General features: G+C 39.0%; 63 protein-coding genes and 1 tRNA gene (2 of these 64 cut by a window edge). 37 read left to right on the plus strand and 27 right to left on the minus strand.

Going from position 1 to position 57671, the window contains the following annotated elements; genetic code table 11:
* The 6 genes from metE to CCY97_RS01030 form a co-directional block, all read left to right on the plus strand.
* Window positions 1–338 carry the end of a 5-methyltetrahydropteroyltriglutamate--homocysteine S-methyltransferase gene (metE, locus tag CCY97_RS01005; RefSeq protein WP_112063632.1) on the plus strand. It extends 1939 nt beyond the left edge of the window, so the window shows 338 of its 2277 coding nt (coding positions 1940–2277); its start codon lies beyond the left edge, outside the window; it ends in the stop codon at window positions 336–338.
* A gap of 142 nt (window positions 339–480) precedes the next feature.
* On the plus strand, window positions 481–1380 hold the full coding sequence (locus CCY97_RS01010; protein WP_112063633.1) for a methylenetetrahydrofolate reductase: 900 nt from the start codon (window positions 481–483) through the stop codon (window positions 1378–1380).
* 7 nt (window positions 1381–1387) lie between these two features.
* On the plus strand, window positions 1388–3286 hold the full coding sequence (gene pabB, locus CCY97_RS01015) for an aminodeoxychorismate synthase component I (protein WP_112063634.1): 1899 nt from the start codon (window positions 1388–1390) through the stop codon (window positions 3284–3286).
* Entirely contained in the window at window positions 3283–3864 is a 582-nt protein-coding gene (locus tag CCY97_RS01020) for an aminodeoxychorismate/anthranilate synthase component II (RefSeq protein ID WP_112063635.1), read from the plus strand. The genes pabB and CCY97_RS01020 overlap by 4 nt, the downstream gene beginning before the upstream one ends.
* Window positions 3865–3939: 75 nt before the next feature.
* On the plus strand, window positions 3940–4158 hold the full coding sequence (locus CCY97_RS01025; protein WP_112063636.1) for a hypothetical protein: 219 nt from the start codon (window positions 3940–3942) through the stop codon (window positions 4156–4158).
* Between the two features lie 89 nt (window positions 4159–4247).
* Complete coding sequence (locus tag CCY97_RS01030) at window positions 4248–5234, plus strand: glycosyltransferase family 61 protein (RefSeq protein ID WP_112063637.1); 987 nt, start codon at window positions 4248–4250, stop codon at window positions 5232–5234.
* A gap of 345 nt (window positions 5235–5579) precedes the next feature.
* Here CCY97_RS01030 and actP read toward each other — a convergent pair whose 3' ends face one another.
* The 18 genes from actP to dnaE all read right to left on the minus strand — a co-directional run bounded on the left by actP (window position 5580) and on the right by dnaE (window position 20544).
* On the minus strand, window positions 5580–7241 hold the full coding sequence (gene actP, locus CCY97_RS01035; protein WP_112063638.1) for a cation/acetate symporter ActP: 1662 nt from the start codon (window positions 7239–7241) through the stop codon (window positions 5580–5582).
* The gene (locus tag CCY97_RS01040) at window positions 7238–7591 is read right to left on the minus strand and encodes a DUF485 domain-containing protein (RefSeq protein ID WP_112063639.1); all 354 of its coding nucleotides are present in this window, start codon (window positions 7589–7591) and stop codon (window positions 7238–7240) included. Before CCY97_RS01040 ends, actP begins: the two co-directional genes overlap by 4 nt.
* A gap of 219 nt (window positions 7592–7810) precedes the next feature.
* Entirely contained in the window at window positions 7811–8530 is a 720-nt protein-coding gene (locus CCY97_RS01045; RefSeq protein ID WP_112063640.1) for a triose-phosphate isomerase, read from the minus strand.
* Between the two features lie 22 nt (window positions 8531–8552).
* Complete coding sequence (locus tag CCY97_RS01050; RefSeq protein ID WP_181562776.1) at window positions 8553–9146, minus strand: tetratricopeptide repeat protein; 594 nt, start codon at window positions 9144–9146, stop codon at window positions 8553–8555.
* Window positions 9143–9859, minus strand: a complete 717-nt coding sequence (gene ung, locus CCY97_RS01055) for a uracil-DNA glycosylase (protein WP_112063642.1) — start codon at window positions 9857–9859, stop codon at window positions 9143–9145. Before ung ends, CCY97_RS01050 begins: the two co-directional genes overlap by 4 nt.
* A 21-nt stretch (window positions 9860–9880) precedes the next feature.
* Entirely contained in the window at window positions 9881–10162 is a 282-nt protein-coding gene (gene gatC, locus CCY97_RS01060) for an Asp-tRNA(Asn)/Glu-tRNA(Gln) amidotransferase subunit GatC (RefSeq protein WP_112063643.1), read from the minus strand.
* 9 nt (window positions 10163–10171) lie between these two features.
* A complete protein-coding gene (locus CCY97_RS01065) occupies window positions 10172–10396 on the minus strand; it encodes a YdcH family protein (protein WP_112063644.1) in 225 nt (74 codons plus the stop codon).
* Window positions 10397–10456: 60 nt separating this feature from the next.
* A complete protein-coding gene (locus CCY97_RS01070) occupies window positions 10457–10831 on the minus strand; it encodes a hypothetical protein (RefSeq protein WP_112063645.1) in 375 nt (124 codons plus the stop codon).
* Window positions 10832–10839: 8 nt separating this feature from the next.
* Window positions 10840–11598, minus strand: a complete 759-nt coding sequence (locus CCY97_RS01075) for a hypothetical protein (protein ID WP_112063646.1) — start codon at window positions 11596–11598, stop codon at window positions 10840–10842.
* A complete protein-coding gene (locus CCY97_RS01080; protein ID WP_112063647.1) occupies window positions 11599–11898 on the minus strand; it encodes a hypothetical protein in 300 nt (99 codons plus the stop codon).
* The gene (locus CCY97_RS01085; protein WP_112063648.1) at window positions 11861–12463 is read right to left on the minus strand and encodes a hypothetical protein; all 603 of its coding nucleotides are present in this window, start codon (window positions 12461–12463) and stop codon (window positions 11861–11863) included. Before CCY97_RS01085 ends, CCY97_RS01080 begins: the two co-directional genes overlap by 38 nt.
* The gene (locus CCY97_RS01090; RefSeq protein WP_112063649.1) at window positions 12439–13125 is read right to left on the minus strand and encodes a hypothetical protein; all 687 of its coding nucleotides are present in this window, start codon (window positions 13123–13125) and stop codon (window positions 12439–12441) included. Before CCY97_RS01090 ends, CCY97_RS01085 begins: the two co-directional genes overlap by 25 nt.
* Window positions 13126–13242: 117 nt before the next feature.
* Entirely contained in the window at window positions 13243–13446 is a 204-nt protein-coding gene (locus tag CCY97_RS01095; protein WP_112063650.1) for a DUF4006 family protein, read from the minus strand.
* A gap of 8 nt (window positions 13447–13454) precedes the next feature.
* Window positions 13455–14324: a cytochrome-c oxidase, cbb3-type subunit III gene (gene ccoP / locus CCY97_RS01100; protein ID WP_112063651.1), complete on the minus strand. Its 870-nt coding sequence runs from the start codon at window positions 14322–14324 to the stop codon at window positions 13455–13457.
* A 12-nt stretch (window positions 14325–14336) separates the two neighbouring features.
* A complete protein-coding gene (locus CCY97_RS01105) occupies window positions 14337–14543 on the minus strand; it encodes a cytochrome c oxidase, cbb3-type, CcoQ subunit (protein WP_112063652.1) in 207 nt (68 codons plus the stop codon).
* A 13-nt stretch (window positions 14544–14556) separates the two neighbouring features.
* Window positions 14557–15279 (minus strand): cytochrome-c oxidase, cbb3-type subunit II, encoded by a 723-nt coding sequence (ccoO, locus tag CCY97_RS01110; RefSeq protein WP_112063653.1) that lies wholly within the window; start codon window positions 15277–15279, stop codon window positions 14557–14559.
* Window positions 15280–15296: 17 nt separating this feature from the next.
* Window positions 15297–16760 carry a cytochrome-c oxidase, cbb3-type subunit I gene (gene ccoN / locus CCY97_RS01115; RefSeq protein WP_112063654.1) on the minus strand — a complete coding sequence of 488 codons (1464 nt, stop codon included), beginning with the start codon at window positions 16758–16760 and terminating at the stop codon, window positions 15297–15299.
* An 88-nt stretch (window positions 16761–16848) separates the two neighbouring features.
* Entirely contained in the window at window positions 16849–20544 is a 3696-nt protein-coding gene (gene dnaE / locus CCY97_RS01120) for a DNA polymerase III subunit alpha (protein ID WP_112063655.1), read from the minus strand.
* A gap of 119 nt (window positions 20545–20663) precedes the next feature.
* On the opposite strand from dnaE, the gene CCY97_RS01125 reads away from it, so the two are divergent.
* A complete protein-coding gene (locus tag CCY97_RS01125; RefSeq protein ID WP_112063656.1) occupies window positions 20664–21278 on the plus strand; it encodes a toxin-antitoxin system YwqK family antitoxin in 615 nt (204 codons plus the stop codon).
* A 63-nt stretch (window positions 21279–21341) separates the two neighbouring features.
* Here CCY97_RS01125 and mnmA read toward each other — a convergent pair whose 3' ends face one another.
* Entirely contained in the window at window positions 21342–22373 is a 1032-nt protein-coding gene (mnmA, locus tag CCY97_RS01130) for a tRNA 2-thiouridine(34) synthase MnmA (RefSeq protein WP_112063657.1), read from the minus strand.
* A 195-nt stretch (window positions 22374–22568) separates the two neighbouring features.
* On the opposite strand from mnmA, the gene CCY97_RS01135 reads away from it, so the two are divergent.
* The 9 genes from CCY97_RS01135 (at window position 22569) to CCY97_RS01180 (ending at window position 32034) form a co-directional block, all read left to right on the plus strand.
* Window positions 22569–23426, plus strand: coding sequence for an ATP phosphoribosyltransferase regulatory subunit (locus tag CCY97_RS01135; RefSeq protein ID WP_112063658.1), 858 nt, complete (start codon window positions 22569–22571; stop codon window positions 23424–23426).
* 2 nt (window positions 23427–23428) lie between these two features.
* Entirely contained in the window at window positions 23429–24673 is a 1245-nt protein-coding gene (locus tag CCY97_RS01140; protein ID WP_112063659.1) for an adenylosuccinate synthase, read from the plus strand.
* Between the two features lie 16 nt (window positions 24674–24689).
* Window positions 24690–25115, plus strand: a complete 426-nt coding sequence (locus CCY97_RS01145) for a flagellar export protein FliJ (protein ID WP_112063660.1) — start codon at window positions 24690–24692, stop codon at window positions 25113–25115.
* Window positions 25112–25855: a pdp protein gene (locus tag CCY97_RS01150; protein WP_112063661.1), complete on the plus strand. Its 744-nt coding sequence runs from the start codon at window positions 25112–25114 to the stop codon at window positions 25853–25855. Before CCY97_RS01145 ends, CCY97_RS01150 begins: the two co-directional genes overlap by 4 nt.
* A gap of 96 nt (window positions 25856–25951) precedes the next feature.
* Window positions 25952–26353 carry a tRNA threonylcarbamoyladenosine biosynthesis protein TsaB gene (locus tag CCY97_RS01155; protein ID WP_112063662.1) on the plus strand — a complete coding sequence of 134 codons (402 nt, stop codon included), beginning with the start codon at window positions 25952–25954 and terminating at the stop codon, window positions 26351–26353.
* Window positions 26354–26376: 23 nt separating this feature from the next.
* Window positions 26377–27270, plus strand: a complete 894-nt coding sequence (gene thrB, locus CCY97_RS01160; RefSeq protein ID WP_112063663.1) for a homoserine kinase — start codon at window positions 26377–26379, stop codon at window positions 27268–27270.
* 244 nt (window positions 27271–27514) lie between these two features.
* Window positions 27515–30079, plus strand: a complete 2565-nt coding sequence (gene infB, locus CCY97_RS01170) for a translation initiation factor IF-2 (RefSeq protein ID WP_112063665.1) — start codon at window positions 27515–27517, stop codon at window positions 30077–30079.
* Between the two features lie 232 nt (window positions 30080–30311).
* Window positions 30312–30935, plus strand: a complete 624-nt coding sequence (thyX, locus tag CCY97_RS01175; RefSeq protein ID WP_112063666.1) for an FAD-dependent thymidylate synthase — start codon at window positions 30312–30314, stop codon at window positions 30933–30935.
* 4 nt (window positions 30936–30939) lie between these two features.
* The gene (locus CCY97_RS01180; protein WP_112063667.1) at window positions 30940–32034 is read left to right on the plus strand and encodes a DUF354 domain-containing protein; all 1095 of its coding nucleotides are present in this window, start codon (window positions 30940–30942) and stop codon (window positions 32032–32034) included.
* On the opposite strand, the gene CCY97_RS01185 is transcribed toward CCY97_RS01180, so the two are convergent.
* The 4 genes from CCY97_RS01185 to CCY97_RS01200 form a co-directional block, all read right to left on the minus strand.
* Window positions 32031–33401, minus strand: a complete 1371-nt coding sequence (locus CCY97_RS01185) for a pitrilysin family protein (protein ID WP_258456792.1) — start codon at window positions 33399–33401, stop codon at window positions 32031–32033. The genes CCY97_RS01180 and CCY97_RS01185 overlap by 4 nt on opposite strands.
* Before the next feature lie 9 nt (window positions 33402–33410).
* Window positions 33411–34475, minus strand: a complete 1065-nt coding sequence (locus CCY97_RS01190) for a dehypoxanthine futalosine cyclase (RefSeq protein ID WP_112063668.1) — start codon at window positions 34473–34475, stop codon at window positions 33411–33413.
* 10 nt (window positions 34476–34485) lie between these two features.
* The gene (bamA, locus tag CCY97_RS01195; RefSeq protein ID WP_258456793.1) at window positions 34486–36774 is read right to left on the minus strand and encodes an outer membrane protein assembly factor BamA; all 2289 of its coding nucleotides are present in this window, start codon (window positions 36772–36774) and stop codon (window positions 34486–34488) included.
* 287 nt (window positions 36775–37061) lie between these two features.
* Window positions 37062–37454 (minus strand): LysR family transcriptional regulator, encoded by a 393-nt coding sequence (locus CCY97_RS01200; protein ID WP_112063669.1) that lies wholly within the window; start codon window positions 37452–37454, stop codon window positions 37062–37064.
* Between the two features lie 255 nt (window positions 37455–37709).
* Between CCY97_RS01200 and CCY97_RS01205 the strand changes: the two genes are divergently transcribed.
* On the plus strand, window positions 37710–39353 hold the full coding sequence (locus CCY97_RS01205) for a lactate permease LctP family transporter (RefSeq protein ID WP_112063700.1): 1644 nt from the start codon (window positions 37710–37712) through the stop codon (window positions 39351–39353).
* Between the two features lie 74 nt (window positions 39354–39427).
* Here the strand turns inward: CCY97_RS01205 and CCY97_RS01210 are convergent, their stop codons facing one another.
* From CCY97_RS01210 to CCY97_RS01220, 3 genes are all read right to left on the minus strand, one after another.
* A complete protein-coding gene (locus tag CCY97_RS01210; RefSeq protein ID WP_112063670.1) occupies window positions 39428–40018 on the minus strand; it encodes a hypothetical protein in 591 nt (196 codons plus the stop codon).
* An 11-nt stretch (window positions 40019–40029) separates the two neighbouring features.
* The gene (locus CCY97_RS01215; protein WP_112063671.1) at window positions 40030–40788 is read right to left on the minus strand and encodes an MlaD family protein; all 759 of its coding nucleotides are present in this window, start codon (window positions 40786–40788) and stop codon (window positions 40030–40032) included.
* A 93-nt stretch (window positions 40789–40881) separates the two neighbouring features.
* Window positions 40882–40958: transfer RNA gene (locus tag CCY97_RS01220), tRNA-Arg, on the minus strand.
* 139 nt (window positions 40959–41097) lie between these two features.
* Between CCY97_RS01220 and rpsU the strand changes: the two genes are divergently transcribed.
* Complete coding sequence (gene rpsU, locus CCY97_RS01225; RefSeq protein WP_112063672.1) at window positions 41098–41310, plus strand: 30S ribosomal protein S21; 213 nt, start codon at window positions 41098–41100, stop codon at window positions 41308–41310.
* 32 nt (window positions 41311–41342) lie between these two features.
* Here the strand turns inward: rpsU and uvrB are convergent, their stop codons facing one another.
* Window positions 41343–43313 carry an excinuclease ABC subunit UvrB gene (gene uvrB / locus CCY97_RS01230; protein WP_112063673.1) on the minus strand — a complete coding sequence of 657 codons (1971 nt, stop codon included), beginning with the start codon at window positions 43311–43313 and terminating at the stop codon, window positions 41343–41345.
* A gap of 75 nt (window positions 43314–43388) precedes the next feature.
* Here uvrB and CCY97_RS01235 point away from each other — a divergent pair, with 75 nt between their 5' ends.
* The 19 genes from CCY97_RS01235 to hisIE form a co-directional block, all read left to right on the plus strand.
* On the plus strand, window positions 43389–43616 hold the full coding sequence (locus tag CCY97_RS01235; protein ID WP_112063674.1) for a hypothetical protein: 228 nt from the start codon (window positions 43389–43391) through the stop codon (window positions 43614–43616).
* Window positions 43613–43873 (plus strand): hypothetical protein, encoded by a 261-nt coding sequence (locus CCY97_RS01240; RefSeq protein ID WP_112063675.1) that lies wholly within the window; start codon window positions 43613–43615, stop codon window positions 43871–43873. Before CCY97_RS01235 ends, CCY97_RS01240 begins: the two co-directional genes overlap by 4 nt.
* 13 nt (window positions 43874–43886) lie before the next feature.
* Entirely contained in the window at window positions 43887–45794 is a 1908-nt protein-coding gene (locus CCY97_RS01245; protein ID WP_112063676.1) for a primosomal protein N', read from the plus strand.
* A 33-nt stretch (window positions 45795–45827) separates the two neighbouring features.
* Window positions 45828–46163: a hypothetical protein gene (locus CCY97_RS08170; RefSeq protein WP_181562777.1), complete on the plus strand. Its 336-nt coding sequence runs from the start codon at window positions 45828–45830 to the stop codon at window positions 46161–46163.
* Window positions 46164–46200: 37 nt separating this feature from the next.
* The gene (rsmD, locus tag CCY97_RS01250) at window positions 46201–46857 is read left to right on the plus strand and encodes a 16S rRNA (guanine(966)-N(2))-methyltransferase RsmD (RefSeq protein WP_181562778.1); all 657 of its coding nucleotides are present in this window, start codon (window positions 46201–46203) and stop codon (window positions 46855–46857) included.
* Entirely contained in the window at window positions 46850–47407 is a 558-nt protein-coding gene (fliL, locus tag CCY97_RS01255; RefSeq protein ID WP_112063678.1) for a flagellar basal body-associated protein FliL, read from the plus strand. The genes rsmD and fliL overlap by 8 nt, the downstream gene beginning before the upstream one ends.
* 5 nt (window positions 47408–47412) lie before the next feature.
* Window positions 47413–47784, plus strand: a complete 372-nt coding sequence (gene acpS / locus CCY97_RS01260) for a holo-ACP synthase (protein WP_112063679.1) — start codon at window positions 47413–47415, stop codon at window positions 47782–47784.
* An 18-nt stretch (window positions 47785–47802) separates the two neighbouring features.
* Window positions 47803–48792, plus strand: a complete 990-nt coding sequence (gene trpS, locus CCY97_RS01265; RefSeq protein WP_112063680.1) for a tryptophan--tRNA ligase — start codon at window positions 47803–47805, stop codon at window positions 48790–48792.
* A gap of 26 nt (window positions 48793–48818) precedes the next feature.
* Window positions 48819–49358, plus strand: a complete 540-nt coding sequence (locus tag CCY97_RS01270) for a hypothetical protein (protein ID WP_112063681.1) — start codon at window positions 48819–48821, stop codon at window positions 49356–49358.
* 56 nt (window positions 49359–49414) lie between these two features.
* Window positions 49415–50107, plus strand: coding sequence for a Bax inhibitor-1/YccA family protein (locus CCY97_RS01275; protein WP_112063682.1), 693 nt, complete (start codon window positions 49415–49417; stop codon window positions 50105–50107).
* A 158-nt stretch (window positions 50108–50265) separates the two neighbouring features.
* Window positions 50266–51924 carry an N-6 DNA methylase gene (locus CCY97_RS01280; RefSeq protein WP_258456798.1) on the plus strand — a complete coding sequence of 553 codons (1659 nt, stop codon included), beginning with the start codon at window positions 50266–50268 and terminating at the stop codon, window positions 51922–51924.
* Window positions 51925–52003: 79 nt separating this feature from the next.
* Window positions 52004–52426, plus strand: a complete 423-nt coding sequence (locus CCY97_RS01285; protein WP_112063702.1) for an acyltransferase — start codon at window positions 52004–52006, stop codon at window positions 52424–52426.
* Window positions 52426–53142, plus strand: a complete 717-nt coding sequence (locus tag CCY97_RS01290; RefSeq protein ID WP_112063683.1) for a di-trans,poly-cis-decaprenylcistransferase — start codon at window positions 52426–52428, stop codon at window positions 53140–53142. The genes CCY97_RS01285 and CCY97_RS01290 overlap by 1 nt, the downstream gene beginning before the upstream one ends.
* A gap of 17 nt (window positions 53143–53159) precedes the next feature.
* Entirely contained in the window at window positions 53160–54257 is a 1098-nt protein-coding gene (prfB, locus tag CCY97_RS01295) for a peptide chain release factor 2 (RefSeq protein WP_112063684.1), read from the plus strand.
* A 95-nt stretch (window positions 54258–54352) separates the two neighbouring features.
* Entirely contained in the window at window positions 54353–54799 is a 447-nt protein-coding gene (rplM, locus tag CCY97_RS01300) for a 50S ribosomal protein L13 (RefSeq protein ID WP_112063685.1), read from the plus strand.
* A gap of 15 nt (window positions 54800–54814) precedes the next feature.
* On the plus strand, window positions 54815–55204 hold the full coding sequence (rpsI, locus tag CCY97_RS01305) for a 30S ribosomal protein S9 (RefSeq protein WP_112063686.1): 390 nt from the start codon (window positions 54815–54817) through the stop codon (window positions 55202–55204).
* Window positions 55205–55270: 66 nt separating this feature from the next.
* The gene (locus CCY97_RS01310) at window positions 55271–56191 is read left to right on the plus strand and encodes a branched-chain amino acid transaminase (protein ID WP_112063703.1); all 921 of its coding nucleotides are present in this window, start codon (window positions 55271–55273) and stop codon (window positions 56189–56191) included.
* 9 nt (window positions 56192–56200) lie between these two features.
* On the plus strand, window positions 56201–57325 hold the full coding sequence (locus CCY97_RS01315) for an SPFH domain-containing protein (RefSeq protein WP_112063687.1): 1125 nt from the start codon (window positions 56201–56203) through the stop codon (window positions 57323–57325).
* Between the two features lie 57 nt (window positions 57326–57382).
* Window positions 57383–57671: the 5' end (the start) of a bifunctional phosphoribosyl-AMP cyclohydrolase/phosphoribosyl-ATP diphosphatase HisIE gene (gene hisIE / locus CCY97_RS01320; protein ID WP_112063704.1), read on the plus strand. The gene runs 410 nt beyond the window's last position; the window shows 289 of its 699 coding nt (coding positions 1–289); its start codon is at window positions 57383–57385; its stop codon lies off the right edge, out of view.

Genomic DNA, 57671 nt, shown 5'->3' on the forward strand with positions numbered 1-57671 from the left:
ATAGCGAGTTTAATGACATCATCAAAACCATTGAAGCACTTGATGCTGATGTGATAAGTATAGAAACCGCTCGAAGTGGCAATGAACTACTCAAAGTCTTTAGAGATGTGGGTTATACAAACGAAGTAGGTCCGGGTGTGTATGATATTCATAGCCCTAGAATCCCAAGTGTGCAAGAGCTAGAAACTCAGATTAGAGCTCTTTTAGAGGTATTACCAAAAGGGCAGTTATGGATAAATCCAGATTGTGGTTTAAAAACTCGCAAATGGGAAGAAGTAAAGCCAAGCCTTAAAAATATGGTGCAAGCTGTAGAAAATGTGCGCAAGAGTTTGGCGTAAGCGCATTATCAGAGTACTATTGTAAGGGTTTTGCATTGCAAAAGCATTCCAGCGCAGCTACAGATTTATCCCAAGATCCACTCCCAAGCCGCTTATTTGCAAAACTGGTTTGATTGCAATGCGGCTTTAATGGGTTGTAACAATGCTAGATTCTCTTATCACTCATATACACTCAAGCGCTAATTTTTTGAGCCTTGAAATCACGCCAAGTCTTTCTGCTAGCTTAGATTCTAAACTGCTGTATAGCCTCAAGTCTTTCCAGAAAGTAACCTGCTTTGTCTGCACAGATTCTCCACTGGCAAGATTGAAGCCCTCATCAATCTTAAGCTCCTTCAAACTCCAAAATGCACTGCAAAAACCTGTAATCTGTACCTTATCTATGCGCGATAGAAATTCCATAGCACTTTGTGGCGACATTTTGGCTGCGAATGAATTGGGAGTGCGAGCGTTTTTGAGCCTTACAGGTGATCCCATAAATCTGGGGGATTGTAAAGAATCTAAGGGTGTGTTTGAGGATAATTCGCTCAAACTCGCACAAATTATCACAAGTCTCAACGAAGGCTATGCGTTTAATGGAAAAGAGCTAGCAAGCAAAGTGCAGAAAATCTATAACTTCCATACGCTCAACTCTTATGCTAATAATATGGATACTCTTGTTAATAAAATGTCCAAAAAACTGGCTTCAAGTGAATGTGAGGGATTTTTCACACAGCCAGTGTATGAGAGAAAAAGTGCAGAATTCCTACTACATAATCTTCAAAAACTCAACGCAAAATACAATCGCAATGTAGAGCTTATACTGGGGTATTATCCGATTTTAAGTTTCAAGGCAGCCTTGTTCTTACGAGACAAGCTTCCTGGGGTCTTTGTGCCAGAGGATTTTATAACACGCCTAGAATCTGCTGCAGAGATAGGCAAAGAAGAGGAGGAGAAAGTAGGTTTTGAGCTAAGCTCTAAGCTACTTTTGGAATTACAAACTCTTAGCAATAAATTCCACTTTATGAATCCAGACAAATTCAAGCTTTTTGAACATTTCTTTTAGGTCCTGTATGTGGATTTTTGGCAAATATGCCTACTACAAGCCAACTTCACGCATAGTGGCATACCAAAAAAATGGATTACAAGAAGCATTTAGCAAAATACAATCTAGTGCGAAAAACTCTTATGTGCTTGGATTTGTGAGCTATGAAGCAGGGATTTTCTCTCAAGATTTTTTGCAACTTCAAGTTTCTTCAAAACTCTACGACACAACCACACAGCCATTGCTTGAATTTTGGTGCTTCAAAAAACGAAAAAAACTCCAGAAGATCCTGCACAAAAACACAAACCCAACTCTTGCTTTTAGTATCCATAAAAACCTAGACCAAGCCCGTTATAAGAAATATTTCAGACGTATCAAAAAAGAATTGGCCTGTGGCAACACTTACCAAGTAAATTACACACAAGAACTAAAGCTTTCTAGCCACAATAGTGCTTTTGGTATTTTCACTTCCTTGCTACCAAAGCAAGATACTAGCTACAAGGCCTTTATTAGTACAGATTCCCAAGAGATTATCTGCTTTTCTCCTGAGCTATTTTTCAAACTCAAAAATGACAAAATCACACTCCAGCCAATGAAAGGTACAATCGCTCGTGGTAAAACTAAAAAAGAGGATGAACACAGAAAAAAACTCCTCCGCACAGATTCTAAAAACAAGGCAGAAAATATCATGATAGTGGATTTATTGCGCAATGATATAAGCCAAATTGCTCGTAGTGGAACACTCAAAATAAAAAACTTGTTCAAAATCAAAACCCTGCCAAGCTTACATCAGATGGTCTCGACATTGCAGGCACGTCTTAAGAAAGACTCCCCAGGAAAAACTTGCAATCTTTTTGCAATATTTGATGCTCTTTTTCCTTGTGGCTCGATAACTGGCGCTCCGAAAAAATCAACCATGCACATCATTAAGGCACTAGAAAATCAAACTCGTGATGTCTATTGTGGAAGCATAGGACTTGTGTATAAGAAAAAAGCGATTTTCAATGTCGCTATCAGAACATTACAACGACGCAAAGGTGAGCCTTGGCGGTATGGCGTAGGAGGTGCTATAGTGTGGGATTCTAAATGCAGTGAGGAATTTGCGGAGTTGCAGCTCAAATCGCAATTTCTTTTTAGCCAAGATTTTAAGCTCTTTGAGACTATGCTACTACGACGCACTGCTAAAGGGTTAGAAGCATTTTTGGGAGAGTATCACTTTTATCGAATTCTAAGAAGCGCATGTGAGCTCTATGGACTTGATGCAAATAGCAGACAGAATCCCGTGCTTTATGAACTGCTTAATTCCCAAAAACCCGCTCCTTCAGACAAACTCATTGTCCAAACACAAAACCTCGTGCAAGCCTTACTAAGAGATTCCATACCACTGCATCCTCTTGCTCTTACAGAGGCTTGGATGCCTTTGCCTATAAATTTTACAAACGCTGTAGAATCTGCCCTTAAAGATTTAGATTTTACTAAGACACATAAGCCTTTTATTCTAAAGTTTTTGCTTGATAAAAATGGCACACTAGAGTTTGAAGCGCGTGAGAAAAAAGATTTTCCACACAATTCACTCCCTGTTCAAGTGAGCTTGAGTAAGCACACACAAGATTGGCACAATGATTTCCTTTATCACAAAACCACGAATCGAGCACATTTTGTGGTACCTGATTCTTGCGAGTTTGATGTGATTTACCAAAACCAAAGAGGTGAGTTTACTGAAGGAACGCGTTGTAATATCGCGATCTTGCAGGATTCCCAGCTACTCACGCCCGCTTTAAGTAGTGGGCTTTTGTGTGGATGCATGCGCGAACTTCTGCTTTCTTGCGGCTGTATGACAGAAAAGATTCTTAAAACAACAGATTCTCAAAACGCAAGGATTTTTGCGCTCAATTCTGTATATGGGGTATTTGAAGTAAGGCTATGAGTAGGCTGCTTATTATTGACAACTATGATTCTTTTACCTTCAATCTGGTCTATTATTTTTGTGAGCTTGGAATCCAGCCTATGGTGGTGAAAAACGACTTTGCGCCTACACTTACAAAAAAGACAAGAGAGTTTATTGATAGCTTTGAGTATCTTGTTATCTCGCCTGGCTTTGGCTCGCCAAAAGATTCTGGAATTTGCATGGAAATCCTACGTGTCTTTGGTAGATACAAAAAGATACTTGGCGTGTGTCTAGGCATGCAATGCATTGCTCAAGCTTTTGGTGGAGAAATAGCACAGCTCCCCTCTCCTTTACATGCACAAACTGCACTTTGTAATTTTCTGCCAAATCCCCTGTGTAAAGGAATCTCTAGTCCCCTAAAAGTCGGGCTTTATCACTCGCTTTTTGTAAAATCACTTGGAGAATGCCAGCTACTAGGCTACATACAATTCCAAAACCTCCAAATCCCAATGATTCTCAAACACAAAGCACTTGCAATCTATGGCATACAATTCCACCCAGAATCATTACTCTCAAAGAAAGGCAAAAAACTCTTACAGAATTTTTTGCATATCTAAAAGTTTGCTATAGGAAAGCCGCTAGAAACATTTATATAATACGCGTTTTAGATACCTTGTACCCAAAGGGGAGTAATGATCTTAAATTTTTTTGCTAAGAAAACTACGACTTTTACCCAAGCAACAATTGATGGCGAAATAAGAGAGGAGATTCTTATCCATCCAGAAGAAAATATGTTAGTTTGCGGAAATGGGGTTTTTACCTACAAAGATGCAAATACTCTCAAGCAACTGATAAAAAAACAATTAGGGGGGGGGGTAATACAGAGGCTAGTAAGCATACAAAGATCCTAAAACCCTACTCTAACTTCCATCTGCAAGATATTTTTGGCAACTACCATCGATTCTTTCGTCCTTACACCTACAAAGCCAAAGAACTTGTCGTGCGCCTTTTGCCAAATGCATATGCGAGCATGGAGCATGAGCTTGTTTTCACGCAAAGCAAGAAAGCTCTTCTTTCTTATACAAGCAACCGCACACATATACTTACTGTGTCTAAGAATCCTAGTTTTAGGCAAAAACTCAAATTGATCGCCTCTCTTTGTAAAAATTGGCTTACGCTTTTTTATTGCAAAAAGATTGTATACGTCAGCGGTAATGTGGCCCTTCTTACTAGAGATGTGGGGGATTGCTATGGGCATTTTATCAGAGAGGTTATGGTAGGAGTAGAGCAAGTGCGTCGTAGCAATAAAAAGATTGATTTCTACATTCTGCCTCACAAAATGGAGTTCCAAAAACAAATGTTAGAACTTCTAAGAATCCAAAAATCCCAACTCATTATCGCCAACCCAAAGACACTTATCAAAGCACAAAATCTCATTATTCCAACACTTTTATGCGAATATGAACTTATAGAATATAGAGCCAATCTACACTACCGTACTCTTATACAAAGCGCAATCACACCCTATATTTACAGAAACTTACTCAATCTTCAGCCTTATAAGAATCCTACACGCAAGATTTTTCTTACGCGCCCAAAAGATTCCAATCGCAATATAGAAAATCTCGGTGAAGTAGAAGAAGTGTTTAGCGAGTTTGGCTTTGAGATTATCTTGCCAGATTCTCATAGCATCCAAGAGCAGATAAATATCTTAAGAGAATCTAAGATTGTCGCTAGTATGCATGGATCTGGGCTTGATAATGTGATTTTTGCAAATGATAAGATTGCTGTTTTAGAACTTTTTAGTGAGTTTTACCATGACAATAATCCCCAGCTAACAGCACTTTTAAAGCATTGTAAATATTTTTATCTCATAGGCAAGACAAGTAATACTTTAATGCACCCACAAAAAGAGAGTGCCTATTTTGCGCCAAATGAATTAAGAAAGGCTTTGTGTATCATGAAAGAATATGTAGATTTTAGCTAGGTCTTAAGAGCAAGAATCTGCCAAATCTAACATAAGTGCTACAAAGCTTTGTAGCGCTTATGTTGGGTAAAGAGATCTTGGCATCAGTATCTAGCACTCCGCTTCCATCTTGCCTTTGTAAGATTCTAGGAAATACAGATTTATTGCAGATAAAACCATAACTCTGTGGCTTTCACTCCATGAAATGCAATAAAAGCAAGATGAGGCATTTGCTTAGTCAAGGCTATGCATACCATTTACCACTATGCCTCATATCGCTGCTGCCATTGATACTGCAAGATTGCACAATTTCCAAAACACAATCTTATATAGCTCTAAAAGTACTTTTGCGCTTTCTTGCAACAATCAATGCTCTAGCGCAGATGAAGCGCCAATGCCTGTTTTGGCTCGAAAATCAAAAGCCTCAAAGCCATCTCTATCAATCTCACCTCTTGCACTTTTATCCGTTACAGAGAAAAACCACAGTAAGAAAAATGTAAGCGGTATAGAAAATATCGCAGGATGATCATAAGGGAATATCGCGCTTTCAAACCCAAAGGTCTTCACCCACATACTAGGACTAAGCATCACAAACCCAACCACAGCAATAAGCCCTAACATCCCACCTACAAATACGCCTCTAGTAGTAAGCCCTTTCCAATAAATGCAAAGCAGAATAATTGGGAAATTTACACTTCCAGCGATACCAAAGATTAGTCCAACCATGAAAGCGACATTTTGATTCTCAAACACAAAGCCTAGTGCAATAGAAAGCACGCCTAACACAACAGTAGCAATTTTGCTAGCTCTCATTTGGGATTTAGAATCTGCCTGTCCGTTTTTAAAAGTATGCGTATAGAGGTCATGCGCTATGGCTCCAGCCCCACTAATACATAGCCCAGAAACTACAGCAAGGATGGTCGCAAACGCCACAGCAGAGATAAAGCCTAAGAGGATATTCCCGCCTAATATCTCTGAAAGCACGATAACAACCATATTGCTAGCACCCGTGAATGCACCATTTTCATCTACATAACGTGCATCGCCTAGCACAAAGGCAATGGCACCAAAGCCTAGCACAAACATCAATATAAAAAAGTAAGCAATAAAAGTCGTAGCATAGAAGGCAGACTTTCTAGCTTCTTTGCCATCTTTGACCGTGAAAAACCTCATCAAAATATGCGGTAATCCAGCGGTACCAAAGGTAACTGCAAGCCCCAAAGAGATAGTTGCTACAGGGTCTTTAAAGAATACCCCAGCCTTCATGATTGCATCGCCTTTGGGGTGGTTTTTAATCGCTTCGCCAAAGTAGTAACTAAGATCAAACTTCGAAAGATAAATAATCATTAGCGCCATCAAAGTCGTGCCACTTAAAAGCAAAGATGCCTTAATAATCTGTACCCAAGTTGTAGCGTGCATTCCTCCAAAAATCACATAACACATCATCAAAAGTCCAACAAGAACTACCGCCACTGCATAAGGCAAGCCAAAGAGTGTTTGGACAAGTTGCCCTGCGCCTACCATTTGTGCGATGAGGTATAAAATCACAATTACCAGTGAGCTAATAGCTGCAATGACACGCACAGGCTTTTCTTCTAAACGTAATGCGACCACATCAGTAAAAGTGAATTTCCCAAGATTTCTGAATCTCTCTGCAATGAGAAACAAAATAACAGGCCAGGCAATAGTCCATCCAACAGGGTAAATAAGTGCATCAAATCCGTAAGAAAAAATCAGTGCGCTAAGCCCTAAGAAGGCTGCAGCGCTCATATAATCCCCAGATATTGCCAGTCCATTTTGGAAGCCAGAGATTCCTCCTCCAGCGGTGAAAAACGCCGAAGCGGATTGGGTTTTTTTATTACAAAAATAAGTAATGACAAGTGTGCTAACAACAAAAGCAATAAACATAACCACAGCAGTGAGATTAAAAGAAGATTTTTCTACTTCGCCGCCACTATCAAATGCTGCGCCAAATACATAGCTACCACAGATTCCAAAAATGCTCAAACATAAAAGAAGATTTTTCATACATCCTCCTTGATAAGACCAATTTTTTTCATTCTCTCCACAATCTCAGCTTCTTTAGAATCTAAAAATATATTGGCTATAAAGCTATAAATTCCCGTGCCTAATACCCCTAACAAAATTGAGCAAAGACCAAAGACAATCCCAAGTGTTACGGGAGAATCTCCCACACTCAAAGCCAAAAACTCTGGAAAAAATGCCACTAATGTGAGAAAGCCAAAATAGCAACCCAGAACAACGATAGTCAGAAAAATAGTAAAACGCATTTTAAATTGCATAAATGCTTCAAACTCCATATATAAAGCTCTTTGTTCATCATTACCTGGCTCACAATAATTATTTTTGCAAATCATTTTCACTCTCCTTATTTGTAAAACTATTGAAGCTTCAACGCTTCACTAAAATAGTAAATATTAAAAAGATAAATGCCAGGATGAGAATTTTTATAGAAAAATTGGCATAGCTACTTTTTGTATCAAATTAAATATAGTAGTGTCTTTAACGACCTGCATTAGATTGATATAAGGATTAAAAAAAAAAAAAAATTGAGTTTGGAATCTGGGTTGTAAAAATTATTTACTTTGAATATTTTTTGCGCTCGTATTTCTACCTGCAGAGATAATGTCTAAAAACTGCTCTTTTTGTAAGCTTGCACTTCCTATTAGTACGCCAGAGACATTTTCTAAAGCAAGAATTTCGCTAGCATTCTTTGCATTCACACTCCCACCATAAAGTAGAGGAGAATTAGTCACAGTTTTAAGATAGGCATGTGTCTTATCTATATCCTGTATGCTAGCGCTAACCCCTGTGCCAATAGCCCATATAGGCTCATAAGCTACTACAAGATTTTCATACCCACTATCAATCCCTACAAACTGATTATGCAAAAACTCCTCTACTCTTCCACTCTCTCGCACCTCCAAACTCTCACCGACACAATAAAATATCTTAAAACCTTCTTTTGCAAAATAGTCAAATTTTTGCGCTAGCATTTTTTGATCTTCATAAAAAAGAGTACGCCTTTCACTGTGTCCAATCAGAATACTCTCTATCCCAAATTCTTTGAGTTGCTCTAGTCCTATCTCTCCTGTAAATGCCCCATTGAGGGCTGGAGTAGCATTTTGCGCACCGATACTAAGATGTTTGAAGTTATTATCAAGTAGTGCAGAGGTGTTTGGAAAAATTTGTAGAGGGGATTGTATGTCTTGGAGTAGAGAATCTAAGTCTGCAAGATACTTATGAGTAGCTTGACGCGTAAGATTGCATTTGAAATTAGCCGCTATGAGTTTCATACAATATCCTTAAAGAGTGAAATTACCAATGTTGTAAATTCTTATATTCAAGATTCTTATCATTGGGTTTGAGGTCTTTGTGTAAATCCTCCAAATTTGGCATAAAAAGCTCTACAGAATTTTTACTAGGCCTAGAGAGAGCTTGTATTTTTTGTTTTTTGATAATCTTTGCAAAGCTTCCTTTGTTTGCAGCCATGTCTTGGATGTATGCAAGATTATTCTTGCTTTGGCTAGTAGGATGGAGTTTTAATGCATATTTATAAGCCTGAATACTCTGTGGCAAATCACTGAGCATAAAAAAGCTATTACCCAGATTGTGGTAAATCTTGGCATAAAATGCTTGTGTCTTAAACTCTTGCTTGCAGGGCAAATCCAATGCTTGTTTGTAAAACTTGAGCGCACTTGCAAAAATACCCAGTTTGTAGTATGTATTAGCAAGATTATAAGCACTCTTACAAGTCTGAGATTCTCTAAAAAGCTCTGTGTAAATCTCTAAGGCTCTTTCATAATTGTTGGACTGATACAAAATATATGCTCGAAATTCACTCAAGCTTCTCTCTACAGATATGGCTTGCGCAACCCCAGCAAGAAAGCAAAACACCAACAAAACTCTCACTCTAGATTCCAATCAAGGGGTTCTTTTTGGCAGGAAAGCCAATACTGCTTAGCTTTTAAAAATACATCACTTCCCACAAAACCTCGTGCCAGAGGGCTTGGATGTGGTGCTGTAAGTATGCAATGTTTTGATTGATTGATAAGCGAGGCTTTTTTCTTGGCGTAATTTCCCCATAGCATGAAAACAATCCCTTCAAAATTCTCTGATAGTACCTTAATGACTTCATCGCTGAAAGATTCCCATCCAAAGCCTTTATGCGAAGCTGGTTTGTTTGCTTCTACGCTTAGAATCGCATTCAATAAAAGCACGCCACGCTCTCCCCAGACACTCAAATCGCCATGATCTGGAGGGATAAATCCACAAGTACGCGCAAGTTCTGTGTAAATATTTTTCAACGAAGGAGGTGGAGGCAAGGGCTTAGGGACAGAAAAACTCAAACCCATAGCTTGAGGTACAAGTTTTAAGCCATCTTTGCATGTCACATTGATAGCGCCATGATAAGGATCTTGGCCTAAGATCACGACCTTCACATCTTTAGGTAAAGTAAGAAAAAACGTTTTAAAAAGCATACTTGGGGGTGGGTAGAGAGTTTTACCTGTCTTTAATTCTGTAAGATAGGCTGTTCTTATATTTTCAAAAGTCTGGCTTTCTAAAAAACCACGAAGCAAGACTTTCCATTGATTTGGTAGCTTGATAGAATCTAGATTTGCCACTCTGCTTGCTACCAAAGATATTTATTCAATAATTTTTGGGACGATGAAAAATCCATCTTCTTTGAGAGGTGCATTTTCTAAAATATCTCTACCAATACCATTGTAAATAACTTCATCCTCACGAAGCGGTGTCTTAAGAGTTGTGGTAGGACTTGGGAGAGATGTAGTGCTGAGACTCTCTAGATTCTGTACAAATTCTAAAATCTCGCTCAATTGTGCCTTTATCTGCTCTTTCTTTTCGCTAGGAATTTCTATCATGCCAAGCTTTTGGAGTCTTGCTAAAAGGGTATCATCAATGAGCATTTTGAGGTCTTATTTGTGTGTCTTGCGGTACTGCAAAATCATCGCATAGGCTTCATCTTTCAAAAGCAGCTTTTGCTTTTTGAGGACTTCAAGTTCTATATCTGAAAGTAATTCTTCGCCACTTTCTATTTTCTTAATCCTATCATCTAGTTCATTGTGCTCATCAAAAATCTTTGCAAAATGTGCGTTTTCAGTTTTTAGCTTGCTTACTTCATCTCTGTATTCGTGAAACATACTATCTCCTTTGAAATATGCGAGAGATTATAAAGGAATTTGCCTTTAAGAGAAAATAAATCATTGCAATCTACTTAAAACATGTCTTCTAACAACCCGCTGTGTATTAGAGGTGACAGGATTCTTGACAGATGAGGTAATGTCGAGTAAATATAACGAATCTTCGATTGCGTGCAGTCTTGCACTTACTTTGTAACCTTTCTCAAACTCCATTTCTAACAACCCGCATTCACCCACTCCCAAATCTCGCAAACATACCAACCCAAAATCATAAGCATTCTTTGCGTAAACCTCTAGCTGCGTCTTAGCATGGATATGACTGAGTGGAGCTATCGGAGAGAGGATAAAAATATATTCCAAAAACATCGCTACAAAAATCAACATAAACACAGCATAAAAACCAACAAATCCATTTTCTACCTTACTTTTACCCATCTTGCTTCCTAACGCATCGGCACAAAATCCCCATGTTTTGCTACAAAACTCGCACCCTTAAAGCACCTGTGATTCTGACAAAACAAGAATTCCACCATTTCGCCCAATGTTGATGAATGAGACATTTTGAATGCAAATTTTGTAACAGAATCTAGTAAAGCTTCGCCATTAAAGAAAATTTTATCTTGAGCAAGATGCACTCTCACTTTTTGTTGCTCTAAAGGCAAAATTATCTTGCAAGTATTCAAAGGGGCAGAATCTAACTCTATAGTTTTATTATTTGCGGCTTTAATCTCTGCAATTTGCTCGATTACTTGAGAATTAGGATCGCGGCAAATGAGTGCTATTTTTTCATTAGCTTTGTATCCCGTGTTTGGGAGATGCGATGCAAGAAAGAGTGTCTTGTCCTGAATCTGCAAAATCTCTAGCGGAACTTGTGGCAGCAAAAGACCAGAATCCTTAGCAGCAAAACGTGCAAACTGAAAATCTTTAGTGCCATACCCAAAAAGCCTCTGTCTATCAATCAAATAAAACTCAGCACTTGTGCTAGAGAGCTCTAAAGCAACAGATGATGAGAGAAGATTCTGGATTTTTAAGAGTGCAATTTGTGAATCCAATCGCTTATGTATAGAAGTGGTATAAAAATATTTTGTAAGACTAAGAGTGCTATTTGCACAAGCAATACCAATCACACCAAAGATTACTATGCTATAAAGCAGCTCTATGCTAGCAAAGCCATATTTGAGTTTGCGTTGAGAAGTCTGCATTTATTTACGAGCTTGTTGGACTTTAAGAAAATGCAACGAATAAGGCAAAGAGGAATCTTTGTATACGACACAAGATTGGATTGCAAAAGTCTTATGAGAAATTTTCATATCCACAGAATTACAAGGGATCAAATCTGCAGACAAAATGTCATGTAAACTACTAATTTCAGCCTTTTGCATACCCAGACGATGAGAAGAAAAACGCACAACACTGAAAAGAAGCAAAAGTGCAAAAGCACACATCACTAAGGCATTCAAACATTCAATAAGAATAAATGCTTTTGTTTTGTTGGTATCCATCTGGCAAGTCTCCAATAAAGACATTTTCCTCAAAATACACTTTTTGTAAAACATCTCCATCCAAATATTTGATATTAAAACGCATTTTATAGCGTCCAATTTTGACTACACCAAAATTTATACAAGGACGAAAAACAATCACTTCAGAATCTGGAGGGTTTTGGCAAAGCTGTATATGTATAGGGACAATATCGCTACTAAAACCTTCAATATCTGCATCTGCACTCAGTATAGTGTATGATGATTGTATGATAAGAGAAAAACTCGGGTTGGTAATATCAACAAAATCACTTTGTGTAACTAAACGATTTTTGCTCTTCTCATACGCAGACTTTAAGGGCAGCTTTGCAAAATCTGTTTGCAAAAATACTTTTGAATCCGCCTCAAATGCCCTCTGTGTAAGCAAAATATCATTGATTTTCTCATCAATCACTCGCTTTTTGTCACCATAGCTTAGCTCATCACTCACAGGATTTTTCACGGCAATGACCACACCTACACAAATAATCACAATGCCAAAGGCAATGATTCCAATGATTGTTAATGGCCAATAGTTTTTCTGCACTTCTTTCCTTTCAATTTCGAACTCACAAACACAAAACCCAACAAGCCAAAAATACTGAGCAGCATGAAATACATGCTAAATTTCACAAAACCTCTAGAACCACTTTCATCACGAGGAATATTGCTCACCAAACTCACTTTATAATAGCTAGCTACTAAATCTGCTGCTTCGCTGTAGCCATTAAATACAATAGCTGAGATCCGCGCAGAATCTAAAATCTCTCTTGGTTTTGGCAAAAGTGGCGCCATATATTCAAAAAACACACGCTCATCATCAAATACATCTTTTGGCTTTAGTAGAATATCGATTTTGCGCTCTTTGGTATAAAAGAAAAACACACCATAAGGCTCATTGCTATAAGACTTCAAAAAAGCATCTTCAAAAGCACGCAAGGAAGTGAAGTTATATACAAACCCCGAAGTGCAAAGCAGTGGTGATTGCACACCCAATAAAACTTTTGTATTCTCACACACACGCCCGCTATCATCTATTATGACAACCTGTAAGCGAAATCCTGTTTTTTTATACAATTCATTGCCAAGCGTATTGATAAATTCTCTTGTGTTTGGTTTGAGTGAAAGTTTTTCATCAAGCAAAATGGGATGGATTCCACCTTGAGCGTAGAACCCAAGACAGAGAAGAAAAATGAGTTTTTTAAACATCAAGTCTTAGGTCATATGCAAGAACAAATCAGGCATAAATGGCATAGCAATAGTCGTAAGAATAGTCAAAATAATGAGGACAAAAAGAATCTTTTCTATAAATGTAAAATTCATCGCCTACTCCTTGACATTTTTATAATACATAGAAGCGTCTTTGACTTCTTGAGGGATATTGCTTGGATTCTCTATTTTGTAGTAGTTTGTGGCTTGAACTTGCTGGATAGATAAAGCACGAGTAGCCAGACATGCTGCAATTCCTAGCAGCACAACCACAACCAATAAAAGCCCTGCAAGTCCATTGATTCCAAATAATTTATCCATAAATCCTCCTACTCTTCAGCATTAAGTGATTGTATATAGGCATTTAACGCTTCTTCTTGTATGGATGCAAAATTGGCATATCCGAACGAAGGCATAATTCCTATTTTGCCTCTTTTGCCATTTTCTAAAACATGTTTTAGAAATGCTGGTGTGCCATAAGTGCTCAAATCTGCAGCCATACCTTCCATTCCCTTACCATCATCACCATGGCAAGCCACACAGCCCATATCTACAAACAATTCTCTGCCTTTATCTACTTCATTCTCGAATTTTGTATTCTTGAGTGCAGAAATCTCTTTCATCACAAAAGCAGCGATTGCCCTAGCATCATCATCACTCATCTCAATTGGTTCCATAGCACCCATTGCATAACCCAATCCATCGCTACCATTTTTGATGGTCTCAATAATTCCTTCTTCTTTACCCCACACAAGGAGATTTTGTGCTTTACCTTCCATGCCATCAGCATTTGGACCATGACAATGGGCACATTGTACTTGGAATATGCTTGAACCCATCATTTCAAGCTTTTCTTGCGAGAGGCTAGCCCAAGTCTTTTCGTATGAGGCGTTATAATGGGCAACTTCTTGATTGTATTGGCCAATCTGTGAAAAAGATCTGAGTGGATATCCTGCAAAAAAATACCAAAAACCCCAAATAATTACACCGATAAAACATGCTACCCAACCTACTGGAATATTATTTGCAAGCTCACCAATACCATCCCAAGTATGATCTAATTGTTCCTCACTTTCACTTCTTGAATCTTTGATCTTCTTGAGGTACAACCCCGTAATAAAAATTGTCAAAATAAGGATAACCGCTGCCCCTAGCAACGCTAGAGCATTTACACTATCTGATAAATTAAACCATTGCATTCTGACTCCTTCTTATTTCTTCTCTTGCGACTCGATAAGAGCATCATCTAAAGCATCTTTGAGTGCTAAATCTGCGTATTTTTCATAATCTCTCTTGCCTGTTCTCTGCGCAGAATACAAATGGTAGATATAACCATACAAGAACACAACACACACAAAAGTAGAGAGCGTATAAAGCACGCTAGCATGCTGGCTTATAAATCCTATGAATGTATCCATTTTCACACCTCTATTATTTGGCTGGTGCTCTACGCGCTTGACTTAGACTTTTCATATAAGCAATCAATGCAACAATTTCTTTTACTTCACCTCTAGCATATGCATCTTTGACACCTTTGTTTGTCATTTCATCGACTATGACCTTTGCCTCAGCCATAAAAATCTCTCTTGCCTTAGCAAGCGATTGTTTGTCGCCTTTTTTGTATTCCTCAGCACCAATCTGCACACCGTTTGGTACATCATAAGGCACATTGAATACAACTTTTTGCGTATAGGCTTCTGCAAAAGCTGTTTCAAAATCCACATTTTTGTGATAGAGATGTTTGTAGGCAGGCATAATAGATCCTGCCACACGAGAAGTAGGCTCCCACATATGTCCATCATGCCAATCTGTAGCAGAGTTTCTGTCACCGATTCTATGTAGATCTGGCCCTGTCCGCTTTGATCCCCACAAAAATGGTCTATCGTATGCATACTCACCACTCAGACTGTATGCACCATATCTATCTGTCTCAGCTTTAAAAGGACGTACGAGTTGCGAATGGCAGTTATAGCAACCCTCAGCAATATAGACTTGCCTACCTGCAGTTTCTAGCAAGCTATAAGGTTTGAGTCCTTCTATTGGACGTGCAGTCTTTGCAAATCCGGGTAAAATCTCCACAAGTCCTGCTATAGAAAATACACACACAAAAGCAAGCGTAAAAAAGAACGGATTTCTCTCTAAAAAACTAAACATAACTCACCTCCCTTTATTTAAGCTGCCATTGGTGTAGCATTCACAGGTTCCTTCTCTAAGATTCTCCCTGAAGAGATAGTCATAAATATGTTGTAGATAAACAAGACAAATCCCACCAAATAGAGCAATCCACCAATAGCACGGATGTAATAAAAAGAGATGATGTTATTGACTGTATCAATAAAGCTATAAATCAAGCTTCCAAATTCATCCACACTTCTCCACATCATCCCTTGAGTGATTCCTGCAATCCACATACTTGAGAAATAAAGGATTATGCCTATAGTCATCACCCAAAATTGTGCTTCTATTATCTTTTTGGAATAAATCTCACGCTTAAAGATTCTAGGCACCATATGATAGACAGCTACAATAATCATAAAGCCTACCCAGCCAAGTGCCGCATCATGGACGTGTCCGATAATCCAATCTGTAAAATGCGCTAAGGCATTGACTGAACGTATTGATTGGATTGGACCTTCCAGAGTAGTGAGCATATAGAATGTAGATGCAAGAATAAGGAATTTGATTATTGGAGATTCTTTTATTTGATTCCATTCACCGCGCATGGTAAGAAGCATATTAATAGCTGTTCCCCAAGAAGGCAAAATCAAAATCACAGAAAACACTGAGCCTAATGTCTGAATCCAATCTGGAGTGGTTGAGTAAATAAGATGGTGTCCGCCTGCCCAAATATATACAAACACCAATGCCCAAAACGAAAAAAGCGTGAGTTTGTAAGAGAAGATTCTCTGCCCTGATTCTTTTGGTAGAAAATAGTAGATAAGCCCGATTATACCCGTTGTGAATACAAATGCCACAGCATTATGCCCCCACCACCATTGCACCATTGCATCATTTGTCCCGCCATACAAAGAAATCGAGTGGAATATACTTCCTACGCCCGCGATGATTCCAGTGGGTATCGCAAGATTATTGAAAATATACAATGTTGCAATTCCTGTAAACGTGGCAATAAAATACCAAAGCGAGATATAAATAACTTTCTCTCTCCTCACACCCATACTGCCAAATAAACTTATACCCCAAAGCACCCAAACAAGCACAACTATAATATCAAGGGGCCAGATAAGTTCTGAATATTCCTTAGATTGTGTCATTCCACCAAAGAGCGTTACAACAGCCAATACCATAAGTACCATATACAGCCAAAAATGCACCAACCCAACAGCTTTCAAAAATGGGTGTTGGTGGTAAGTGATTTTTAGCACTCTCTGTCCCAAGTAATACCAAGAAGCCCAAATACCACTTAATGTGAAACCATAAATAATGCCATTTGTATGTAGTGGTCGTATTCGTCCAAAAGTCCCATATTCTGCAGCTAAATAATTGAGGTCTGGGATTGCTAGCTGAAATGCAGCCACGACACCCAAAAGCAACCCAACAAAACCAAACAGCAAAGTCGAAAACACAAACAACTTTGCTATCGAATAATCATACTCTAATGCACTGCTTTGCATCTCTTAAACCCCCATTCATAGAATAATCTTGAATGCTATCAGTTTCTAAATTAAAGCTGTATTAATTTTTATTCAAGGACAGCGAAGATTAGCCTACCCAATGGAGGTGCTGGAATCTCTCTTTGATTCTTGAACCAACCTTAAGATTGCTTACAAAGGTATAGTTGGTTCCACTATCTTGGACAAGGATTCTAAGCTCTCTCTCTCCAGCATATTCGGTCGCCATGTCTTTGATCTCTTTAAAAAGCAAAGGATTTGTGTCCTTATCATCAATAACAAGTACCAGAGGCGTGCAAACATCTATTACGCTTGGCATAAGATCAATATCTGTACTTTGGGATTGCTCTGTAGATTCTTGGGATTCTTTTTGCTGTTTTGGATTCTCTTTTTTAAGAGAGACACTTTGCGTACTTGCGTCTTGGAGAGAGAATACACCAAAGATTCGTACATTTTTTTTCTCTTCTCGTTCTTCAATTTTGCATTTAAATGCAATCGGTACGCCTTTTTGGATATCTTCTTGCATGGATTCTAAAGTATTCAAATGTCCTTCAAAAACCATAAAACTGAGTTTTCCTCCATAATCTAAAAATTCTACACCCCCATAAGCAGAGCCTTTTCTGCTTATTTTTCGCTTAACTTCTAGCACTTTGCCTACAAGCATACATTGGCTACCTATTGCTAATTGGCTAATATCGCTGGATTTCACAACGCCTTTTATAGCCTTTAATTCATTTTTAAATTGGTCAAGTGGATGACCATTGACATAGATTCCCATACATTCAAATTCATAATCCAATTTTGTATTTATGTCGTATTCCGGACAATCCATGAATTTAAAAAGCACGGTATTGGTATCAATCGCATCTTCCAGTGTTCCAAATAGAGAATCTGAGAGTAATTCTTTGGCCTTGTCTTTATTACGTCCAGCCTCACAAATATCCTCGATATAATGAAGCATGCTTTTACGCGAGTATCCTAATCCATCCAAACTCCCGGTTTTAATAAGTGGCTCAAGACTTCTTTTTGTGAATTTAGAAAAATCCATACATCCCACAAAATCTTGCAAATCTTTATATTTCCCTTTCTTCTCTCTATACTTGATAATGTCCTCGATAGGCCCTTCACCAAGCCCCTTGATAGCACTAAGCCCAAACACAATCTTTTTGACCCCATCAAACTCACTCACACTAAAATCGTTATCAGAATGATTGATATGTGGCGGGACGACCTCTAACCCCATATTTTTCACTTCCTCTATGTACTTTGCTACAGATTCTACGCGTGCCGTCTCGCTTGTAAGCATTGCTGCCATAAATTCGTGTTGGTAATAAGTTTTAAGATAAGCAGTCTGATAAGTAAGCATTGCGTAGGCTGCAGAATGGGACTTATTAAACCCATAGCCTGCAAATTTCACAATCAACTCCCACAAATCCTCCGCTTTCGCTCTATCATAACCCTGCTTTTGTGCTCCATCGGCAAATTCTTTTTTTAATCGCAGCATTTCATCAATTTTCTTTTTCCCCATAGCTCTACGAACCAAATCCGCTCCACCAAGCGAAAATCCTCCGATTTTTTGCACAATCTGCATAACCTGCTCTTGATAGACAATCACCCCATAAGTAGATTTCAAAATAGGCTCTAAAGAAGGGAAAGGGTAAACGATTTTTTGTTCTCCGTGCTTGCGTTTAATAAAATCATCGAGCATGCCAGATTCCATAGGTCCTGGGCGATAAAGCGCTAGCATCGCTACAATATCCTCAAATGTACTAGGCTTTAGCCTCCGACTTAGGCCTTGCATACCGCTAGATTCTATTTGGAACAAGCCTAAAGTATTCCCTGTTTGTATAGTCTCAAATACCGCTGGATCTTCCATTTTCATCGTCGCAAAATCGATCTCTTTACCATAGAGCTTCTTGATAAGCTTTAATGTATCATCAATCACAGTTAAAGTTTTGAGTCCTAAGAAATCGAATTTGATCAAATCGACAGCTTCAAGCCAATCCATATGGTACTGCGTTACCACGCCTTTGACTTTGTCATTTGTAAAAAGTGGCACCTTATTCCATAGCTCTTCTTGGGAATCTATAACAATTGCAGCAGCATGAATTCCAGCATTTCTATTAAGACCCTCAAGCTGCATTGCTGCTTCCCATACTTTTTGCGCCATTTGATTGCTATTTACAAGTTCGCGTATTTTTGGCTCTTTTTCCCAAGCACCATCCTTTTCTGTACCATCTTTGTCTGTGTATTTTGTAAGTGTGATTTTTAATTCATTTGGCACAAGCTTTGCAAAAGAATCTGCCTCTACAATAGGCATGCCCAATACCCTTGCAGCATCTCTTATAGCACCCTTAGCAAGCATTTTATTAAAAGTAATCACTTGTGCGACATTATGTCTGCCATACACTCCAATTACATAATCAATCATCTCTCCTCGTCTGCGTTGGCAAAAATCCATATCAATATCAGGCATACTCACACGTTCAGGATTCAAAAACCGCTCAAAAAGCAAATCATATTTGAGTGGATCAATATCTGTGATTCTTAAACTATAAGCCACAAGACTTCCTGCTGCTGAACCTCTTCCAGGACCAACAGGTATGCCATTTTGCTTAGCAAAATTCACAAAATCCCACACAATCAGCATATAACCCGGAAATTTCATATCAGTAATGACCTTGATCTCATGCTCTAATCTTGCATGATATGTTTCATGTAGCTCAGGAGCAATATTTTGTAATCTCTCTTTGAGGCCTTCTCTACATCTATGCGCAAAATACACAGAATCATCGATAGATTCTAAATCTACCCCCAAAACAGAATCTAAGCCTTCATTTTGTGCATAAAGTCGAGTGTTTTTAAACTTTGGTGGTGTGGCTGGCGAATTTTTAAGCAAGATTTCGCCTGTGTGTTTATTTTTGATCTCCTTGTTTTTAAGACTAAGCTCTAAATTGCATTTGTCTGCGATTTCTTGGGAATTTGCAATAGCTTCAGGAATATCCAAAAAAAGCATTTGCATCTGCTCTGCTGATTTGACATAAAATTCTTTCACAGAGTGCTTTAGCCTATCTTTTTGTTCTAGGGTTCTTCCCATCGCTACACACATCGCTACTTCTTGCGCACTAGCATCTTTTTGTAATGTGTAGTGCGTATCATTAGTGGCTACAACCTTAATACCAAGCTCCTTGCCTAAACGTAAGATTTGCCCATCGATGAAATGTTGATTATCAATCCCATGGCGCATAATCTCAAGATAAAAATCTTCGCCAAAGATATCTTTATACTCAAGCGCAATTTCTTTAGCGACCTCATAACCTCTAGCCCCGTGCATCACATTGCGCTCATTTTGTGTATTCAGATGCCAATTCACCTCACCTTGTAGGCAAGCAGAGGAGCATACAAGTCCTTGGCTATATTCGCGTAAAAGTTTTTTGTTAATACGTGGATAGTAATAAAATCCATTGATATAAGCTTGAGAGCTTAAATACATAAGATTTTTGTAGCCTTGATAATTCTTTGCATAAAGACATAAATGGAACCTGCGCAGATTTTTATCACCCAGAGAATCTGCATTGTGTAAATACGCCTCCATACCAATAATTGGTTTTATACCCTCTTCTTTCATTGCTACATAAAATTCCAACGCCCCAAACATATTTCCATGATCAGTCATCGCTACAGAGCTCATACCCAACTCTTTTATACGCTTTGCAAGATTTTTGATTTTGTTTAACCCATCAAGCAGAGAATATTCTGTATGCAGATGCAAATGCGTGAAACTCATAGCGACTCCTTTGTATTAGATTTATTGAATACAATTATAAAAAAATGTCTTTTTGATTCTTATTAAGCCTTATGGAAGTTAAGGAATCTCCATCTTTGCGTGATTCTTAAAGGAAAATTATGAGATTTGTATGCATTCTATTTTGTTTATCTCTTGGTTTTTATGGTTGTGTAAATTTAGCACCAAAAGCCCCACAAGTTTCAGAATCTAAGACAACAAAGCCTAATCCACCCATCGCAAAACAGCCCACAGAATCCACCCCAACAAAAGATTCACAAATAACCATTTTAGAATCCCAAAAGGACACTCCAAAAGCAAAACAATACAAACGCAACTCAGGTATATTGAAATTTGACTTTTCAGAGATTACAGCAGAGTTTGGAGATAGTCTAGAGCCTTATTCTAAGATTGATAACTATACAGGCACGATACGCCTCCACCATGATAATGGAAATATAGCTTGGGAAATAGACTTTAAAAATGGCAAACAAGATGGCTGGAGTAGGTGGTTTTATACTAATGGAGCGCTACGAACAGAAATGTTTTTTGTCGGTGGAGATGCTAATGGGGATTATAGATGGTTTTATCGTAATGGAGTCTTGCGAGAGGAGGGCGCTTATGAAAATGACTTAGCACAAGGCACATACAAACTTTACGCGCCAAACGGGAAGCTGGAAGCTCTTATAACCTACAGAGACGGCGAGGAAATATCAAGGCGAATACAAACACAGTGACACCACTAAATACAGAGATATTTAGTAATTAAACAACCTACAAAAACTTTCTCTTAAAACGCGTTACAGAATGACTCCGCCACCTAATACTACATCTTTGTCATATACCACCATAGCTTGCCCCTTTGCTACCCCATAAGCTGCTTCTTTGAGTTGGGCTGTGATGATATTATTTTCCACCCTTACTTCTGCTTTGATTGGCAAACTGCGGTAGCGGATTTTCACTTCATATTCACCATTTTTAAAACCGGGTGAAAGACTGAGATTTTGTGCAAGTACCTCTGTAGTTTGAAGTTCATCTTTTGTGCCTACAACTATTTCATTATTTTCTGGATTGATCCCCATCACATAATGGGGTTCATGCGCACCAAACACCCTAAAACCCTTGCGTTTCCCGATAGTATATTGCATGTAGCCCTTATGCTCACCTATAATCTCACCTTGTGTATTCTTGACTACACCTACTTGCTCTACCTGCTCGTGTTTCCTTAATATATCAATATAATCCGTATCCACAAAACAAATCTCTTGTGAATCTTTATAAGTCTCTAGTGTGCCAAGAAATGGCAGAAGCTTTAGTGCTGTAGGTTTTATATCTGCTTTGATACTATCGCCTAGTGGAAATACAACATTATCGATGGAATCTTGCGAAAGCGCATACAAAAAATAGCTCTGATCTTTTGTGGAATCTGCAGCTTTCTGGATACGTTTGATTCCTTTGTAGTCTGTCACTCTTGCATAATGACCAGTAGCAATTTTTTCACAACCCATAGCTTTTGCTTTCTCAAATGCAAGCCCAAATTTGATAAAAGGATTGCAAATCGAGCAAGGATTGGGAGTTTGACCACGTTTATAAGAAGCAATAAATTCGTTATAAACAACCTCTTTAAATTCCTGTTGGGCATTAATAACTTGGAAGTCTATACTCAGAGCTTTGGCGACCTTTTCACCATTACCAATGAAAACATTGTGTTTCGCTTCTTTCTCATGAAGCTTCAGATAGATTCCTAAAACCTCATAGCCTTGATTTTTTAAAAGATATGCACAATAAGAGCTATCCACACCACCACTCATTAGTAAAGCAACTTTTTGCATTTGAAACCTTATGAAAATAAAAATCCCACCCAAATTCAAGAGTGTCAAATAGTGTCAGAGACTGCTAAAAGAGTGCATTTTAGAGTTTTAAAGTAAATTTTTAATTAAGTTAGCTTGTGTTATACTTCCGCGCATTTCGCCCCTTAAAATAATTAAGACAATAACTCTCTATACTAATTTTTTTGGAACAAAGCAGTGATTTTTGAACATGAATTGCCACAGGGTAGCAAACTTTATTTTGATAAATCTGCGAAACTAAAACGCGATATAGAAAATCTTGCTGTCCAGATTCTTTATGAGAATGGTTACAAAGAGATTGCGACCCCAACCTTTAGCTTTCTTGCACACCAAGATGATTTTTCAAACCGCAATATGATCCGACTAAGCGGAGAAGATAACCACCAGATTGTTTTACGCTATGACAGCACCATCGATGCCATGCGCACGATCACTAAAAGAATCTCACGCGCAAGCCACCATAAGAAGTGGTTTTATATACAGCCGGTATATGATTACCCAACCACAGAGCTACACCAGATTGGGGCAGAATGTTTGGATTCTCAGGGTTTAGCACCTGTGATGTGTCTCTCAGCGCTTATTGTCAATAACCTTGGGCTAGAGCCATTCTTACAAATTTGCAACCAAAAAATTCCCATGCTTTGCGCACAGCACTTAGGACTGGACATACAGGCTTTTAGCAATCCAAATATTTATGCACTCGGTCAAAGAGAACATTTTTTGAAAGAACTTATACAAACACACACCAAAGAGGACTTGCAGCAGACACTCAAAAATGCACCCAATTTTTTGCGCGATGAATTAGAATCATTGCTTGAATGTGCAAGCTTTTGCGAGTACCAAAAAATTATATTTTCTCCTTTGTTTTGCGCGCCGGGTGGATATTACAAAGGATTGTTTTATCGTATGTTTCTTAAAAACGAAGTGCTTGTAATCGGCGGAAGCTATACTATTTCGCAGACACCCTCTTGCGGATTTGCAATCTATACTGATAGCATCGTAACCAACCTTTTGAAAGATACAACAAGGAGCTAGAAATGGCTGATTTGGTAGTGGGAATCCAGTGGGGAGATGAGGGCAAAGGCAAAATTGTAGATTCTCTTGCAAAAGAATATGATTATGTCGTGCGCTATCAAGGCGGTCATAATGCAGGGCATACAATAGTGGTAAGTGGGCAAAAGATTGCACTCCATCTTATTCCATCTGGAATCTTGTATCCGCATTGTAAAAATATCATTGGCAATGGCGTGGTAATAAGCACCAAAGCACTCATTGAGGAATTAAAACCCTTCAAAGACCTGCAAGGCAGATTATTTATCAGCGACAAAGCCCATATCATTCTGCCCTACCACGAAATGCTCGATATTGCCAAAGAATCTAATGCCGACAAAAAAGCTATCGGAACGACCTGCAAAGGCGTAGGTCCTGCTTATACTGACAAAATTGCAAGGATTGGCATACAAATGCATGATTTAGCAAATCCCAAAATACTAGAGCAAAAAATCGAACAAGCACTCTATGCTCTTAACCCATTAGCACAAGAATTTGGCTTAAACTTCCCTAGCAAAGATATGCTTTTAGAATCTTTGCAGCAAGATGCAAAGGTCTTAGTACCATTTATGTGTGATAGCACACAACTTCTGTGGAATGCACAAAATAACGGAAAAAAGATTCTCTGTGAAGGCGCACAAGGAAGCATGCTAGATATTGATCATGGGACATACCCTTTTGTTACGAGTTCTAATACTATAGCTGCAGGTGCATCCAGCGGAACAGGATTAGCCCCAAGAGACATCAAAAGGGTCATTGGCATTGCCAAAGCCTACTGCACACGCGTGGGCAATGGATATTTTCCTACAGAGGATTTTGGCAAAGACGGTGAGTATTTGGGTGTGAAAGGGCAAGAGTTTGGTACGACGACAGGAAGAGCGCGTAGATGCGGATGGTTTGACATAGTAGCTGCCAAATACGCCTGTAGGCTCAATGGCTGCGATTCCTTAAGTATTATGAAACTTGATGTATTGGATGGATTGGAATCTGTCAAAGTCTGTACTGCCTATGAATATAAGAATCAAACAATTGACTATGTCCCCACAGACTACCAAAATGTCAAGCCAATCTATACAGAATTTAGCGGTTGGGATAAAGTAGCAGGCATAAGAAAATACCAAGACTTGCCACAGGAAGCAAAAACATATCTTGAATTTTTACAACAACAAATAGGAGTAAAAATCTCTCTTATCTCTACTAGCCCAGAGCGCGATGATGTGATTGTTTGCTAGAAAGCACGAGATAAATATGACTACAAAATTTTCTCTTCTCTTGCAGCTTCGAGCCAAAGAACTCCAATCCCAAGAATGCAAGATTTCGCAACAAAATATCCATATCAAGAACAAGCAAGCAGAAATTGATGCGATCTTATCTGAAATAGCCCAGATACAATTCCCAACAAATGGTAGCTACCAATCGTATTTTGCACTCTCACAAACAAGAAATACGCTTATTGCGCATATGGAGATTCTCTATGCTGAGCTATCTGCTCTCAAATCCCATGTAAAAACTTTGGAAGAAGAGTATAAACTGCTGCATATTGAATACGAAAAAATCAAGTATCTGGATACTAAAGAAAAGCGAGCTTCTATGAAAGCACTCAAGCTCGTCCAACAGAAGCAAACAGATGAAATTGCGATAATGCTATACACAAACAAAAGGCAGGCATTATGAAAGCACTCTTTTTGATTCTTATAATCTCTTTGTCATTAGGTGCAGATATGCCAAGCCAGAACTTCTCTTTGCCTAAAACCTTACAAAGTGACTTGCTTGAATGTAATATCATCTTTGAGCAAAGAAAAGATGAAATTCGTCAAGAACTCCAAGCCATAGATGAGCGTCAGCAGGCACTACAAGTATTACAAAACGCTACGCAAGTGATTTTAGATGAAAAAAGACGCAATCTAGAATCCAGCCAAAAAGAGCTTGATGAAAAGATATTGGCATTCCAAAAACTCAAAGAAGAGACACTTTTAGAATTCCAGCAAAAAAACGAGCAGGCAGAGCTCGCCATGAAAGCACGAGAAGAATATGTGCAAGAAATGCTCGCACAAAATGAGGAGATTCTCAAAAAAATCGAACAAAAAAATGATGATAAAGTGATTGCAAGCTACCAACAAATGAAAGAAGCAAAATCTGCGGCAATCTTTTCACAAATGGATGAAAGCGAGGTCGTGGAAATACTCACACAGATGGATCCAAAAGATGTCAGTAGGATTCTCTCAAAAATGGATGCACCAAAAGCCGCAAGTATCACACAAAAAATCCGCGAGCCAAGAAACAAAGAACCTATAAATCCTCCTCTTGCTCCAGAGACTCCTGCAATACAACCACCCCAAGAGTTAGGATTACCACAATCCCCACAAGATTCAGATTCTCAAGAATCTAGCCCCACCCAAGAATCCGAATCTTAAATCTTAAAGTATTGCCTATGTCACAACACACTAAAAAAAAAAAAAAACCTTGTACTTATCAGCGTGGATTCCCCTCTTTTAGCAGGGATTTATGATTTGCGCCAATCTCTTTTGCAAAAATCTTGGACTCTCAATGGACATAGCTCAAGCGCTTTGAATACACTTTTTGAGGAAATCTTGAGTGCAGATTTTGAGCTTGATTCAATCTTTTATGCCAGAGGGCCGGGCAGATTCAGTGCGCTAAAGATGACACATATTTTTTTGCACACACTTTGTTTGGTCAAAAGTTACAAGCTTTTTAGCGTGTCAAGTTTTTATTTCAATAGTGCTGCACCAATACATGCTTTTGCCAACAAATACTTTATACAAGAAAATCAAGGCATTGCTCTCAAAGATTTTGGAATCAAAATCGCACAGGAATTCGTCCTACCAGAAGTTTTGAACATAGATGATTTTGATACACAAAACAAACCTTTGTATATTCTGCCACCTGTATAGGTATCTTACTTTTAGGAGGATTTATGGATATTCTTGTCCCTGCTACAAGTGCAAATCTTGGCCCGGGCTTTGATAGCTTAGGACTAGCACTAGGGCTTTATAATAAAATCTCTATCACACCTACTTCGATTACAAGTATCCAAATAGCTGGCGAAGGACAAGAGAATGTGCGATTAAAAACAAATAATATTTTTGTCAAAATATTTTCACAAATCCTACAAGCACATGGAAAAGAGGGCAGTTTCAAGTTTTCATTTGAGAACAATATCCCAGTTTCACGTGGACTTGGATCAAGCTCGGCAATAATAGTAAGCGCTATCTATGCGGCTTTTTTATATATGGGCAAGAGCTGTGATAAAAAATCAATTTTAAATCTTGCTATAGAGTATGAAAAGCATCCTGATAATATCACTCCGGCGATTTTTGGTGGATTTAATGTAGCACTACTCGAACACACAGACAACAACACCAAGCAAAATGTCATAAACATACACAAAGAGATTCCACAAGACATTAGCGCGGTTGTCGTTATCCCAAACAAAAGTATCTCCACCAAACTTTCCCGCAAAAGCCTGCCAAAAACCTATGGAATCAGAGAATGCATATTTAATCTTTCGCATGCATCACTACTGACAGCTGCCTTTTTGACAAATGATTGGGAGAAGCTAACCCTTGCAAGCAGAGACAGAATCCACCAAAATATCCGCATGAAAAATATGCCAATCCTCTTCCGTTTACAACATATTGCATTACAAAATGGCGCGCTCTCAAGCACTCTGAGCGGAAGTGGTTCATCTATGCTTAATATTTGCTATAAAGAAAACAGCCCAAAACTCGCTAGAGTTTTAGCCCAATCATTCCCGAGATTCAAAGTCTTAGAGCTTGGCTTTGATAATTTGGGTGTGAGAGAAATCTAAATTAGTTGGTATAATGCCATGCGTAACCCGAAGCAAACAAGGATGTGTGTTACCTGCAGAAAACGTTCTCACCAAAATAAGCTTTTGCGACTACAAGTTAAGAACAATAAACTGTATCTTTTCAATGGATCCAACAGAAGTTTTTATATATGCCAAGAATGCCAAGAAAAACAAAAAACATTTATCAGTATTGCCAAGCGGTATAACTTACAGAGTACTCAAATAACAAAGGAGTGTGTGCAAGATGGCAAAAATCAAACTAATGCAAGTAGCTGAAGAATGCGCAAAAACCACAAAAGAGGTCTTTGATAAAGCCCAAGAGATGGGCTTAGAAGTCAGGTCTGTGTCCTCAAGTATTAGCGAGGAGGAAGCAGCTGCCCTATTTGAATTTATAACAAGCGGTACCAACCTCTTAAAGAACAAACAGCCGACCAAAAAGAGCAAAACCACCAAAAAATCTACAGAATCTCCAAGGGCTACTGACACAGCCATACAAACTCCGAAGAGCAAAACCACCAAAAAATCTACGGCAAAAGCCAAAGAATCAGAACAAGCACAATCCCAACCAACACAAACCCCCACATTATCCCAAGAAATCACAGAGAAAAACACCCAAGAAGTACCAAAAAGAGGTTTTAGAATCGTACGTAAAAACGAGTCTGCCAAACCTCCAAAATCCCAAGCGAAACCACAAAATCTCAGCTACAAAGAACTTCTCGCACAAACCCAAGATAGTGATTATCATGCCAAGCCTAAAAAAGCAGCGCAAAAAATCCGCACACAAAAACACCTCAATGAGCAAAAAATAAACATCCTAGAAGACAGAGAGTTTAGCTTTAGCAGCGATTATGATGATGAGCAAGATGAAGTGATGCTCTTTGACTTGAACGAACAGGAGATACGCGATGAGGAGGAGGAAAATCGCCTAAGACAAAACATAACAGAGCGCATCCAGCTCAACAGAAAAAGCCCCTGGATGAATGAAGGATCTATCCGTCGAGGTGGCAAATACAAGAAAAAATACACACAAAAAGAGAATCTCAAAGAAATAAAAAATGTGATCAGTATCCCCGAAGAAGTCCGTGTATATGAGTTTGCAGAACTCAGTGGACGAGAGTTAAAAGATGTGATGAAGGTATTACTAAACCTCGGTGTAATGGCGACAAAAAACGACTTCTTAGACAAAGATGCTATTGAGATACTAGCTGAGGAATTTAAGATTGAAATCTCTATCTTAGAGGACAAAAGCGAGCTTGAAGAAATATACAAAGACGAAGATTCCCAAATCTCACTCAAAGAGCGTCCCCCTGTCGTAACTATCATGGGGCATGTCGATCATGGCAAGACATCACTCCTTGATTATATCCGCAACTCCCGTATAGCCCAAAAAGAATCTGGAGGTATCACTCAGCATATAGGCGCATATATGGTAGAGAAAAATGGCAAGACTATCAGCTTTATTGATACTCCTGGTCACGAAGCCTTTAGTAGTATGCGAAGTCGTGGCGCACAAGTAACAGATATAGCAGTCATTGTTATTGCTGCTGATGATGGTGTCAAGCCCCAGACAATCGAAGCGCTCAATCATGCCAAAGCCGCAAATGTGCAGATAATTATCGCTATGAACAAAATGGACAAGGAGAACATCAATACAGACAAGCTCAAGACAGAATGTGCCGAGCTTGGGTTTTCTCCAAACGAATGGGGTGGGGAATACGAATTTATACCAATCTCTGCAAAAACCGGGCTGGGTATAGATTCCCTCCTAGAAACCATTCTTATACAGGCTGAGATTTTAGAACTCAAGGCAAATATTAATAGCAAAGCAAAGGCCACCGTCTTAGAAGGAAGTCTAGAAAAAGGCAGAGGTCCTGTAGCCACTATCATAGTCCAAAGTGGGATTTTACGCGTGGGTGATCCGATAGTAGCTGGGACGGCGTTTGGACGTATCAGAGCAATGAGTGATGATCTAGGCAGAAGTATCAAAGAACTTGCCCCTTCCTATGTAGCCCAAATCGTAGGACTCTCTGTGGTACCTGAGGCAGGCAGCATGCTTGTGAGTGTGGATAATGATACCCAAGCAAGAGAATACGCACAAAAACGCGCACTTTATTTACGCCAAAAAGAATTAAGCAAAAGTACCAAAGTAACCTTTGAAGAACTAGGCGATATGGTAGCAAAAGGGAATCTCAAAATCCTACCTATTATCATAAAAGCGGACACACAAGGAAGTCTTGAGGCTATCAAAACAAGCCTAGAAAACCTAAGCAATAATGAAGTCAGTGTCAATATCATAAGTGCTAACATAGGTGGTATAAGTGAGAGTGATATAAGCCTTGCGACTGCAAGTAGCAATAGTTTTATACTAGGCTTTAATGTCCGCCCTACCGGCAATGTCAAAGCAAAAGCCAAAGAGCTAAATATCGAAATCAGAACCTACTCTGTGATTTATGCCTTGCTTGATGAAATGAGAGGGCTTGTTTCTGGAATGATGAATCCACTTATTCATGAAGAAAACACAGGACAGGCACAAGTAAGAGACACTTTTTCTATACCAAAGATTGGTGTTGTAGCAGGATGTATGGTGGTAGATGGTAATTTGCAGCGAGGTATTACAGCACGTCTTATACGAGATGGTGTGGTGATTCACACAGGGACGATCTCCTCGCTCAAACGCTTCAAAGATGATGTCAAAGAAGTGAGTAAAGGCTATGAATGCGGAATCATGCTGGAAAATTACAACGACATAAAAATAGGCGATGTAATAGAGACTTTTAAAACACAGACAAAGGCACAATCACTTTCCTAAAGTTCCAGACCATTAGTTCTCTAGCACCCAGGCTTTTTACAAGCACTCCTATTTTCTACGGATGGATGATGAAAGGGAAATACTGAGAATTGTTGGAATACATATTTTAAGCAGATGGAGAAAGATGGTTCTCTGTGTGAATGTTGGATTCAACACAAGCAATGCAATCCAATTGAGATTCGGGATGCTTAAAGTATAATTCTTCACGAAAGCAATTTAAGGAAACTCAATCATGCAAGTAACACTCACGCATTTCACCCCGCTTCATATCTGCTCAAATGCCATTCGCACTTGTTATCAATCTTTTGAACGCGGTGATAATGGCGGAGAGAAGGACCTCGCGCTTATTGATAAAGTGGGCAATAAGAATAGACATAGCTCGACTTTGGAGCATCTGTTCTATAACTTTTATATACAAGGCATATCGCGCGCGTGTCTGCAAGAGCTAGCAAGGCATAGAATGGCTAGTTATAGTGTGAAATCCAGCAGATATACTCTCAAAGAGCTCAAGCATACAGAGACCTTCTTGCCACTTAATTCTCATAATATGCACAGAGCAGAGCAGTTTCTGGTCTTTTGTGAAAATGAGCGCGTGAATGAAGCCAGTGTTTTGGCTCTAGAAAATCTTCGGGAGATTCTCAGTAGTGGTGTGGGTAATGACCTTGCGAAGTTTTGTATGCCAGAATCTTATAAGACTGAGCTTGCATGGAGTATCAATGCTAGGTCGCTGCAAAATTTTCTCACGCTACGAAGTGCTAATGCTGCACTTTGGGAGATCAGAAAACTAAGCCTTGCAGTCTTTGAAGCTTTGCCACAGGAGCATAGATTTATTTTCCAAGACTGTATGGCTACTTGAGACTATGATATGGATTGATATTACAGATTCTAAATATGTACTGTTTTTTCGTGCGCTCTTGCCTTATCTTAGAGAACTTGATGAAGTGTTTATCACTACAAGAAAATCGTATGGTTATGATGAATGCGCTAGGCTTCTAGCACTTTTTGGAATCCAGAGTGTGAGTGTCGGTGGGTATGGCGGAGGCGAGAGATTAGGCAAGCTCAAGGCAAGGCTTGTAAGGCAAGAGAAGCTCTTAGAGCTTGTGACTGCTAAAAGTCCTAGAATCTTTCTTACGGGAGTGAGTGTCGAGGGAAGCGGGTGTGCCTTTGGCTTGGGGATACCTGTGGTGCAGTTTTCGGATACGCCAATTGCTGGATCGTCCGTAGATGTGCGTCTGCTCACTAAAGTAGCGCGTTTGAGCCTACCGCTCTCAGAGCTTATCTTCTATCCTTTTGTGTTGCCAAAGGAATGTTTTTTCTTGCTTGGTATGGATGAAGAAAATCTTAAGAGCTATGGGTTTATTGATGTAGCACTTTGGCTTGATGGCATAGAGGACTTGCGCTCACAAAGACATGTGAGAAAGTCGAGGTTTTTAGACGCGCTGGGGTTGCAAGAAAATCTGCCTTTGATTCTGGTGCGTGAGGAGGAGTATAAGGCGCATTATGTGAAAGAGCAGCTTGATGTGCTCTATAAAAGCGTGCATTTGCTGCACAAAAACTTGCGAGCCAATATCGTGATAATGCCGCGCTATGAGAGTGAAAGTCTACTGACAGAATTTGGCGGATGTAATCGGGTGAAAGTCTTAGAGCAGAAGTTTTTTCCGCAAGAGTTTTATCCCTTTATTGATGTGGTGCTTGGTGGCGGGGGGACGATGAATCTCGAAGCAAGCTATCTTGGGATTCCTACGATTTCTATGCGTTCGCTCCTGCTTTTTCATGATGTGTTTTTGATTCGCAATGGCTTTATGCAGCATACTTTGAATCCGCAGGACACATTAGAGCTAGTCTCTGAAAATCTTGGTTTAGCAAGAGGTGAAAATAAAAGTGCGTTTGTGCAAGGGGATGTAGAATCTGCAAAGCGTGAGATTGTCTGTACTCTTAAGAGGATGTTTTATTAATCTTGGGCTTTTGCTTGCACTATGCTAAATGAGATGTTTGTGATTTCTTTGTGCTGCTTTATGAATGCATTTATCTCATCAAGGCCTAAAGAGGATATTTTGGCAATATCTTGCTTGTGGGTATCAAGGGGTAAATCTCGCAGATAATTTATAAGCTTGGCATTCAGTCTTTGGGATAGCGTCTCCTCACCCAAAGGCTCACTTCCGAGAATAAATGCCTTTGCAGAATCTAATTCTGCTTGTGTGATTCCATTTTGGACAAATTCTTTGATGACTTCTTGCAGTGTTTTTATCGCGTTATCTTTGGAGTCTAAACCTGTCTGTAAATATCCCCAGCCATAATGAGCTAGCTTGCTAGCGCCATTGAGCCTGAATGAGACTGAGTATGCTAGACCTTGCTTTACGCGGACTTCCTCCATAAGCCTAGAGCCAAAACCAGATGAACCAAGTGTGAAGCTCATTATTTTTGTCTTGTAATTGTCTTTGGTGTCTGCATCAAAGGGTGTGGCGAAATAGATGAAGGCTTGTTCTGTGGGTTTGTGTATGATGGTGGTTTGTGGGGTTTGCAATGTCGTGATTTTGGGCTTTTTAGTAGGCGAGCCTTTGGGGAGGATGGATAGCGTTTGCTCAAGCTGGTTTTTGAAAGCATTTAGTTCCATATCCCCACCAGCAACAATTATAAGGCGGCTTAGCACGAGATTTTGCTCTAGGAATGCTTTGATGTCTGAAAGGCTGATATTCTCAATACTTTCGAGATGGCCTTGAGAGGGGGAAGCCATCGCTGTACCTGCAAAAAAGAGAGAGTGGAGATTCTTATCTGCGATGTAGTCAAAGTCTGATTCTTTGGCAAGAAGGGAAGTTTTGGCAAGAGTCTTGACTTTGTTTAGTGTCTGCTCGCTGAGATTTGGGTCGCTTAGAAGCTCAAGTAGGCAAGAGTATGCGAAATCCTTGTATTCGGTCAAAAAAGACAAATCAAAGCTTAACGTCTGTAAGCCCTGTCCTATGTCTAAATCAATAGCTTTGCTCTCGAGCTTCTTGGCAAATTCTGTGCTACCAAGCTGCTTGGTACCCTCATTGAGTAAAAGTGAGGTCAAATAGGAGAGTCCGGCTTTTGTGTGCTTAGAATCTGTGGAATTATCATAGAGATTCCCTCCGCCGTTAAAGACGAATGTGATAGTGCCTATCGGCAGTAGGCTGCTTTGCTCAAAAATAAGTGGGACATCTATGCCATTGATTCTTATAAACTCCACACCCTCTATGCTTTGTACGCGGCTTTCTATACGCTTTGTTATTATCACTGCAATTCCTCCTATGAGAATGAGTACCACAGCAGCTTTCAGTAAAAATCCTAGTTTTAATTGATGCAATTGGCTGCCTTAGTAGTATTTTAAAACTTCGTATGCTGTGTCGCGTTTGGCTGGTTTATAGCCTAAGTCTTTGATGAGCTTTATCATCTCTGCTTGATTCATAGAATGGCAAGCACCAGCGCTTGATACGACATTTTCTTCCATCATCGTGCTTCCTAAGTCATTTGCACCAAAAAGCAAGGCAAGCTGCCCTATATAAGGACCTTGAGTAACCCACGAGCTTTGGATATTAACAAAATTGTCAAGATAGATTCTGCTACAGGCTAGAAGGCGCAAGTAGCGATTAGAACTTGCACGTTGGATATGAGGAAATTCCCCTTTTAAAGGGGTATTATCCGGTTGAAAACTCCAGAGAATAAATGCTCTAAAGCCATTGTATTTATCTTGTAGGTCTCTGATATTTTGCCAATGCTCTATGATGTCTTCATCATTTTCTACTGAGCCAAACATCATGGTTGCTGTGCCTTTCATACCAAGCTTATGAGCTTCCTCGTGGATATGTAGCCATTGTTTTGTATCAAGCTTTTTTGGCGCGATAATATCACGCACTCTATCGCTTAAAATCTCTGCACCAGCACCAGGTATGGAGCTAAGTCCAGCTTTTTGTAAGCGTAAGATAGCTTCTTGGACGCTGATTTTAGAAATTTTAGCGATATAGTGTATTTCGACAGCAGAAAAGCCGTGTATGGTGATTTGGGGGTATTTAGTGTGGATATGGCTTACTAGCTCTTCATACCATTCAATCTTTAGCTTTGGATGCACTCCACCTTGGAAAAGTATTTGTGTGCCACCAATTTCTAGTAATTCATCAATTTTTGAATCAATTTCTGCAAAACTTAGTACATACACTCCCTCTTCGCCTAGTCTGCGCTTAAATGCACAGAATTTACAATCCACCCAACATGCATTGGTGTAATTGATATTTCTATCTATGACAAAGGTAATTGTCTTATCTGAATGCAGAGAATCTCTGATCTGGTTTGCACGCAATCCCAGCTCTTTTAACGATGCATTTTGCATGAGGTAGAGAATCTCATCATTGCTTACGCGTTTGTGGGTGTTTGTACTAGACATATTAGCTCCTCTAAAATCTCGTTCCCATAGTAAATTCAAATTTTGATGTGAAATCCTGCTCTCGGGGATTTATAGCCTGAGGGAATACAAGCACGATGGGACCAAGAGGGCTTACCCACTCAACTGCTATCCCCCAAGAAGCGCGCTCTGTCTCTTGAAGAGAATCCACACCTATCATTCCATGATCTGCAAAGACTGCTATGCGCATTTGTGCCTTTTGTAATAAGCCATAGCTTAGCTCAACAGAATTGGTAAGAATATAGTTCCCGCCTATGCGGATTCCGCTGAGATTATCAGGGAAGCGTGGTGTTAGGGAGCTTACTTGGTAGCCTCTGACACTAGAGATACCACCCATATAAAATTTACTTGTGATTGGTGTGTAGCCTTGGTCGATAATCATACCTGCTTGTGTTTTGTAGCGCGCGATAAAATCTAGTCCGATAAGATTCTTTAGGTGCTTGTAAGCGGCGAATTTCCCATAGATTTTTGTATATTTCTCTCCGCCACCAAGTCCAGCATACTCCACATATGCAGAAGCGATAATGCCGTTTTTGGGGAAGTAGTAATCATCTGTGTTGTCAAAGCTAATGCTTGGGCTAATAGAGCTTTTGATAGGGCCATCTAGTGGTGTTATACCATTTTTATAGGTTCGTGAAAAATATTGATTGTATAAGAAGTATGTAATGTCACTATAAAACCCTAGAATCTTTGTGGTAGAGATCGTGTATCCAAGTGATACGCTAAAAGTGTCTGTTAGTAAGCGGCCAAAGGTTAAGCTCACTCCTCTTGTCTGTTCTCTATAATCCCAATTGTTATAAGTAGATACAAAAGCACTCACTGATTCGCTGTATCCAGAATCAAAGATTCGAGGATTTGTAAGTGTGATATTAAAGAGTTCTCGTCTTGTAGACCAATCCACATAAAACTGCGCACTATGCCCTGTTCCGAAGAGATTGCGCTCTCTGATAGAGGCATTGACCATAAATCTGTCGAAACTTCCATAACCAAAACCAAACATAAGCTCACCTGTGCGCGCTTCCTCTACATTCACAAGCAAATCCATAGAATTTTCGCTCACTCTACGCTCTTGGATATCAACCTTATTGAAGTATCCAAGTCTTCTTAGTGCATTTTGAGATCGTATAAGCTTTGTGAGGCTATATTCATCGCCGGGAGCTAGGAGCAGTTCGCGTCTTATGATTCTATCGCCCGTGCGGGTATTGCCTGTTATGATGACATCATTGATTTTGACTTTTTGTCCAACTTGTACGTAATAGATGACCTTTACTTCAGAAGATTTAGGGTCCTTGTCCAAATCCGGCGATACACGGGCAAATGCATAACCTAAGTCCGCGACTTCTTGTCGAATATTCTCGAGATCAGCGCGTAATTCCTCGATATTGAAATATTTACCTTTTTTAACCTTAAGGTTCTTGCGTAGCTTTTTTTCCGCTATCACAGGCATTTGCAATGAAATCTCCACGCTTATTACCTTATAACGCTCGCCCTCTTTTATCTTGTAGTAGAGCTCTGCGGTGTAGTCACTGGAATTCACTTGTAAAAATGCAGGAGTAACATTTGCATCCAAAAAGCCTTTACGCATATAAGCATCTTGTATTCTTGCGCTGTCAAACTCCAAATCATTCAGACGCAATTTGCCATCATTACGCCCCCAAAGCCAACCAGCGAACTGTTTTTGTCTGTTTGCTGTAAGCTCTTCTATCTCGCTTACACTGAGCTTTTCTCTACCTTCATAATGGGCTTTGGTGATGATGATGTTATCACCTTGATTGATATGAAGTGTGATAGCATAGGCTTCGCCACTGCCCACAGGTTTTAACTCATGATTGATGACGCTGCCATAGTAGCCTTGGTATTCTAGAATCATTTTTATGACGGTTTTAGCCCTCTCGAGCTTTATCTCATCGAAACTATCGCCTTTTTTTATGCCTATTTGGCTATAGAGTGTTTCTTTTTCTTGTTCGTTGCCATAGCCTTTGATTTCAACACTTGCGATTTTTGGACGCTGTTTAAAATGAAAAGTTAGTACACCATTTTCAAAGGTTGTATAGACATCTTCGAAATACCCCTGCTTGAAAAATTCTGCTACTGCTTTATCTACTGCTTTGATATCTAGTTCATCACCAGGTTTGATTTTAGAAATCTCGCCTGCAAGAACATCAGATATAGAGTGGCTACCTTCGTATTTTATTGCTTTGATTTGTTCGGATTTTAGAAATTGTGTGCTTACTACTGAAGCCATAAAAATGTAAAAAAATACTTTGATAAATGTCTGCATATCCCTCGTCTCTAAACTGCTGTATTTTAAGTGTAGTTGGGTCTTCTTTAAGGGTTTTCAAAAAATCGGGGATTATACTCTAAAGATGTTTAAACTGGCAAACTTTAAAGTCCAGCAAAGGAACGTGCTTAAAGACATGCTGCTTTGAGTGTGTTAGCAATGGTCTGACTTAAACTTACTGAAGAAGATAGATGGGAGGTTATCTGGATAAGGAGAACAAAGTTAGAACTCTTTGGTGGTGTTTGGGCAGAGAGAGTGAAAATCAGAATGTTGTATGGCTAAAAATCTTATTGTTCTGTGAGATTCCTGATAGCTGTCTGTAATATCCCTATGCGCTTATTTAATTCGTCAAAATCCTGCGTATTATTCAAATATTCAAAAAATTCATTCTTGAGTGTTTGAAGATTTTCAAATACAGTAATAGCTTTTCTGCCTTCATTAGTTATTTTTGTCCCACTACTTTTTCCACCACCCGCACTGGAATGGACCAAAGGATTTGGTGCGGAAATTTTATTCATAATATCTATGCTATCCCATGCAGCTTTGTAACTCATTCTCATTTGCTTTGCAGCCTTAGCGATCGAACCACTCTTATCAATGCGCTCTAAAAGTTCTATTCTCCCGGCACCCAAATAACTCTTGGAATCTTTTTTGATCCAAACTCTTGAACATATGATCATGTTTTTTTGCCCCTTAAAAATTTTGAAGTTGTTTCAAAAGCGGGCGGATTGTAGCAGATTTTAAAACTATAGTATTTTGGAATTTCTGTTTATTTTTTGCACATGAAGGCTATATCTTCATGTTAAATGGATGAAAGTTGTTGATTTTTTACAAGAAGTTGTGTAAGGATAATCAGCGTTATCGTATAGGCCATATCTTAGTAAATCGATCACAACATTAAAATATTTCGTTGGTAAGGAGTCTTCATGGAATACATGGAAGTGTGGAAACAAGTCTATAATCCACTTGGCAATGCTTGGTTGAGTGCTTTTGTGGCATTTTTGCCAATTTTGTTGTTTTTTGTCTCGTTAGTAGTTTTGAAACTTAAAGGCCATACTGCCGGGTTTCTCACAGTTTTGTGTGCGGCAATTATTGCAGTCTTTGTCTATGGTATGCCTATGGATAAAATGTTGTTAAGTTTTGTTTATGGTGCGTTGTATGGTTTATGGCCTATTGCGTGGATTATTATTTCGGCAATTTTTCTCTATAAACTCACGGTCAAATCAGGATACTTTGATATTTTGCGTGAATCTATTATCGCTATTACACCCGATCAAAGAATACAAGTAGTTTTGATTGGTTTTTGTTTTGGTGCATTTTTAGAAGGTGCAATTGGTTTTGGGGGACCTGTGGCTATTAGCGCAGCTCTTTTAGTGGGACTTGGACTTCGACCGCTTTATGCTGCGGGGCTTTGTATGATTGCAAATACTGCACCTGTAGCATTTGGTGCTGTTGGGATTCCGATTATTGCGATGGCAGGTGCGGTGAATGTTCCAGCTATTGAGATTTCTGCAATGGCTGGACATATGTTGCCACCGCTTTCACTTTTCATACCATTCTTTTTGATTTTCTTAATGAATGGTTTTAAGGGAGTAAAAGATACATGGCCAGTAGCGCTTGTAGCAGGAGGAAGTTTCGCCACAGTGCAATACATTACAGCCACACAACTTGGACCAGAACTTCCAGATATTGCTTCAGCGGTTGTATCGATTGCAGCGGTTGCGTTGTTTTTACGCTTCTGGCAACCAAAAAATATTTTTAAGTTTGATGGTATGAACACAAATATGAGCATAGAACCAAAGAAATACACTTCGCAGCAAATTTTTCTCGCTTGGTTGCCTTTTATTATTCTTATAGTCGTGATTATCATTTGGACACAAAGCTGGTTTAAGGGGCTTTTTGCATCAGGAGGCATTTTGAGCTGGCTTGTGTTCAAATTCAGTATTCCTAGTTTGAGTGAGATTATCCAGACTCCGCCTGTTGTAAGCAAAGAATCAGCTGTCAAATCTGTATTTACAATTCCGCTTATTAATACTGTCGGCACTTCGATTTTCTTTGTAGCTCTTATCACTATGGCATTATTGAAAGTCAAGGTCTCTACCGCGATCAAGACTTTTGGGGAGACTCTTGATGAGATGAAGTTCGCGATACTCACTATTGCATTGGTTGTAGGATTTGCATATGTTTCAAATTACAGTGGTATCTCGGCTACCTTAGCGCTTGCTTTGGCAGAAACAGGTGATGCTTTTGCGTTTTTCTCCCCTATAGTTGGTTGGATTGGTGTTTTCCTTACTGGCAGTGATACAAGCTCAAATTTGCTCTTTGGTACATTACAGCAGCTTACAGCTCGCCAACTTGGTATACCAGAAGTATTATTTCTTGCAGCAAATTCTGTTGGTGGAGTTGTAGGAAAGATGATCTCTCCTCAAAGCATTGCCATAGCATGTGCAGCTGTAGGCTTGGTTGGTAAAGAATCTGATCTCTTCAGATATACTGTTAAGTATTCTATTGCCCTTGTCATAGCTATAGGAATCTTCACTTACCTCATTGCTTTCTGGCTTACTTGGTTGATACCATAATAGCAAACACTTGCAGCACTTGCTGCAGGTCTATCCTCTTTCAGATTTTTAAAAATCCCGATTCTATTTCGAGCTTATGGAACGAGTAGTTCATCTACAAGTGATTGTAAAACACTCTCGCTTACCTTGTAAAAAACAGGCGCGAAATCTTTATTTGTAATTTGCGCTTCTTGTGTGAGTGTTCCGCTTTTTTTGAGCTTGAGAGTTTTTGTGTCAAAAATTTCATAATTTAATGTGATGGTGGCAAGTTCCTTGCCATCTTTTTGAATGATGAGGATTCTATCAATATGCAATTTTAGATGTGCGTTAAGATTTGCACTACCAAATGGTGGGCGGATGACATTAAGTCCTTTGGCATTCATTTCTGCAACAAAACTAGAAAATAACATTTCTTTGGGTTTTGCGACCCATTGTGCAGAAGGGATTGCTTTGATTTGTAAGCTTTGTGAATCGAGCTTGAAAATATCAGTACTATCATAAGGCATACTCGCGCTTAATACCACGCCATAGGATAAGTTGGCGATTCCCTGAGATTGAGTGTTTTGTATCGTTATGTCATAAAAGCTCATTTCTGGAATCTCTGTTTTTATATCCACATTTACACATGCACAAAGACTGAACGCACATATAAGACTCATGGAGGATTTGAAAAGAGTTTTATTCATTTGGATTTCCTTTATTTTTTCTGCTTGCCAAAAATACTTTCATAAGGGTTTTTATCGATTTTTTCTACTAGATGTGTTGCTCGAGAGAAAAATGTGTTCATTTGTGAGAGCATATCCTGTAGCTGTAGCATTGTGGGATTTAAAATAGCTCTCACATCATATTGTCCATTTTCAAAGTTTTCATCGATCTTAGATACTAGGGAATCCAATCTTTTGGTGAGTGTGTTTAAGTTTGAGCCTACTATTTTGAGAGTCTCTAATAATTCACTGAGATTGTCTAAATTATGTTGATTGGTGGTCTTGATGATATTGCTTATGATCTCATCAGCCTTATCGCTTATGCTTGCTGCTTTTTGCAACAAGGTATCAAGACCACTTTTGCGTAGCTCTATTGTATTGTCATCTTTTATTGCACCATCGCCCTGTGTGAGAGCGAGATAGTTTGCCCCTGCTAATCCGCTAGAAGTTATACTTAAAAATGCTCCTTCTTTGATTTTGAGTGCAGAATCGAGTGTGATTGCGATCTGTATTTGCCCCCGTGATAAATCTGCAAAATCCACACTTGAAACCTTACCAACACCGATTCCTTTGAATTTCACAGGTGTATTTACGCCAATAGAGCCAAGTTCATCTTGGGTGTAGATATAATAGGTTTTGTGGGAGCTTGCAGCAAAATCAAATCTCCCAAGCCGTAGTATAAAAAAACAAAGCCCAATCACAATACAAACCAAAACAATTCCAATTGACACATACTTAACATTACGTTCCATTAAAATTCCTTATCTAGTTATGGTAGTTGTGAAGTTTGGTGCCGTGGATTCTAGCGTAAAGCCTGTTCAAAAAGTTAGAGACTGATCGAAGTATGGTGTGCTCGGAGGGATTCAAACCCCCGACCTACAGGACCGCAACCTGTTGCTCTATTCGGCTGAGCTACGAGCACTGATCTTAAATAATTCTGATCTGAAATCAAACAAAAAAAGCAAAGGTGGGGATTGTAGCTTACAAATCCTTAATGTTTGTTTTATAGTTTTTGTTTTAGAATGTCCATCCATATTTGCAAAGAAAGAAGGTGATGTTTTATGCCAGGTATTAAAGTTCGTGAAAGTGAGAATTTTGATGAAGCCTATAGAAAATTTAAAAAACAAACTGATAGAAACCTTGTAGTGACAGAGACACGAGCGAGAAGATTCTTTGAACCACAAACTGAAAAGCGCAAAAAACAAAAAATTAGCGCAAAGAAAAAATTACTCAAGCGTTTGTATATGCTTCGCAGATACGAATCAAAGCTTTAATCTGTTTTAGTTGTGGGATTTTCCCACACAAGCTATCTTCTTAATTTTGCTATTTCATCTCTTAATCTTGCAGCTTCCTCAAATTCTAAACTCTTAGCAGCTTGTAACATACGCATTTTCAACTCTTTGATGATCGCATCTCTCTCGGTTTTTGGAATCTTTTTGTTTTTCTCATATATTCTAGTTTGTGCGCTGGATTCTAGTTTTAATTCCTCTTCAAGATTGCGTTTGACAGAAGTTGGTGTGATATTATGTACTTTGTTATAGGCTTCTTGCTTGCTTCTACGATAATCAGTAATGTCAAATGCTTTCTGCATTGAGTTTGTAATCTTTTTAGCATATAAAATTACCTTTCCTTCGACATTTCGTGCTGCGCGTCCCATAGTTTGTATAAGACTTGTCTCACTTCGTAAAAACCCTTCTTTATCAGCATCCATAATTGCTATAAGGCTTACCTCTGGCAGGTCTAGCCCTTCGCGCAGCAGATTGATTCCCACAAGCACATCAAACTCACCGATTCTGAGTGAGCGGATAAGGTGATTGCGCTCAATTGCATCGATATCACTATGCATATAGCGCACCTTGATTCCTAGTTCAGTGTAATATCTACTTAGCTCCTCTGCCATTTTTTTGGTAAGTGTAGTAATAAGAATGCGCTGGTTTTTTGCCACACGATGTTTTATTTCATCGATCAAATCAAGCACTTGGTTATCAGAATCTCTTACTTCATAGAGTGGATCAAGCAAACCTGTTGGTCGGATAATTTGCTCTGCAATATTTGAGGCACTTAACTCTAATTCCAAATTAGCAGGTGTTGCAGAGACAAACAAGTAGTGTGGGGCCTTTTTGATAAATTCATCAAAACGCAAAGGGCGATTATCTAAAGCACTTGGTAAACGGAATCCATATTCTACAAGCACTTCTTTCCTGCTCCTATCGCCTGCATACATTCCTCCAAATTGCGGCAAGCTCACGTGCGATTCATCAACGATGATAAGATAAGGCTTGTTCTTTTGTGCGAAATAATCAAGCAGACTATAAGGAGTTTCACCAGGCTTTTTTCCTGTGAGATGTCTTGCATAGTTTTCAATTCCTTTACAAATCCCAGATTCTCTTATCATTTCTAAATCAAATTCTGTGCGTGTTTTTAGTCGCTGGTATTCAACTTGCAAATCTTTAGCGCTAAATTCTGCAAGGTGCTCTTCTAGCTCGGATTCTATACTTTCAAGCGCTTGTTTGAGACGTGTAGCACCTACGATGAATTGGTTTGCTGCATACAATACAAAGGATTTTATATCCTTGACTTTGATCCTCTCTATACTGTTATAGATTGCAAGCGATTCAATATCATCACCAAAAAACTCTATTCTGACAAATTCACTTTCATTATATGCGGGGAAAATATCCACTGCTTCGCCTTGCACACGAAAATTCCCTCGTTCAAAGATAATGTCATTGCGTGTATAGCCCATGTCTACAAGTTTGAGCAAAAACTCCTTTTGCGTGCGAGAATCTCCGACTTCGATCTTTTCTATCATCGTGAGATATTCGCTTGGATTGCCTAGACCATAATTTGCACTCACACTTGCTATAACAATCACATCTTCGTATGCAAGTAGTGAAGTAGTCGCTGAAAGTCTCAAGCGTTCTAAATCCTCATTGATACTAGAATCCTTTTCGATAAATAAATCTCTACGTGGAATGTAGGATTCTGGCTGGTAGTAGTCAAAGTGGCTGATGAAATATTCCACGTGATTTTTTGGAAAAAAACCCTTAAATTCGCTGTAAAGCTGTGCTGCAAGCGTTTTATTGTGAGTCATAATGAGTGTTGGCATATGGAGATTGGCAATAATATTTGCCATAGTGTAGGTCTTCCCACTACCTGTTACACCAATGAGTGTGGAGTATTGGGCACCATTTTTAATAGAATTTACAATTTTTTTGATTGCTTGGGGTTGATCGCCTGCTGGAGTATAGGGGGAATTGAGCTCAAAACTAGGCATATTGTATAGTCCTTAAATATCGTGCTTTGTGTTATAATCGCAATTCTACTCTACAAATACCTCAAGGACTGCACTATGGATTCACAAATTATGGAGAAACTGACATACAAGATTGAGGAGATGCTTGTAAAAATAGCATCACAAAAAGATGAGATCGAATCTTTGCAACACGAGATTGTCAGACTGAAATCTGAAAATGAAGCCAAGGAAGTGCAAATTTCTAATCTCTATGAGAATATTGGTTCGCAAAAAAAAGGAATCGAAGAACTCTTTCATAAAATTGATGAGAGTCTGAAAGTATGAAAGATACTATAGAGATTAATATTGAAGATAAACGTTTTAGCATTTCTTTAGCGCCGTTGTCAGAATACGCTAGAAAAGAAATCAGAGAGTTTTTTAACACTAATGGTGAGCAGAAGCGTGTAAAGCTTGTAGAGCTACTCCAAGCTTATGTCATGAAAACCCAAGAGCACGCCCAGCTTTACTATAAAATTGAGAGACTTTACAACGACATAGAGACTACTACCCATAAGCCCGCTCAAGTTGATGTTTTAAACTAATTTTATTTTTGAGATGAATCCTTATTTTGTGCTTGTTGCACCGCTTGGCATTTCTTCTCCACCCCTTACTTATAAAATGGAATATGATTGTCTTATTTATGACATTGTAGAGATTGCGATAAAAAATAAGAGTTTATTAGGCGTAGTTATCAAAAAACTAGATTCTATGACGATTGCTCCTGCCTTGATAGAGGTATGCAAATATGCAACAGCTAGCGATTTGGCGTTTTTATCTCACCAAAAGTTTTTGGCAGAATTTATTGTAAGTTATTACTGTGCAAGTTTTTCACAAAGCTTTGCGCAGTTCATAGCGTACAAGCGAGATTCTCAAAATTCTTTGGAATCTTTGGACTTACAGAATCTCCATCTCCCTCAGCTTTCTGTAAAGCAACAAGAAGCATTGGAGTTTATCCAAAACACTCAAAATACTTTACTCTTTGGTGATACAGGAAGTGGCAAGACAGAAATTTATATCCATCTTATTGCCCAAGCTCTGCTCAAGAGAAAACAAGCGCTTTTGCTTATGCCAGAGATTGCACTCACACCTCAGATAGAGCAAAGACTCCAGAGGATTTTTGGCACTCTAGTGGGGATATGGCACTCTAAAATCACAAGCAAAAAAAAACAGGAATTTTTAGACAGACTTTATAAAGGCGAAATAAGAGTTATTGCTGGAGCGCGTTCCTCGCTCTTTTTGCCATTGTATGCGCTTGGTGTGATTGTGGTTGATGAGGAGCATGATGATGCATACAAATCCCAAAATATCCCATACTACAATGCAAGGGACTTGGCTCTCTATCTTGGGAAACACACAGATATTAAGGTGGTGCTAGGTTCTGCTACACCCTCTCTTCTCTCTTATAGCAATGCAGCAAAAAATCACACACTCTTTCGACTTAAGGGGAGTTATTTCAATGCAGACAAAAAGATTATTTTTAACCCAGAAGAGCCACTCTCAGATTCTATGCTCTCATATCTAGAATCTACATATAAAAATTCAAAACAAAGCATTGTATTTCTGCCTACACGAGCGAATTTCAAAAGCCTTTTTTGCAAAGAGTGCGCCCATAAAGTGCAATGTATTTTTTGCAGTGTGAATCTCAGCGTGCATTCAAAGAAAAATGCGCTGGTATGCCATTATTGTGGATTCACACAACAACTCATTGATTCTTGTCCGCAATGCGGCTCTAAAAACTTGGCGGTTGCAAGGATTGGCACGCAAGAATTTGCCAAGGAGTTGGCTACTGCCTTACCCCAAGCAGAGATTGGAATCTTTGACAAAGATCATATCAGCACACACAATAAACTCCAGAGTATTCTCAAAAAGTTCAATGAGCATAAGATTGATATACTCATTGGCACGCAGATGCTAAGCAAGGGGCATGATTATCATAATATAGAGTTATGTGTCATTGTCGGAATCGATTATATTTTGAATGCTATTGATTATCGTGCGAATGAACGTGCAATGAGCCTGCTTGTACAGATTGCTGGACGCGCTGGGAGAAAAAGTGAGGGCATAGTATTTATTCAGACATCAAACACTGGATTTTTTTCCCAGTTTGGTCTGGATTATGAAATGTTTTTGCAAAATGAATTGTGCAATCGCCCCAGAATCTATCCGCCATTTACGCGTTTGGCAAATCTTAGTTTTACCCACAAAGACAAAGAAGTCTCTTACGCGCAAATGCAAGCAGCACTAAAACTTATAGAGGATTTTGTTTTTAGAAATTCCAAAGAATCATATTTAGAAATTGTGGGTGCAAAACTCTCAGATATTGCTAGACTGAAAGGAAAGTACCGACACAATATTTTATTGCGCGCCCAAAAAAACACAATAATGCGCCAAGCTATAAACTATGTGCGTAAAAATCTGGATTTTGATTTTATTATCGATATAGATCCATTGAGTACATTGTAAAATACCTCAATCCCTAAAATACAAGGAAATACCATGAAAATTGCCTTGCAGTGTGAAAATCTCCTCCTTCAAAGCACACTCGAGTATTTTTTAAAAGATTACTTGTGTAATGAGAGTATGTGCGATTTTATTCTGAGTGATATATCAAGACCAAGCAGCAAGCCTTTATGTCTTTTGGGTGGGAAAGATTGTGATATTAGTGAGATTTTTACCCCACAAAGCCTTATGCAGAGTTTGGATGATTTCTATATTTCACATTGTTTGCAGGCTGCCAAAGATTCCAGTTTGGAATATGAAGTATCACAGCTTATGCACGAATACACCAACAAACTTTGCGCACTTTTGTTGCGTAAAACCAAGAAATCTTAAATCTGCAATTATTTTGGATTGGAATTTAACCTCTACAATGCCTACTCCTCCGAGATTTTCAGCCAACAATCATTCTGTAGATACCAGACAGAAATTGCGTATCAATACAGGAAAGCTAAAGGGTCTTAGCCTCGAGTTTTTGAAACATTCTCAAGAATTATGTATCACTCGTCCAACAAAGGCAATTTTGCGAGAATCTTTTTTCAACTCTCTGGGCGTGAATGTTGTAGGTAGTACTTTTATCGAGGGTTTTGCTGGAAGTGGCTCTATGGGAATAGAGGCTTTAAGTCGTGGCGCAAAATGCGCAGTATTTTTTGAATCCAATCAAAATGCTGCTTGTATCTTGAAAGAAAACATTCATCGCGCACAACAGAGAGTCCAAGATTTAGAGTTTGTGCTGTATGAAAAGGATTTTTTTGAAGCTTTTGAATGGATAGATTCTTTAGAGTATCGAAGTATTTTGTATCTTGATCCACCATTTTTTGTGCGCAAAGGTATGGATGGTATTTATGAAAGAGTTTTTACTTTCGTTTCTAGGCTCCAAAATCCCTTCATTACTTTACTTGCTTTTGAAGGTATGAGTGCATGCTCCTTGCCACAAACTTTGGGCAATTATGATAGAATCGAGCAAAAACGGTTCGGAAAAAGCACAATTTCATATTTTGTAAATACACTAGGAGTACTTCATGGCTAAAGAAGAGCAAAATGCACCAGCCACACCAGAAGATAAAAAGAGTAAAGCCGTTCTATTCATAGTAATTGGAGTTGGTGTTTTATTGGTTTTATTGCTTGCGATAATTGCAATGCTCGTGTTTTCTAGTAATGACAGTAATGAAGCAGTCCAATCTCAAGTCCAAGAACAGTCTCAAGTGCGCCCAAATGCGCCAAAGATCGTAGTAGGAGACACTATCACAGCGCGTTCGACTGATTATGCAAAGATCGGGCCAATCTTTCCTATACAACAAGAATTCAAAGTTAATCTCCTCACCCAAACTGGCAAGAAGATTCTCCTCACAAATATCAGTTTAGAGCTTGATAAGCCAGAAACCCAGCCTGAAGTCGAGACAAAACTTCCTATGTTGTTTGATGCAATTATTGAGATTCTCTCTTCAAAATCAGTCGAAGAAATCATTACGACTAAGGGTAAAAATAGATTAAAAGATGAGATAGTCAGACGTTTGAATGAATTTTTGATCGATGGCAGTATCAAAAATGTCTTTTTCACAAACTTTTTGATTGGCTAGCATTTATGCTAGGTATTGATATTGTGAGTGTTCCTAGGATTCGTAACTTTGTGGGTAAATTTGGTGTGCGTGGTTTAGGGCGATTCTTGAGTCGCAATGAACTTGCACTATGCCAAAAGAGCCAAGTTCTCAACTATGCACGTGTCGCAGGATTTTGGGCAGCAAAAGAAGCATTAAGCAAAGCTTTTGGTTGCGGTATAGGGAGAGAACTAGGGTTTTTAGATATAAATTTGCATCTCGATTCTAAAGGTGCCCCACATATCAGTCTTTGCGCTGAGAGATTGGAATATTTTAGGGTGCAAAAGACTTTTTCTCACATTGCCTTAAGCATCACGCATGAGCGTGAATTTGCTATAGCATGTGTTGTGTTGCATTAGATTCAAACAAGGGTGGATATGAGTAAGAAACCTCGTGTCTTTTCTGGAATCCAGCCTACTGGTGATATTCACTTGGGCAATTATTTAGGCGCAGTCAAAAATTGGGTAGATTCTCAAGATGAATATGAAAATATCTTTTGTATTGTGAACTCTCATGCAATCACTACGCGACAAGATCCAGAAAATCTGCGTAAAAAAACTTTTGAGTTAGCGGCATTGCTTTTGGCTTGCGGTATTGACACAAAAAAATCCCATCTTTTTATCCAAAGTGAAATTGATGAACATAGCGCGCTTGCATGGATTTTAGATTGTAACATCCCAATGGGTGAACTTAGTCGTATGACACAATTCAAAGACAAAAGTGCAAAAAATCCAAAAAATATCAATGTGGGATTGTTTAATTATCCAGCTCTTATGGCAGCAGATATTTTGCTGTATCAACCGGATTTTGTACCCGTAGGAGAAGATCAAAAACAGCATTTAGAGCTTACGCGTAATGTCGCCCAACGTTTTAATCGTGATTATGGAGAGTGCTTTAAGATACCAAATCCTCTTATTCCAAAAGTTGGTGCGCGTATTATGGGACTAGATACCCCACAGGTCAAAATGAGTAAATCCAACAAGGCCCCAAACCATGCAGTTTTTTTACTTGATAAGCCTGAGATTATCACGAACAAGTTCAAAAAAGCCACAACAGATTCTCTCTCATCTATTGTATTTGATCCTGCTCGTGCAGGACTTTATAATCTACTTTGTATCTATGAGATTTTTAGCAAAAAATCACGCGAGCAAATTGAAAATGAATTTGAAGGCAAGGGTTATGGTTATTTCAAAATGTGCTTAAGCGAGCTGGTTATAGAATCTTTACGTCCTATTAGTAACCAGTATAATGAGATTATCAAAGAAAGAGGATTTATCCAAAAAGTTTTGGCAGATAGCGCCGCACATATGCGTGTTATCGCTAAAGAAACTTATCACAAAGCCAAGATTCTTGTAGGATTGGTTTGAGTTTAGATTACTAGGGGGGATGGGATATGAAGTTTTATTTGAGGAATCTTTTTTGTTTCGGAATAGCAGTGTGTTTGTTGCTTGGTTGTGCTAAGAAACCTAAAATCACCCAAAATACACAGATTCCAACTTGCCAAACACAAAAGTATGAGATATTTTTAGAGCAAGTTGATGCTGATGAGATAAGTCAGAGTTTTTATAGCATAAGTGATTTTAGAAAGCTCATGGAATCTTATTTCTTACAGTCAAATTGTTTCGGTCTTTCGACCAAATACACACAAGATTCAAATGATATTTTTAAAGCCAGTGTGGTGTATGGACTGAAGGTTGCTGAGCAGAGCGAAGATGTGAATCTTTTAAAAAGCAAGGATGAGGCAAGCTTAGAGTCGTTTATTGAGTTTGCTTTGAGTTCAGAGCAAAAGATTATCAACCACCAATCTAGTGGTGAGCTGAAAATTTCGACTGATCGTTATTTTGGTGCAAAAAATGTGAATAAGATTTCAAAGCAAGAAATAGAGCGGCTATTAACGCAAAATCTTGCCTTTATCATAAAAAAGTTGCAATAAGGCTATTTACTGAATCTTGCATATAATACCGCCCATTTCATTATTAAGGGGACAACATGGCTTTATATGATAGGAACTATACAAATGTTGATGTGGCTTCTATAGCCAATGTACGAGAGAGTGCATTGGTAAATTTTGTAAAAACTACTTACAAATTTTTTGCGGCGAGTTTGTTTATTGCTACCATTGGCGCGCTTGTAGGATTGATGAATTTTACAGCGGTCATGGAATATAGAATGGTGATTTTTATAGCGGAATTTGCAGCGCTCTTTGGGCTTATGTTTTCACGTTCTAAACCCGGACTTAATGTTGCAATGTTGTTTATTTTTACATTTCTTACAGGACTTGCAATCACTCCTCTTTTGGGTCTCGTGATAGCTAAAAATGGTGCGAGTGCTGTTGCTGCATGTTTTGGTATGACAACTATTATATTTGGCGCAATGAGTATTTTTGGTATCAAAACCAAAAGAGATCTAGCCAGCATGGGTAAGATGCTTTTTATTTCGCTGATTGTGGTAATGATTTGTTCCATTGTAAATATCTTTGTTATGAATATGGGATTCCAAGCTATTATCGCGGGCGCTGTTGCAATACTATTCAGTGTCTATGTAGCTTATGATACACAGAATATCATTCGTGGTCTTTATACAAGTCCAGTAGATGCTGCAATATCGCTTTATCTTGACTTCTATAATATATTTGTAAGTCTTTTGCAGCTTTTAGGAATCTTTGGCGGAAACAGAGACTAATCTTACAATGAAATCAAGTTTCTTGGATTTTCCAAGAAACTTCAAGACACCTACACTTCCTCGCTTTTCTCCTCTTCTCGCTTTATAAAAGTTCAATTTTTATTCTGTTACAATCCCAGCTTGTGTTTTTAGTTTTGCAAATTGCTTAGGAGATTGGTTTGGAAAAGTTGCTTGGGTGCTTTGAGTACATTAAGCGTTACCATGTGGATATGCTAGATTCTATAAGCATCATGCTAGAGCTTTTTATTCTGAAAAATAATTCCCCCAAAACTTTGGATTTTCTTATAGAGCAAGGAAACAAGCGTAAAAATATTTTCGACCAACTCAATGTTGCTCTCCAGACACAGATAAATTCGCACCAATTCATACCAATCAATCCAAATATAAATTTTCTTAAGATTCTTAAAACTATCCAGGCTGCTAGCACTACGCTTAATGATATTGAGGAATTTCTGCATATCGTTACGCAAAAAAAAACCGCAAACAAACTTTTTTACTACTCCACACCACTAGAGATTAACGAGCTCTTGGTGCGTTTGCTTGATATCAAATCAGGAGAGAATATTTATAATCCCTGTTATGGCATTGGCTCATTGTTTTTGATGATTTCACAGATTGCCCAAGACCAAAACGCAGAAGTTTCGCTCTATGGCGAGGAGCTAGATTCCCGTTTGGCAAATGTAGCAAAGCTTACTTGCCAGCTTTCTAACCTCTCATTCCAAAATCTTATGGTAAATGATATTCTCAAAGCTCCCTGCTTTGAAACGAAGTTTGACAAAATCATTTGCAACCCTCCAAATGTCCCACACATAGGCGTAGAATACTTAAAAGATGACAAACGTTTTAGCGGTTTGCATGGATTGGCAAAGACTTATTCTGAATGGGTGTTTTTAATCCATGCGCTTTATTATCTTAAAAAACGTGGTGTGTTTGTTTTGCGTACCCAAACTCTGCAAAAATCAAGTGTAGAAAGCGAGTTTATGCAGCGTTTTTATAAACAGGGTTTGATTGAGGCTATTATTGATTTGCCAAAAAATATCTTCCCTCACCAAAATAGTGATTTTTGCATTTTGGTGCTGTCTCCAAACAATAAAGAAATATTAAGCATTGATGCCAAAAACCAACGTTTTTGGAAAAAAGATGGCAAGTACAATCGCCTTATCAATCTTGATTTATTGCTCGATTCTTTTTTCCAAAGAAAGGTAAGTGAGTTTTGCTCTCTCACTCCATATACCAAAATCACAAATCTCCCAATCACACTCAAGCAAAACACATACAACAATGGCATAAGCTTGAGCGAGCTTGGTGTTGAAATCTTTAGAGGACAGCGTGTGTATGGAAACAAAAACGATTGCAAAATAGAATACTATGATGTTGGATTAGCAGATTTTAGTGATTATGGTATGAGTTCAGGATTTCTCACAAAGCGAACATCCGGCGATAAGGTCAAAATCAAAAAATACGCCCTCAAAGCTTATGATATTTGTCTTTCTTTGCGTGGCAGCACGCCAAAAATCACTATTTTTGGCGAGATTCTCAAATCCCAGCTTGCGGTTGCAAACACAGGCATTGTCATCATAAGGGCGAAGGATAAAAACCAAGCCCTAGGCTTGTATTGTTATTTTTATTCCAAACAAGGGCAAGAGGCATTAAGAGCACTTTATGAGCATTATATGAAAACTATTGATGTGCAAAGCCTTAAGAATCTTAAGATCCCTTTTGGCTTCCAAGAAGGCGCACAATCTCGATTCGATAAGATTTGTGCATTGAACAGACAGCTTGAAAAAATCAAGCACGAACTAGAATCTTTGCGTTAGAAAATTCATACAAAGGAAATTATTGCAAACAAAACAAATTGCTCTAAACCCCAAGGTCTGTGCGAAAAGTGCCACCATCATGCAACCTAGCAATCTTTATGGTTGCGAGATTGGCGAGCATGTTTTTGTAGGGCCATTTTGCGAGATTCAAGAGGATGTCAAGATTGGCGCATACACGCGTATCCAAAGCCATAGTTTTATTTGCTCACTTGTGAGTATCGGAGCGCATTGTTTTATAGGGCATGGCGTGATGTTTATCAATGATACATTTTCTGAGGGCATGCCAGCAGCAGATAAGAATCAGTGGAAAAACACATTCATTAGTGATTTTGTAAGCATTGGCTCAAATGCAACGATTCTGCCTGTATATATCTGTCAAAGAGTGGTTATAGGTGCAGGGAGTGTGGTGACAAAAGACATCCATAAGAGTGGGTTTTATGCTGGTAATCCAGCGAGATTTTTGCGTCCTATAGAATCTATGCAGATTCCACAAGATAGATAATGCAAGAACTCAGGCATATAGCCATTATTATGGATGGCAATGGGAGATGGGCGCAAAATCAAGGCAAAAATCGTACTTTTGGGCATAAGCAGGGAGTAAAAACTGTACGAGAAATCACAAAATACTGCGCGAGTAAAAATATTCCCTTTCTTACGCTTTATGCGTTTTCTACAGAAAATTGGCTGCGACCCCAGCAGGAAGTGGATTTCCTCATGCATCTCTTAGAGCGCTACTTAAAAAGCGAGCTTAAAGTCTATCAAGAGCACAACATACGTTTTGTGGCCATCGGCGATATTAGTGTGCTAAAACCAAAGCTCCAAAAGCTCATACACACTACCCAGATGCTTACTGCTAAGAATACAGGGCTCACCCAGCTGCTTGCATTAAACTATGGGGCAAAAAACGAGCTTGCTCGATGTGTCTTAGAGCTCTACAAAAGCGGCCAGCTAGATTCTCTCAGCAAGCTTGAGCAACAAGACTCTCTTAAAGCCATTGAGCAAGGCATACAATCGCATTTAGATACCAAATGCGCGGGTGAAGTGGATTTGCTCATACGCACAGGTGGCGAGAAGCGACTTTCTAATTTTCTACTATGGCAGTGCGCTTATGCAGAATTGTTTTGGACTGATACGCTTTTTCCGGACTTTAGCACCAAAGAGCTAGAAGAAATCATCGAATGCTTTTTTAAGCGCATCAGACGATTTGGCGGAGTATAAGTACAGAAAGGGTAGCAATGGATAGTTATGCATACAACGAACTTTTAAAAGAATTAGAAACCAAGCTCAATAACATTGAAAAAATTATCAGGCCAGACATTCTCAAAGAGGAGCTTGAGCGGATCAAGACAGCAGAGCTTGATCCAAATCTCTGGACAGATTCTAAAAAAGCAAGCGATTTGGGCAAGCTCAAGCGCAAAACGATGCAGCTTTTGGAATCTTTTAATGATGCAAGGGAGCTTTTGCAAGACAATTTGGAGCTGTTTGAGCTTTTGGGTCTAGAAAATGATGAGGTAAGCTTGGGGCAGTTGTTTGCTCAAGCGCCAAGTTTGGAGCAGACTATTACGCAGCTAGAGGTTGGTGTAATGCTCAATGGGGAATATGATAATGCAAATGCCATTATCACCATACAGCCTGGAGCTGGCGGGACAGAATCGCAGGATTGGGCAAGTATGCTTTATAGAATGTATTTGAGATGGAGCGAAAGACGGGGTTTTAAGGTTGAATTGCTAGATTACCAAGATGGCGAGGAAGCAGGGATAAAAGGTGTAGCATTTATCATCAAAGGTGAGAATGCATATGGCTATGCAAAAGCAGAATCAGGAGTGCATAGACTGGTGAGAATCTCGCCATTTGATGCCAATGCAAAAAGGCATACAAGCTTTGCGAGTGTGCAAGTAAGCCCAGAACTTGATGATGATATAGATATCGTGATTGAGGATAAGGACATACGGATTGATACCTATCGTGCAAGCGGTGCAGGCGGGCAGCATATCAACAAAACAGAATCCGCAATCCGAATCACACATGTGCCCACAGGAATTGTCGTGCAATGCCAAAATGATAGAAGCCAGCACAAAAACAAAGCCACAGCTTTAAAAATGCTCCAAAGCAAGCTGTATGAATTAGAGATGGCAAAAAACCAAGACAAATCAGATTCTAAAGACTTGAGTGAAATTGGTTGGGGACACCAAATCCGATCGTATGTGCTTGTACCTTATCAGCAAGTCAAAGATTTGCGCTCAAACTACACTACAAGCAACACAAGCGGAGTGCTTGATGGTGATATAGATGGGATTATAGAATCTGTACTTATTATGCAAGGAATCAAGTGAGAGATTATCTTAATTTAATCTTAATTTAATGTTTACATAAGAATATCTTCCCTATAATTCGCGCTTTGAAATTACTATCATAGAAGGGATCCCAAATGGAACTTACAAGAATAGCGAAGCAAACTGATATCAATCGTCAGTGGGTAGTGCTGGATGCAAAGGATCAGATATTTGGCCGTCTTATTGCTCAAGTAGCTACTATTTTGCGAGGCAAGCACAAACCTTGTTTTACGCCCAACATTGATTGTGGTGATTTTGTTGTAATTGTTAATGCTACAGAAGTCAAATTCAGTGGTATGAAGCTCAAAGACAAAGAGTATTTCACACATTCAGGATACTTTGGAAGCACAAAAAGCAAGACTTTAGAAGAGATGTTAAAAAAATCGCCAGAGAAGCTTTATCATCTTGCAGTGCGCGGTATGCTGCCTAAGACAAAATTAGGACGCGCGCAGCTCAAAAAACTCAAGGTTTATAGAGGAGATTCTCATCCTCATAGCGCACAAGTGGCAAAATCCACAGAATCTAAAACTGTAAAACAATAGAAAAGGAAGAAAATAATGAGCAAAATCTATGCAACAGGCAAGAGAAAAACGGCTATCGCAAAGGTATGGTTAGAGAGCGGATCAGGCAAGCTTAGTATCAATGGTATGAGTCTGAATGATTGGCTAGGCGGACATGAAGCAATCAAAATGAAAGTTATGCAGCCTTTGATTCTTACTAGACAGGAAAAGTCTGTAAATATTGTTGCCAAAACTTTTGGGGGTGGTTATTCTGCGCAGGCTGACGCATTACGACATGGAATCTCAAAAGCACTCAACAGCTATGATGTTGCATTCCGTGCGATCTTAAAACCAAAGGGATTACTTACAAGAGATTCTCGCGTTGTCGAGCGTAAAAAATATGGCAAGAAAAAAGCAAGACGCTCTCCGCAATTCTCTAAAAGATAATTTGCTCTTCGCATTTTCTGTGCTTTTGTGTAGTCTTGTGGCTAAAGGTTTTAAGGAGTTTGTATGATAAAGGAAGCTGAGTTTATTTGGAAAGATGGTGAGTTTGTCAAATGGCATGATGCCACCACACACATACTAAGCCATACTTTGCATTATGGGAATGCCGTTTTTGAAGGCACAAGGGCATATATGACCAAAGATGGTTTGGCAATTTTTCGTTTGCAAGACCATACGAAGCGATTGTTGAACTCCGCAAAGATTGTAGCTATCAAATCTCCATACACACAAGAACAGTTAGAAAGCGCGCAGATTGAACTTCTAAGAAAGAATAAAGATGGTTACAAAGGTAATGTATATATCCGCCCTTTGATCTATCTTGGTTATGGTGTAATGGGTTTGTATCATATCAATGCTCCTGTGAATATAGCCATTGCAGCGTGGGAATGGGGTGCATATCTTGGTGATGAGGGAATCACACAAGGCATCAAGGTCAAAACAAGCTCTTTTGCTCGTAATAGTGTCAAATCCATTATGGGCAAAGCAAAGGCAGCTGCAAACTATCTGAATTCTCAAATGGCCAAATTAGAAGCTTTGCAGTCAAATTGTGAAGAGGCGTTGTTGCTTGATGAAAATGGATTTGTAGCCGAAGGAAGTGGAGAGTGCATTTTCATAGTACGTGATGGTGTTCTTATCACTCCACCCCATGATAATACTCTAGAATCTATCACACAAGCCACTACAATAGAACTTGCCAAAGATTTGAAGATACCATTTATTCAAAGAAAAATCACACGCGATGAGATTTATATCGCAGATGAAGCATTTTTCACAGGCACTGCAGCTGAGATTACACCAATCAGACAGCTAGATTTTCGCGATATTGGTAATGGCACACGTGGGGCAATCACAAAGAAACTCCAGGAAGCATTTTTTGAAGTTGTGCAAGGGAAACACGAAAAATACAAGAAGTATTTAACATTCATTTAAAGGAACAATATGCCAATAGATTTAAACGAACATCTCAAGAAAAAACGACAAAACACCCAAGAGACACAAAAAGATTCCAAAAAAGATGAGAGCAGTGGTGGTGGGAATTGGAATAACTGGAACAAGGGAGGTGGCGATTCTAATAATTTCACCAATTTTGTGCCAAGCGGTAGAAAACTCGTTTTTTGGGTGATTTTACTTGGAATCTTGATAATTCTTATTACCCAAAAGCCATTTGTCATCATTAATTCTGGTGAAGTTGGTATCAAGGTAAAGACAGGAGAATATCAACCTACACCGTTGCAACCGGGTTTGCACTTTTTTATCCCATTTTTGCAAGAGATTCTGGTAGTGGATACCAAAGTACGCACAATCAATTTTTCGCGGACTGAAGATATGGGAGCGATAGGTAAGAACCAGGGCATTTTTCGAAATGATGCTATCAGCGTGCTAGATTCTAGAAATCTCACCGTATCTATCGAGCTTACTGTCCAATACCAACTCAATGATCTTACTGCACCACTAGCAATCGCAACCTATGGTACTTCGTGGGAACAAAAGATTGTAAATCCTGTCGTGCGTGATGTAGTGCGCAGCGTGATTGGTCGTTATCCTGCAGAAGAGTTGCCTACAAGACGCGATGAGGTAGCAAAAGAAATCGCACAAAATATGGAGGCTGAAATCAATAAATTCAAAAACAATCCCGTAACACTTACCTCTGTCCAATTGCGCGAAATCGTATTACCTGAGAAAGTCAAAGCGCAGATTGAGCAAGTGCAAGTCGCGCGTCAAGAAGCTGAGCGCGTGCGTTATGAAGTCGATAGGGCCAAACAAGAGGCTGAAAAGGTTGCAGCACTTGCAAAAGGTGAGGCAGATGCAAACCGTGTGCGAGCGCAAGGTGTTGCAGATTCTATAACTATTGAGGCAAAAGCCCAAGCCCAAGCAAACAGACTAATTTCTGAGAGTCTCAGCCAAAGACTACTAGAGCTACGCCAAATCGAAGTACAAGGCAAATTCAACGAAGCGCTTAAAGAAAATAAAGATGCACAAATTTTCTTAACACCAGGTGGCTCTGTGCCAAATATTTGGGTTGATTCTAAAGCGAAGCGCCAAAGTAGCGCAGTTTCACAATAATTCAATAGTAAAGTGAGCAAAGAGTTGGCACAAAATCTTGCAAATCTTTCACGCTTTTTGCAACCAACACAAGCTGTCCTTTCTAGTACGATCGATTGGAATCAACATTCTCTTATACCAACCATAGTCCAAGACTATCACACTAAAGAAGTGCTTATGTTGGCATTCAGCAACGAAGAATCTTTAAATCTTAGTTTCCAGACTCTATATGCACATTATTTTTCGCGCTCCAAACAAAGAATCTGGAAAAAAGGCGAGCAAAGTGGTCATACTCAAGAGATTATAGACATTAGGCTAGATTGTGATAATGACTCGTTGCTTTTTATTGTGAAGCAGGAAGGCGTGG

Origin of the sequence: Helicobacter sp. 10-6591 (assembly GCF_003288805.1) — a bacterium.
Taxonomy (GTDB): Bacteria; Campylobacterota; Campylobacteria; order Campylobacterales; family Helicobacteraceae; genus Helicobacter_F.

Bases quoted from the DNA above. Each gene is read 5' to 3' on its own strand.
- pabB (WP_112063634.1), top strand. From the start codon at position 1,388: ATGTGGATTTTTGGCAAATATGCCTACTACAAGCCAACTTCACGCATA.
- CCY97_RS08170 (WP_181562777.1), top strand. From the start codon at position 45,828: ATGAAAATTGCCTTGCAGTGTGAAAATCTCCTCCTTCAAAGCACACTC.
- CCY97_RS01315 (WP_112063687.1), top strand. From the start codon at position 56,201: ATGCCAATAGATTTAAACGAACATCTCAAGAAAAAACGACAAAACACC.
- rpsI (WP_112063686.1), top strand. From the start codon at position 54,815: ATGAGCAAAATCTATGCAACAGGCAAGAGAAAAACGGCTATCGCAAAG.
- infB (WP_112063665.1), top strand. From the start codon at position 27,515: ATGGCAAAAATCAAACTAATGCAAGTAGCTGAAGAATGCGCAAAAACC.
- CCY97_RS01090 (WP_112063649.1), bottom strand. From the start codon at position 13,125: ATGTTTAAAAAACTCATTTTTCTTCTCTGTCTTGGGTTCTACGCTCAA.
- actP (WP_112063638.1), bottom strand. From the start codon at position 7,241: ATGAAAAATCTTCTTTTATGTTTGAGCATTTTTGGAATCTGTGGTAGC.
- CCY97_RS01215 (WP_112063671.1), bottom strand. From the start codon at position 40,788: ATGGAACGTAATGTTAAGTATGTGTCAATTGGAATTGTTTTGGTTTGT.
- ccoO (WP_112063653.1), bottom strand. From the start codon at position 15,279: ATGTTTAGTTTTTTAGAGAGAAATCCGTTCTTTTTTACGCTTGCTTTT.
- CCY97_RS01150 (WP_112063661.1), top strand. From the start codon at position 25,112: ATGAAAGCACTCTTTTTGATTCTTATAATCTCTTTGTCATTAGGTGCA.
- CCY97_RS01180 (WP_112063667.1), top strand. From the start codon at position 30,940: ATGATATGGATTGATATTACAGATTCTAAATATGTACTGTTTTTTCGT.
- rpsU (WP_112063672.1), top strand. From the start codon at position 41,098: ATGCCAGGTATTAAAGTTCGTGAAAGTGAGAATTTTGATGAAGCCTAT.
- CCY97_RS01285 (WP_112063702.1), top strand. From the start codon at position 52,004: ATGCAACCTAGCAATCTTTATGGTTGCGAGATTGGCGAGCATGTTTTT.
- CCY97_RS01210 (WP_112063670.1), bottom strand. From the start codon at position 40,018: ATGAATAAAACTCTTTTCAAATCCTCCATGAGTCTTATATGTGCGTTC.
- CCY97_RS01200 (WP_112063669.1), bottom strand. From the start codon at position 37,454: ATGATCATATGTTCAAGAGTTTGGATCAAAAAAGATTCCAAGAGTTAT.
- gatC (WP_112063643.1), bottom strand. From the start codon at position 10,162: ATGCTCATTGATGATACCCTTTTAGCAAGACTCCAAAAGCTTGGCATG.
- CCY97_RS01070 (WP_112063645.1), bottom strand. From the start codon at position 10,831: ATGGGTAAAAGTAAGGTAGAAAATGGATTTGTTGGTTTTTATGCTGTG.
- CCY97_RS01125 (WP_112063656.1), top strand. From the start codon at position 20,664: ATGAGATTTGTATGCATTCTATTTTGTTTATCTCTTGGTTTTTATGGT.
- CCY97_RS01075 (WP_112063646.1), bottom strand. From the start codon at position 11,598: ATGCAGACTTCTCAACGCAAACTCAAATATGGCTTTGCTAGCATAGAG.
- CCY97_RS01275 (WP_112063682.1), top strand. From the start codon at position 49,415: ATGGCTTTATATGATAGGAACTATACAAATGTTGATGTGGCTTCTATA.
- dnaE (WP_112063655.1), bottom strand. From the start codon at position 20,544: ATGAGTTTCACGCATTTGCATCTGCATACAGAATATTCTCTGCTTGAT.
- CCY97_RS01105 (WP_112063652.1), bottom strand. From the start codon at position 14,543: ATGGATACATTCATAGGATTTATAAGCCAGCATGCTAGCGTGCTTTAT.
- CCY97_RS01270 (WP_112063681.1), top strand. From the start codon at position 48,819: ATGAAGTTTTATTTGAGGAATCTTTTTTGTTTCGGAATAGCAGTGTGT.
- thrB (WP_112063663.1), top strand. From the start codon at position 26,377: ATGGATATTCTTGTCCCTGCTACAAGTGCAAATCTTGGCCCGGGCTTT.
- CCY97_RS01045 (WP_112063640.1), bottom strand. From the start codon at position 8,530: ATGAAACTCATAGCGGCTAATTTCAAATGCAATCTTACGCGTCAAGCT.
- ccoP (WP_112063651.1), bottom strand. From the start codon at position 14,324: ATGCAATGGTTTAATTTATCAGATAGTGTAAATGCTCTAGCGTTGCTA.
- rsmD (WP_181562778.1), top strand. From the start codon at position 46,201: ATGCCTACTCCTCCGAGATTTTCAGCCAACAATCATTCTGTAGATACC.
- CCY97_RS01065 (WP_112063644.1), bottom strand. From the start codon at position 10,396: ATGTTTCACGAATACAGAGATGAAGTAAGCAAGCTAAAAACTGAAAAC.
- CCY97_RS01205 (WP_112063700.1), top strand. From the start codon at position 37,710: ATGGAAGTGTGGAAACAAGTCTATAATCCACTTGGCAATGCTTGGTTG.
- uvrB (WP_112063673.1), bottom strand. From the start codon at position 43,313: ATGCCTAGTTTTGAGCTCAATTCCCCCTATACTCCAGCAGGCGATCAA.
- CCY97_RS01140 (WP_112063659.1), top strand. From the start codon at position 23,429: ATGGCTGATTTGGTAGTGGGAATCCAGTGGGGAGATGAGGGCAAAGGC.
- thyX (WP_112063666.1), top strand. From the start codon at position 30,312: ATGCAAGTAACACTCACGCATTTCACCCCGCTTCATATCTGCTCAAAT.
- prfB (WP_112063684.1), top strand. From the start codon at position 53,160: ATGGATAGTTATGCATACAACGAACTTTTAAAAGAATTAGAAACCAAG.
- CCY97_RS01040 (WP_112063639.1), bottom strand. From the start codon at position 7,591: ATGATTTGCAAAAATAATTATTGTGAGCCAGGTAATGATGAACAAAGA.
- fliL (WP_112063678.1), top strand. From the start codon at position 46,850: ATGGCTAAAGAAGAGCAAAATGCACCAGCCACACCAGAAGATAAAAAG.
- bamA (WP_258456793.1), bottom strand. From the start codon at position 36,774: ATGCAGACATTTATCAAAGTATTTTTTTACATTTTTATGGCTTCAGTA.
- rplM (WP_112063685.1), top strand. From the start codon at position 54,353: ATGGAACTTACAAGAATAGCGAAGCAAACTGATATCAATCGTCAGTGG.
- CCY97_RS01190 (WP_112063668.1), bottom strand. From the start codon at position 34,475: ATGTCTAGTACAAACACCCACAAACGCGTAAGCAATGATGAGATTCTC.
- mnmA (WP_112063657.1), bottom strand. From the start codon at position 22,373: ATGCAAAAAGTTGCTTTACTAATGAGTGGTGGTGTGGATAGCTCTTAT.
- CCY97_RS01145 (WP_112063660.1), top strand. From the start codon at position 24,690: ATGACTACAAAATTTTCTCTTCTCTTGCAGCTTCGAGCCAAAGAACTC.
- ccoN (WP_112063654.1), bottom strand. From the start codon at position 16,760: ATGCAAAGCAGTGCATTAGAGTATGATTATTCGATAGCAAAGTTGTTT.
- CCY97_RS01010 (WP_112063633.1), top strand. From the start codon at position 481: ATGCTAGATTCTCTTATCACTCATATACACTCAAGCGCTAATTTTTTG.
- CCY97_RS01020 (WP_112063635.1), top strand. From the start codon at position 3,283: ATGAGTAGGCTGCTTATTATTGACAACTATGATTCTTTTACCTTCAAT.
- CCY97_RS01235 (WP_112063674.1), top strand. From the start codon at position 43,389: ATGGATTCACAAATTATGGAGAAACTGACATACAAGATTGAGGAGATG.
- CCY97_RS01290 (WP_112063683.1), top strand. From the start codon at position 52,426: ATGCAAGAACTCAGGCATATAGCCATTATTATGGATGGCAATGGGAGA.
- CCY97_RS01240 (WP_112063675.1), top strand. From the start codon at position 43,613: ATGAAAGATACTATAGAGATTAATATTGAAGATAAACGTTTTAGCATT.
- CCY97_RS01080 (WP_112063647.1), bottom strand. From the start codon at position 11,898: ATGGATACCAACAAAACAAAAGCATTTATTCTTATTGAATGTTTGAAT.
- trpS (WP_112063680.1), top strand. From the start codon at position 47,803: ATGAGTAAGAAACCTCGTGTCTTTTCTGGAATCCAGCCTACTGGTGAT.
- acpS (WP_112063679.1), top strand. From the start codon at position 47,413: ATGCTAGGTATTGATATTGTGAGTGTTCCTAGGATTCGTAACTTTGTG.
- CCY97_RS01245 (WP_112063676.1), top strand. From the start codon at position 43,887: ATGAATCCTTATTTTGTGCTTGTTGCACCGCTTGGCATTTCTTCTCCA.
- CCY97_RS01095 (WP_112063650.1), bottom strand. From the start codon at position 13,446: ATGGATAAATTATTTGGAATCAATGGACTTGCAGGGCTTTTATTGGTT.
- CCY97_RS01025 (WP_112063636.1), top strand. From the start codon at position 3,940: ATGATCTTAAATTTTTTTGCTAAGAAAACTACGACTTTTACCCAAGCA.